This is a genomic window from Asticcacaulis sp. AC460, from assembly GCF_000495795.1.
Lineage (GTDB): Bacteria > Pseudomonadota > Alphaproteobacteria > Caulobacterales > Caulobacteraceae > Asticcacaulis.
In genome coordinates this window covers 1-54,162 of record NZ_AWGD01000013.1, presented here as the reverse complement: position 1 = coordinate 54,162, position 54,162 = coordinate 1, and the positions used below count along the sequence as shown (strand labels likewise).

At 61.7% G+C, this 54,162-nt stretch carries 43 protein-coding genes and 1 tRNA gene; 31 read left to right on the top strand and 13 right to left on the bottom strand.

What is annotated here, in order from left to right; translation table 11 throughout:
• Window positions 1–245: 245 nt before the first annotated feature.
• The gene (locus tag ABAC460_RS32625) at window positions 246–1,595 is read right to left on the bottom strand and encodes a GH1 family beta-glucosidase (RefSeq protein WP_023452856.1); all 1,350 of its coding nucleotides are present in this window, start codon (window positions 1,593–1,595) and stop codon (window positions 246–248) included.
• A 285-nt stretch (window positions 1,596–1,880) separates the two neighbouring features.
• Here ABAC460_RS32625 and ABAC460_RS32620 point away from each other — a divergent pair, with 285 nt between their 5' ends.
• The 4 genes from ABAC460_RS32620 (at window position 1,881) to ABAC460_RS32605 (ending at window position 7,516) form a co-directional block, all read left to right on the top strand.
• Complete coding sequence (locus ABAC460_RS32620; RefSeq protein ID WP_023452855.1) at window positions 1,881–2,924, top strand: LacI family DNA-binding transcriptional regulator; 1,044 nt, start codon at window positions 1,881–1,883, stop codon at window positions 2,922–2,924.
• Between the two features lie 75 nt (window positions 2,925–2,999).
• Window positions 3,000–5,876 (top strand): TonB-dependent receptor, encoded by a 2,877-nt coding sequence (locus ABAC460_RS32615; RefSeq protein WP_023452854.1) that lies wholly within the window; start codon window positions 3,000–3,002, stop codon window positions 5,874–5,876.
• 193 nt (window positions 5,877–6,069) lie between these two features.
• Window positions 6,070–6,387: a hypothetical protein gene (locus ABAC460_RS32610; protein ID WP_023452853.1), complete on the top strand. Its 318-nt coding sequence runs from the start codon at window positions 6,070–6,072 to the stop codon at window positions 6,385–6,387.
• A gap of 19 nt (window positions 6,388–6,406) precedes the next feature.
• Complete coding sequence (locus ABAC460_RS32605; RefSeq protein ID WP_023452852.1) at window positions 6,407–7,516, top strand: alpha/beta hydrolase; 1,110 nt, start codon at window positions 6,407–6,409, stop codon at window positions 7,514–7,516.
• 95 nt (window positions 7,517–7,611) lie between these two features.
• On the opposite strand, the gene ABAC460_RS49590 is transcribed toward ABAC460_RS32605, so the two are convergent.
• From ABAC460_RS49590 to ABAC460_RS51180, 3 genes are all read right to left on the bottom strand, one after another.
• Window positions 7,612–8,826, bottom strand: coding sequence for an HNH endonuclease (locus ABAC460_RS49590; protein ID WP_155914609.1), 1,215 nt, complete (start codon window positions 8,824–8,826; stop codon window positions 7,612–7,614).
• A 470-nt stretch (window positions 8,827–9,296) separates the two neighbouring features.
• Entirely contained in the window at window positions 9,297–9,587 is a 291-nt protein-coding gene (locus tag ABAC460_RS32600; protein WP_023452850.1) for a helix-turn-helix domain-containing protein, read from the bottom strand.
• 547 nt (window positions 9,588–10,134) lie between these two features.
• Window positions 10,135–10,290 carry an antitoxin PaaA2 family protein gene (locus ABAC460_RS51180; RefSeq protein ID WP_369794086.1) on the bottom strand — a complete coding sequence of 52 codons (156 nt, stop codon included), beginning with the start codon at window positions 10,288–10,290 and terminating at the stop codon, window positions 10,135–10,137.
• A 706-nt stretch (window positions 10,291–10,996) separates the two neighbouring features.
• Between ABAC460_RS51180 and ABAC460_RS32590 the strand changes: the two genes are divergently transcribed.
• The 8 genes from ABAC460_RS32590 (at window position 10,997) to ABAC460_RS32560 (ending at window position 19,588) form a co-directional block, all read left to right on the top strand.
• On the top strand, window positions 10,997–12,508 hold the full coding sequence (locus ABAC460_RS32590; RefSeq protein ID WP_031236606.1) for a glucoamylase family protein: 1,512 nt from the start codon (window positions 10,997–10,999) through the stop codon (window positions 12,506–12,508).
• Window positions 12,505–13,752, top strand: coding sequence for a sugar ABC transporter substrate-binding protein (locus ABAC460_RS32585; RefSeq protein ID WP_031236605.1), 1,248 nt, complete (start codon window positions 12,505–12,507; stop codon window positions 13,750–13,752). Before ABAC460_RS32590 ends, ABAC460_RS32585 begins: the two co-directional genes overlap by 4 nt.
• Window positions 13,749–14,645 (top strand): carbohydrate ABC transporter permease, encoded by an 897-nt coding sequence (locus ABAC460_RS32580; RefSeq protein WP_023452846.1) that lies wholly within the window; start codon window positions 13,749–13,751, stop codon window positions 14,643–14,645. Before ABAC460_RS32585 ends, ABAC460_RS32580 begins: the two co-directional genes overlap by 4 nt.
• A complete protein-coding gene (locus tag ABAC460_RS32575) occupies window positions 14,642–15,463 on the top strand; it encodes a carbohydrate ABC transporter permease (protein ID WP_023452845.1) in 822 nt (273 codons plus the stop codon). Before ABAC460_RS32580 ends, ABAC460_RS32575 begins: the two co-directional genes overlap by 4 nt.
• 45 nt (window positions 15,464–15,508) lie before the next feature.
• Window positions 15,509–17,785: a glycoside hydrolase family 3 N-terminal domain-containing protein gene (locus tag ABAC460_RS32570; protein ID WP_023452844.1), complete on the top strand. Its 2,277-nt coding sequence runs from the start codon at window positions 15,509–15,511 to the stop codon at window positions 17,783–17,785.
• Window positions 17,786–17,805: 20 nt separating this feature from the next.
• Window positions 17,806–18,645 carry a hypothetical protein gene (locus ABAC460_RS0124365; RefSeq protein WP_155914608.1) on the top strand — a complete coding sequence of 280 codons (840 nt, stop codon included), beginning with the start codon at window positions 17,806–17,808 and terminating at the stop codon, window positions 18,643–18,645.
• Window positions 18,646–18,730: 85 nt separating this feature from the next.
• A tRNA-Arg gene (locus ABAC460_RS32565) sits at window positions 18,731–18,807 on the top strand.
• Between the two features lie 139 nt (window positions 18,808–18,946).
• Complete coding sequence (locus ABAC460_RS32560; RefSeq protein ID WP_023452842.1) at window positions 18,947–19,588, top strand: hypothetical protein; 642 nt, start codon at window positions 18,947–18,949, stop codon at window positions 19,586–19,588.
• Window positions 19,589–19,610: 22 nt separating this feature from the next.
• Here the strand turns inward: ABAC460_RS32560 and ABAC460_RS48935 are convergent, their stop codons facing one another.
• Both ABAC460_RS48935 and kdgD read right to left on the bottom strand, forming a co-directional pair.
• On the bottom strand, window positions 19,611–20,474 hold the full coding sequence (locus ABAC460_RS48935) for a superinfection immunity protein (RefSeq protein ID WP_023452841.1): 864 nt from the start codon (window positions 20,472–20,474) through the stop codon (window positions 19,611–19,613).
• A gap of 312 nt (window positions 20,475–20,786) precedes the next feature.
• Window positions 20,787–21,725 (bottom strand): 5-dehydro-4-deoxyglucarate dehydratase, encoded by a 939-nt coding sequence (kdgD, locus tag ABAC460_RS32555; RefSeq protein WP_023452839.1) that lies wholly within the window; start codon window positions 21,723–21,725, stop codon window positions 20,787–20,789.
• A gap of 231 nt (window positions 21,726–21,956) precedes the next feature.
• On the opposite strand from kdgD, the gene ABAC460_RS32550 reads away from it, so the two are divergent.
• Both ABAC460_RS32550 and ABAC460_RS32545 read left to right on the top strand, forming a co-directional pair.
• Window positions 21,957–23,279 carry an MFS transporter gene (locus tag ABAC460_RS32550; RefSeq protein ID WP_023452838.1) on the top strand — a complete coding sequence of 441 codons (1,323 nt, stop codon included), beginning with the start codon at window positions 21,957–21,959 and terminating at the stop codon, window positions 23,277–23,279.
• A gap of 9 nt (window positions 23,280–23,288) precedes the next feature.
• Complete coding sequence (locus ABAC460_RS32545; RefSeq protein WP_023452837.1) at window positions 23,289–25,118, top strand: hypothetical protein; 1,830 nt, start codon at window positions 23,289–23,291, stop codon at window positions 25,116–25,118.
• A 12-nt stretch (window positions 25,119–25,130) separates the two neighbouring features.
• On the opposite strand, the gene ABAC460_RS32540 is transcribed toward ABAC460_RS32545, so the two are convergent.
• Complete coding sequence (locus tag ABAC460_RS32540) at window positions 25,131–25,775, bottom strand: alpha/beta hydrolase family protein (protein ID WP_081716494.1); 645 nt, start codon at window positions 25,773–25,775, stop codon at window positions 25,131–25,133.
• 3 nt (window positions 25,776–25,778) lie between these two features.
• The gene (locus tag ABAC460_RS48200) at window positions 25,779–27,068 is read right to left on the bottom strand and encodes an alpha/beta hydrolase family protein (protein ID WP_023452835.1); all 1,290 of its coding nucleotides are present in this window, start codon (window positions 27,066–27,068) and stop codon (window positions 25,779–25,781) included.
• Window positions 27,069–27,321: 253 nt separating this feature from the next.
• Here ABAC460_RS48200 and ABAC460_RS32535 point away from each other — a divergent pair, with 253 nt between their 5' ends.
• The 10 genes from ABAC460_RS32535 to hemN all read left to right on the top strand — a co-directional run bounded on the left by ABAC460_RS32535 (window position 27,322) and on the right by hemN (window position 36,992).
• On the top strand, window positions 27,322–27,978 hold the full coding sequence (locus tag ABAC460_RS32535; RefSeq protein ID WP_162150303.1) for a sulfite exporter TauE/SafE family protein: 657 nt from the start codon (window positions 27,322–27,324) through the stop codon (window positions 27,976–27,978).
• Between the two features lie 19 nt (window positions 27,979–27,997).
• A complete protein-coding gene (ccoN, locus tag ABAC460_RS32530) occupies window positions 27,998–29,470 on the top strand; it encodes a cytochrome-c oxidase, cbb3-type subunit I (protein WP_023452833.1) in 1,473 nt (490 codons plus the stop codon).
• A gap of 9 nt (window positions 29,471–29,479) precedes the next feature.
• The gene (gene ccoO, locus ABAC460_RS32525) at window positions 29,480–30,226 is read left to right on the top strand and encodes a cytochrome-c oxidase, cbb3-type subunit II (RefSeq protein ID WP_023452832.1); all 747 of its coding nucleotides are present in this window, start codon (window positions 29,480–29,482) and stop codon (window positions 30,224–30,226) included.
• Complete coding sequence (locus ABAC460_RS48930) at window positions 30,223–30,372, top strand: cbb3-type cytochrome c oxidase subunit 3 (protein ID WP_023452831.1); 150 nt, start codon at window positions 30,223–30,225, stop codon at window positions 30,370–30,372. The genes ccoO and ABAC460_RS48930 overlap by 4 nt, the downstream gene beginning before the upstream one ends.
• Window positions 30,365–31,231, top strand: a complete 867-nt coding sequence (ccoP, locus tag ABAC460_RS32520; protein WP_023452830.1) for a cytochrome-c oxidase, cbb3-type subunit III — start codon at window positions 30,365–30,367, stop codon at window positions 31,229–31,231. The genes ABAC460_RS48930 and ccoP overlap by 8 nt, the downstream gene beginning before the upstream one ends.
• A gap of 100 nt (window positions 31,232–31,331) precedes the next feature.
• Window positions 31,332–32,744, top strand: a complete 1,413-nt coding sequence (ccoG, locus tag ABAC460_RS32515) for a cytochrome c oxidase accessory protein CcoG (protein ID WP_031236598.1) — start codon at window positions 31,332–31,334, stop codon at window positions 32,742–32,744.
• Window positions 32,719–33,234 carry a FixH family protein gene (locus ABAC460_RS32510; protein ID WP_023452828.1) on the top strand — a complete coding sequence of 172 codons (516 nt, stop codon included), beginning with the start codon at window positions 32,719–32,721 and terminating at the stop codon, window positions 33,232–33,234. Before ccoG ends, ABAC460_RS32510 begins: the two co-directional genes overlap by 26 nt.
• A 2-nt stretch (window positions 33,235–33,236) precedes the next feature.
• Window positions 33,237–33,386 (top strand): cbb3-type cytochrome oxidase assembly protein CcoS, encoded by a 150-nt coding sequence (gene ccoS / locus ABAC460_RS32505; RefSeq protein ID WP_023452827.1) that lies wholly within the window; start codon window positions 33,237–33,239, stop codon window positions 33,384–33,386.
• Window positions 33,383–35,551 (top strand): heavy metal translocating P-type ATPase, encoded by a 2,169-nt coding sequence (locus ABAC460_RS32500; protein WP_023452826.1) that lies wholly within the window; start codon window positions 33,383–33,385, stop codon window positions 35,549–35,551. Before ccoS ends, ABAC460_RS32500 begins: the two co-directional genes overlap by 4 nt.
• A gap of 64 nt (window positions 35,552–35,615) precedes the next feature.
• On the top strand, window positions 35,616–36,992 hold the full coding sequence (hemN, locus tag ABAC460_RS32495) for an oxygen-independent coproporphyrinogen III oxidase (protein ID WP_023452825.1): 1,377 nt from the start codon (window positions 35,616–35,618) through the stop codon (window positions 36,990–36,992).
• A gap of 115 nt (window positions 36,993–37,107) precedes the next feature.
• Here hemN and ABAC460_RS32490 read toward each other — a convergent pair whose 3' ends face one another.
• From ABAC460_RS32490 to ABAC460_RS32475, 4 genes are all read right to left on the bottom strand, one after another.
• Window positions 37,108–37,749 (bottom strand): helix-turn-helix domain-containing protein, encoded by a 642-nt coding sequence (locus ABAC460_RS32490; protein ID WP_023452824.1) that lies wholly within the window; start codon window positions 37,747–37,749, stop codon window positions 37,108–37,110.
• A 78-nt stretch (window positions 37,750–37,827) separates the two neighbouring features.
• Window positions 37,828–38,163: a hypothetical protein gene (locus ABAC460_RS32485; RefSeq protein WP_023452823.1), complete on the bottom strand. Its 336-nt coding sequence runs from the start codon at window positions 38,161–38,163 to the stop codon at window positions 37,828–37,830.
• A gap of 58 nt (window positions 38,164–38,221) precedes the next feature.
• The gene (fixJ, locus tag ABAC460_RS32480; RefSeq protein ID WP_023452822.1) at window positions 38,222–38,830 is read right to left on the bottom strand and encodes a response regulator FixJ; all 609 of its coding nucleotides are present in this window, start codon (window positions 38,828–38,830) and stop codon (window positions 38,222–38,224) included.
• Complete coding sequence (locus ABAC460_RS32475; protein WP_023452821.1) at window positions 38,827–40,353, bottom strand: two-component system sensor histidine kinase NtrB; 1,527 nt, start codon at window positions 40,351–40,353, stop codon at window positions 38,827–38,829. Before ABAC460_RS32475 ends, fixJ begins: the two co-directional genes overlap by 4 nt.
• 151 nt (window positions 40,354–40,504) lie before the next feature.
• Here ABAC460_RS32475 and ABAC460_RS32470 point away from each other — a divergent pair, with 151 nt between their 5' ends.
• Window positions 40,505–41,590 (top strand): amidohydrolase family protein, encoded by a 1,086-nt coding sequence (locus ABAC460_RS32470; RefSeq protein ID WP_023452820.1) that lies wholly within the window; start codon window positions 40,505–40,507, stop codon window positions 41,588–41,590.
• Window positions 41,591–41,782: 192 nt separating this feature from the next.
• On the opposite strand, the gene ABAC460_RS32465 is transcribed toward ABAC460_RS32470, so the two are convergent.
• The gene (locus tag ABAC460_RS32465) at window positions 41,783–43,681 is read right to left on the bottom strand and encodes an NPCBM/NEW2 domain-containing protein (protein ID WP_023452819.1); all 1,899 of its coding nucleotides are present in this window, start codon (window positions 43,679–43,681) and stop codon (window positions 41,783–41,785) included.
• A 448-nt stretch (window positions 43,682–44,129) separates the two neighbouring features.
• Here ABAC460_RS32465 and ABAC460_RS32460 point away from each other — a divergent pair, with 448 nt between their 5' ends.
• The 6 genes from ABAC460_RS32460 (at window position 44,130) to ABAC460_RS32435 (ending at window position 54,058) form a co-directional block, all read left to right on the top strand.
• Entirely contained in the window at window positions 44,130–47,492 is a 3,363-nt protein-coding gene (locus tag ABAC460_RS32460) for a TonB-dependent receptor (protein ID WP_031236595.1), read from the top strand.
• A gap of 199 nt (window positions 47,493–47,691) precedes the next feature.
• Window positions 47,692–49,194 (top strand): tryptophan halogenase family protein, encoded by a 1,503-nt coding sequence (locus tag ABAC460_RS32455; RefSeq protein WP_023452817.1) that lies wholly within the window; start codon window positions 47,692–47,694, stop codon window positions 49,192–49,194.
• Window positions 49,191–50,009 (top strand): spherulation-specific family 4 protein, encoded by an 819-nt coding sequence (locus ABAC460_RS32450; protein ID WP_023452816.1) that lies wholly within the window; start codon window positions 49,191–49,193, stop codon window positions 50,007–50,009. The genes ABAC460_RS32455 and ABAC460_RS32450 overlap by 4 nt, the downstream gene beginning before the upstream one ends.
• A gap of 110 nt (window positions 50,010–50,119) precedes the next feature.
• Window positions 50,120–50,914, top strand: coding sequence for a transcriptional repressor AgaR (gene agaR, locus ABAC460_RS32445; RefSeq protein ID WP_023452815.1), 795 nt, complete (start codon window positions 50,120–50,122; stop codon window positions 50,912–50,914).
• Between the two features lie 166 nt (window positions 50,915–51,080).
• Window positions 51,081–53,156: a glycoside hydrolase family 36 protein gene (locus ABAC460_RS32440; RefSeq protein WP_023452814.1), complete on the top strand. Its 2,076-nt coding sequence runs from the start codon at window positions 51,081–51,083 to the stop codon at window positions 53,154–53,156.
• Between the two features lie 2 nt (window positions 53,157–53,158).
• Entirely contained in the window at window positions 53,159–54,058 is a 900-nt protein-coding gene (locus tag ABAC460_RS32435; protein WP_023452813.1) for a DMT family transporter, read from the top strand.
• Window positions 54,059–54,162 lie beyond the last annotated feature (104 nt).

Sequence of the window (54,162 nt, the reverse complement as noted above, 5' to 3'; positions counted from 1 at the left end):
AAGCGCCGCCTTTGGCGGCGGCACGGAATTCCGGGTGAAGATACGCTCGTGCGTCACTCGAACCATCAACAGATTGAGGCGCTTCGCGCGGGAGATCGGCCATCCCGAATTCCGTTTCTTTCTGGCGTTTGATTCTACTGGCTTTTCCGGACAAGCATCCAAAAAAAGGCCCCGCCAGGTCCGGGGAAACCTGGCGGGGCTCCGGGCAGAACAGGCCGTTAGGGAGAAACCGGCCGTCCTGAAGCTCATAAGCGCTCGCTCAGACTCTCCCCGTGGCTGGCGATCACGCGCGAATACCAATGGGCGCTGTCCTTGGGTGTGCGTTCCAAAGAGTCGAAATTGACGTGGACGATGCCGAAGCGCTTGGCGTAGCCCAGGGTCCATTCCAGATTGTCCATGAACGACCACACCAGGTAGCCGCGGATATCGACGCCGGCCGCAATGGCCTCACGCACCGCCAACAAATGCTTCTTCAGATAATCCGTCCGCAGCGGATCGCGCACCCGGCCGTCCTCCGCCACCGGAGGATCGAAAAACGCCGCCCCATTCTCTGTGATGTACAATGGCACATCGCCGTAACGCTCACGCACCCACAACAGCGTGTCGGTCAAACCCTGCGGATAGACCTCCCACTTCGTCTCGGTATAGGTGGCCAGCGGTTGCCGCACGGCGGCGGCCTTCAGAAACCAGGCATCGTCGTCATGCCGTGTGACCGACCGCGTATAGTAGTTGACCCCGATGAAATCGACCGGCTGGCGGATCAGCTCGAAATCGCCGCGATCCCACTCCGGCCAGGCGCCGTTGAACACTTCGCGCAGCTCCGGCGGATAGGACCCTAACAACGCTGGGTCGAGATACTGCTCGTTCATATAGGCCGCCGCCCGTCGGGTCGCCGCCACATCGGCATTGGCGTTCGACGCGGCATATTTCGGCTCGATATTGACCACCAGCCCGATCTCGTGCTGGCCGACCTCGCGATAAGCCTTCACCGCCGCGCCGTGCGCCCGCATCAGGTTGTGCGAAGCGATCGGCGCCTCGAACCGGTTCTTATGCCCCGGCGCGATCGTCCCATGCAGATAGCCGCCGTCGCTGACCACCCAGGGTTCGTTGATCGTGACCCACTTCTTCACCCGGCCGTCGAAGGCTTCGAACGCCACCCGGGCATACTCGGCAAACCAGTCCGCCGACTCACGGTTCAGCCACCCCCCGCGATCGTCCAGCGCCGCCGGCAGGTCCCAGTGAAACAGCGTCACCATCGGTTCAATACCGTTGGCCAGAAGCGCGTCGATCAGGTTGGAGTAAAACGCCACCCCCGCCGCATTCACCGCACCTGTGCCCTGCGGCAAGATCCGCGCCCACGACAGGCTGAAACGATAGGCCTGCATGCCCAGCCGCTTCATCAGCGCGATATCCTCGCGGAAGCGGTGATAATGATCGCAGGCGACATCGCCGGTCTCGCCTTCGGGCAGATGGCCGGGGGTATGGACAAACCGATCCCAGATGCTGGGGCCCTTGCCGTCGGCCTTGGGTGCCCCTTCGATCTGGTAGGCCGCGGTGGCGCACCCCCATAAAAAATCTGCCGGAAAGCCTGACATCCGCCCCGCACTCAAACCCTGAATGACACCCTGATCCAGCGACCCGCCGGGAGTGATGCATTAAGGTTTCATCTGTTCCGCATTTTTGTGTAAACGCTTACAGTGTCGTTGACAAGCATTTTGTAAGCGTTTACAGCCGCTTTTGTAAGCGTTTGCAGATTAACCGTAACGCCGTCCTGTGCCACAAGTGAGTCGTTGAGCGAGTCTTTCAGATTCGGGCCACTTCAAGGGGACCACATGGGACGAGATAATAATGAACGACTTGGGGATCGGAAGAAGGCGGACATGAAGGGAGCTACCCTGAAGGACGTCGCCCGTGAGGCGGACGTGTCCATCGCTTCGGCGTCGCGGGCCATCAACGGCCTGGATAACGTCGCCGAAGAGGTGCGCCGCCGTGTCCTCGAGGCCGCCAGCAAGCTGCGTTACGTGCCCCATGGCGGCGCGCGTTCCCTGGTCATGGCGCGGACCAACACCATCGGCGTCCTGCTGCCCGATATCTACGGCGAGTTCTTTTCCGAAATCATCCGCGGCGTCGACGTCGCGGCCCGCGCCCGCGGGCTCCATCTTCTGGTTTCGGGCTCCCACGGCGATATCAACGAAGCCGTCACGGCGGTGCGCGCCATGGGCGGCCGGGTCGACGGCCTGCTGGTCATGTCGCCCTTCGTCGATTCCCAGGATCTGGCGGCCGTCCTGCCGCTCAACCTGCCCCTGGTCACCATCGCCTCGCGCATCGGCAAGGTCGAGCAGGGCTCGATCAGCATCGATAATTTCGGCGGCGGCGTGAAGGCGGTCGAACACCTGATCGATCAGGGCTGCAAGACCCTGGCCCACATTTCCGGCCCGCCTAGCAATTTCGAAGCCCAGGAACGCCGCCGCGGCTTCCTGGAGGCGGCCGAAAAAGCCCTGCCGGGCGTCGAGCACAGCGTCTTCGAAGGCGATTTCACCGAGGAATCCGGCTATCGCGGCGCCAAGGCGTTTCTTGCGGCCTGCGCCCAATCGGGCGAGCCCATGCCGGAAGGCATCTTCGTCGCCAACGACATGATGGCCGTCGGCTGCCTGCTGGCCCTGCGCGAAGCCGGTAAGGCCGTGCCGGACGAGGTCGCCCTGGTCGGGTTCGACGACATTCCCATTGCCCGTTTCGCCTCGCCCCCTCTGAGCACGCTGCGGGTCGGTGTCTTCGACCTGGGCCGCCGCGGCCTGGAGCTGCTGGTCGACGCCATGGAGCGCGACCACGCCGAAGGCGAGCTGCCCGAGTCGGGTGAGGGCGTCATTGTTTCACCGGAGCTGGTTTTCCGTGACAGCTCCCGGCGGCGGGCACCACCCGCCTGAGGCTACGGAAAAAACATAGCCAGAGTTACCAGATAAGTTCCGTCCATCAAGGGCAAGGAATTGGGAGGAGAGAAAATGAAGTTTCAACCTGCACGCCGAGGCCTGAGAACCGGCGTTTCGGCGGTCGCCGTCGCGGCCGTCCTGTCGCTCAGCATCATGGCCACCGGCGCCCTGGCGGCCGACACCTCGACCCTTCAGGGACGCGCCGCTCCGGGGGCGACTGTGACCGCCACCGACACGGTGACCGGCCAGAGCGTCACCACCACGGCCTCCGCCGACGGCAGCTACATCATCGTCGGCCTGCGCCCCAGCAACTATCACGTCGTCGCCGGCGCCAACCAGGACGACATCGCCCTGGCCGTCGGTGAAACCGGCACGCTGGACCTGGCCGAAGCCGCCCCGGCCGATGCCCAGGGCGCCGTCGTCGTCCGCGGCCGGCGCACCAAGGAAGTCCGGACCTCGGAAATCGCCACCTCGGTGTCCCAGCGCCAGATCGAAAACCTGCCGCAGAACGACCGCAACTTCATGAACTTCGCGGCCCTGGCGCCGGGCGTCAGCGTCTCGACCAGCACCACGCAGAAGCAGTTCCAGGGCGGCGGCGTCGGCCCCGACCAGGTCAACGTCTTCATCGACGGCCAGTCGTTTAAGAACTTCTCCGGCCACGGCGGCGTGTCGGGCCAGGCCTTCTCGCGCGGCAATCCCTTCCCGCAGCTGGCCGTCCAGGAGTTCAAGGTTTCGTCCCAGAACTTCAAGGCGGAGATCGAGCAGGCCGGTTCGTCGGTCATCTCGGCCGTCACCAAGTCGGGCGGTTCGGAATATCACGGCACCTTCTTCTATCAGGTCCAGTCCAAGGACATGATCGGCCAGCCCTTCTTCGAGCGCGCCAACCCCAAGCCCGACTACAACCGTGAACAGTACGGCTTCGATGTCGGCGGCCCGATCATCAAGGACACCCTGCACTTCTACCTGGCCTATGAAGGCACCAAGCAGCAGAACCCCAGCACCGCCGTCTCGGTGCCGTCCAATGCCGGACCGTTCACCGGTTCGTTCGCCGATCCGTTCAGCCAGGATCTCATCTTCGGCAAGCTGACCTGGTACCTGAGCGACGCCGATACCCTGGATTTCTCGGTCTTCAAGCGCGACGAAGAAGATATCCGCGACTATGGCGGCAACCGCGCCCGCGAAAGCGCGCGCAACATCCGCTCCAAGACGGACCAGTTCAGCGTCGAATGGACCCACCGTGGCGACGGCTGGCTCAACGAGATGAGCCTGTCTTATCGCGACGACGCCACCGGTACGCCGCAAATCACCGAATCCGGCCCCCAGATCACCCTGACCAACGGCGTCTTCGGTCCTGACGCCGCCATCCTCGGCCGCCACTTCTTCGCCCAGGATTCGACCCAGAAGCTGACCACCTTCAAGGACGACTTCACCTTCAGCGACATGGAGTGGCACGGCCGCCACACGGTGAAGATGGGCGTCAAGGTTGCCCAGACCACCCTGACCCGCGACGAAGACGTCCACACCCAGGGCAGCTACTGGGTCGATATCTCGGGCAACTATGCCTACACCAACCTGTCCGCCGCCGCGACGGCAGGCAAGGTATGGAAGGGCCAGGTTGCCCTGGCGCCGACCGGTCTGGTATCGGCCGACAACACCATGTACGGCCTCTACATCCAGGACGACTGGGAAGTGAACGACCACCTGACTCTGAACCTCGGCCTGCGCTGGGACTACGAGTCGAACATGATGAACAACGAGTACGTCACGCCGACCAAGATCGTCGACGCGCTGAAGGCCTACACCAACTGGACGGCCGCCGGCATCGACTACCGCGACTACGTCTCGACCGGCAGCAACCGTGAATCCTTCACCGGCGCCTTCCAGCCGCGGGTCGGCTTCTCCTACGACGTCATGGGTGACCGCAACCTGGTCCTGTTCGGCGGCTGGGGCCGTTACTACGACCGTAACGCCTTCATCGCGGCGTCGCTGGAAACCATCGTCAACACCCGCCAGACGCCGGAACTGGTCGCCACCCTGACCCCCGCCCAGACCGACGCCAATACCCTGCGTACGCAACTGGCGGCGGCCGGTACCGGCGGTTCGGTCTGGTTGCTCAACAACGAAACCAAGGTGCCCTATACCGACCAGGCGAACCTCGGCTTCCGCGCCCGCTTCGGCGACATCCAGACGACCTTCGGCGTGGCGCATAACCGCTCGCACGACGCCTTCCAGTATGTCCGCGGCAACCGCATGCTCAACGGCACCTTCTCGCCGATGGGTGACGGCTACGTCATCGACAACTTCCCGGCGGAAGGCCAGCTGGCCGGCTTCAACGGCAAGCTGAACATCGGCGCCAATGGCGGCGAAGCCAAGTACGACTCGGTCTACATGACGGTGGACAAGCCGTTCAGCGTCCAGGACGGCTACGGCTTCTCGGCCACCCTGACCCTGGCCAACGCCAAGAATACGGGTTCCGAGCACGGTTCCGATGAATTCTTCGCCGGCGCCCGTCAGGACGTCTTCGGCTACAGCTACACCCTGGGCGTCGACAAGCTTCGCTTCGTCGGCACCGGTATCGTCGCCGGTCCGTGGGACACCACCATGTCGGCGACCCTGACCCTGGCTTCGGGCACGCCGTTCGGCATGATCGACGGCACGGGCCCGAACCCGCCCAATGCCTGCTGTATCGCCAACCTGTCGGGGGTCTATTTCCCCGAGGACGACCTGGCCTATCAGAACCTGGACCTGCGTATCGCCAAGGACTTCGAGCTGCCCAACGGTCATGTCGTGACGGTGGACGGTCAGGTGTATAACGTGTTCGACCACGTCAACCGTGCCTACTCGGCATGGGGCGCCGGCTCCAACTGGGGCGGCGGTCCGGCCATGAAGGAAAACGCGACCGTCGGTCAGGCACGCAGCTTCCAGGTGGGCCTGAAGTACAAGTGGTAAGCGTGAGCGCAATCTGATTGCGCGACCACAAAAACAGGAGTTGATCCTGGTAAAGGGGGAGGTCCCGTACCTCCCCCTTTTTTTGCGATCGCCGCGCTCACTGGCCAAATCGCCAACTCGGCGCTACTCTCCGGATGGAGCCGCCAAAACCTGCCAAATTAGAGGGGTATCGTGCACGTCTGCGAGGCTGGAGATGGATAAGGTCGCTCTCATACGCCGACTTATGGAAGCGCGAAGGTTCGTGGACATGCGGGACATAATGGAGGGGGAATCTCCGTACATCTCGGATCTGTCGACCGGCGCTCCGGACGGTGTGGCGGAACGCAGGGCCTGGGCGATGGCTCAGCATCATCTCCGATTTGTTGCCGAGTTTGGTGATCTGCCGACGGCGAGAAAAGACGGTCGGATTCTGAGTGCGTATCCCGAGGATTTTGAAACGTGGCTCCAGTTCGGAGCGCCTGGAATTGCGGTTGAGGACATCGAAAGATATCTTGCCGCCAATCCGCTGTAGCCCCGTGAGGAGCCGAACCATGAAACCTCAGCCCAGCCTCATTCTGCTCGTCTCGGCCATGTGCCTGTCTGCGGGATTGATCCACGCAGCCGAACCTGACAGGCCCATCCGCGATCCTCACACGCCAGGCTATGTCACGGCGACCGAACTGCCCGATGGCGCCGTCGCACCGATCGACAGGGACGGTAACTTCATCCTGGGCCCGACCCATGCCCCGGCGCCGGAATCAACGGTCCAGCCCGGCGTGCCCCAGGGCAAAATCTACACCTTCGTCATGAGATCGCAGGACAGCCGGATCTATCCCGGCATAGCGCGTGAGCCGGGCACGTTCGGCACGCCCGACCCGGACAACCCAGCCAGCCTGATCGTCACGACCAGCCATCCGGCGCCCTACGAACGCAAAGTCACCGTCTACGTGCCGCAGCAATATGTCCCGGGAACGCCGGCGCCGTTTATTATCGGGACCGACGGTCCGGATGAGCTGATGTTTACGGTGGTAAACAACCTGATTGCGCAAAAGCGCATCCCGGTGATGATCGCCATTTCGGTCGCCAATGGCTCAGGTGATGCCCAGGGCTCGCAGCGCGGGCTGGAATACGACACCATGTCGGGGCTTTATGCCCAGTTCATTGAAACCGAGGTCCTGCCGCTGGTCGAGCAAACCGCGCACGTCACCCTGACGAAGGACCCGGACGGCCGCGCCACCATGGGAACCAGCTCCGGCGGTTCCTGCGCCCTGATCATGGCCTGGTATCGCCCCGACCTCTATCGCCGTGTCCTGACCTATTCGGGAACCTTCATAAACCAGCAGTGGCCGTACAATCCGGAAACGCCCTATGGCGCCTGGGGGTTCCATGAAACCCTGATTCCGGGTGAACCCGCCAAACCGATCCGTCTGTGGCTGGAGGTGGGGGATAACGACTTTTACAATCCGAACATCATGCGCGACGGCATGCACGACTGGGTTTTGGCCAACGAAAACATGGCGCGGGTGCTGGCGGACAAACAATATCATTATCAGTTCGTATTCGCGCGCAATGCCGGCCATGGCGACCACAAGGTCAGGCAACAAACCCTTCCTGCGGCTCTGGAATGGCTGTGGAAGGGATATAGGCCGCGGGGTGGGTAGGGAGCAGCAGTTTAATGACTTTGCCCCCGTTTCTTTGCTGTTTGCCTAGGCCAGCGACGGATCGTCGATTTTTCCCAGGCGCTCGATCAAAAATCCTAGCACATCTCAGGCGGCTCGCCAGACCAAAGCTCGAAGTTCAGGTCAAAACGCTTGTTAAGCAGTGCGCGGGTAGCGATTATGGCATGGCCTACGCTTCTGGAGCCTATATCAAAATTGACATACGGATCCCGAAGAGAGACTACTGCTCCAATACTTTCATTTGCATTGCAAAGCCTTTCGTTGCAAATGTCGAGGTATTGAAGTGTAACCTTGTGTAGACTCGCAACTAAAAGATTAATTCCCTCTTCGCTTTCGCTTTCAATTATATTTCTGGACAATTCCAAAATTTCGCAACCCAATTCTGCGCATCCATATTCAATTAAGGATGTGGATATGCCGTGTGTCAATGTGCCAAAAGCATATAAAACAGGGTCTAGGTCGTAGAGAAGGCTTATTTGCTCGACGCCATAATCTATAGAGTGCGGCACAAAACCTGGATTCTCTCTCCCACCTAAGCTGATTGACCCGGGGAGTAATGTTATTGCCGCATGCTGATCACGAGACATTCCTTCATTGAATGTCAGGTCAGCTCTACCCGCCCAGACCTTTTGTGGCCCCTCTTCTCTTAAGTCGGCACCGGCCGATCTGTAGCGCATTTTAAGCTTCTCGACGATAAGCCGACGGGGAGGCTCATTTCGAAGTTGCAAGCAGATGTTGCGGATATCCGATTTGATGGTTATTCGTTGCCCAATTACAGTCACATCCCAATTTTCTATGGGTGTTCGCCACTCATTATTGACGATTTTCAATATGGGCTGCCCTCTCTCATCCAAAAAATTTGCATTTATGCGAAAGGGGCCGCCAGGCGCTTCGGGAGGATGGATAGAAAGTGCATCGACGCCATAAATATATAGTATCGATTGTACATTTATGCACACGTAGTTTCCGATAATGATTTCGGGGTGTTCGTCACCGACATCGAAAGCCTCGAACGAGAAGCCAATCTGCTTTGCTTTTTGGTTATTTCTAAATTTTTCAATAGTTTCCCTTGATAACAGGCCTTTGGTCTTTTTTCCGTGACAAGCGATACACAGCAGAATTATTCCTTCTGCCGTATGTTCTGTTGCATCTACAAATTCCGGTTCAAAGTGGTCGTAAGTAATCAGAGCGCCACCGCAGACAATACATCCAAAACCGTCACGCTGACGCACTTTTCTTGCGATTGCTTCGGGGATATCGCGGCCAAGACCGTTTTTGTTGATTGCAGACATGGGGCACTCTATCGCCGCTACGCTCAACTATCAGGATATGTTGATTCCAGGTTGTATCGTAGTGAATTTTTCTTTTCTTGGAGCGAGTTCAAGTTTGAGGTCTTGTCGAGGCAACCATGGGCTCGCGGAAGATTTGTATGTTTGCTGCGGTACGGTTGAACTGCTCGCGGTCGACAGAAAAAGAGTCAGAACTCGTTTATCGACAATCTGAGTATAAAGTGGCTATTCCGTCTAGCCTGTGATTTTAGGTTCACCTAAGGCCGCCGCGTGGTGCACATCAAAATGGGCTTCGACCTCTTCATTCGAAAGGGCCGGCCGCAGATCGTTAAGGATTTCCAGGACCTTCGTGAAATCAGACATCATAGGGGTCGGAATTTCGGTGACAGGTTATCATTTGTACAATTACGCTCAGCGAGTTTGCCCCATTTCACGCCGGTCTTCTTCATTGCCATAGCCGCCAAGGTCGGCGGTCAGGCAACACGGAGCGCGTCGCGGGCCTGGGCGGGCAGGCGGGCGATAACCGCCAGGTAAGCGCTGGCCGTGGCGTCGGGTTGGCGGCGGCCTTGTTCCCAGCCTTTCAGGATGGCCAGGGGGATGCGGTAAGCGCTGGCGAAGGCCTGTTGTGAGAGGCCGAGTTGCTCGCGGATCGCCTTCACGTCGGGTACTTCAATGGTATGGGTGCGTGCCACGTCGCCCTTGCCTTGGGCATGGGCTGCGGCCTCTTGCATTGCCGCGATCAGGTCTTCGCCAAAGCTGCTCATCGCTTGTCTCCTTATATTCAATCTTCCTGCGCCGCGCCCTTGATGGTCGCCGCCAGAGACGCCTGCGGCGAGTCAAAGTCATTTCTAACAAAGGAAGCGTAACGCAACCATTCCACCTTACCTTCGGTCGTTAAATTTGTGCAGACCGGTCACTCGCCACGCAGCAAAATGGGCTTATATCAAGGGCGATTGGGCTTGCCCGGATGCAACGCTTACTGCAGAAGCGAGTGTTACAACCCAGGTTTGACGCAGTAAATCGAAGATAAAAAGCCTGCATTGGAAGCGTTAAGAAATATTGGAAGTTATCATATATGAATTTGTTTCCCAAAAATCGTTACCTAAAAACAGCTATATACATATTATTGTGGTGGCTATCTGGTATTGCGTCTTTTTTTATAATTCCTGCAACTGGAGTTGCTATTTATATGGTGGTCTCATGGGTGTGGGTGGTGATAAAAATATATTATATTTGGAAAAAAAGTGAGTAGAGAGAAAAGGGAGTCAGAGTCCTTTATCGGCGATCTGAACGTAATGCTGCCACTTCGCCTCATCCCTGCCCCTTTGCCTTCCGCAACGTGGCCACTCGGCGCACAGCAAAATGGGCTTCGACCTCCTCATTCGAAAGGGCCGGCCGCACATCGTCAAGGGCTTCCTGAACCTTTGCGCGAAACCAGACATCATAGCCTTGCCGCTCGACGGCCACCTTTTTGTAGGGCAACGTAGCAATCTCCTTTTGAGCCGATTGTACCTCAATCGAAGTGTCGGTGTCAGGGCATGGATAGACCTTGCGTGCCGCTGAACACGTAAGAATTTTTCACCACGGACCACACGGACTTTCGGGCCATCCTGACGCCGCAAAGCGGCCTTCCTGTCATAAATCTAGAGCGCATCCCAAAAAGTGTGGCGCACTTTTTGGGTTAAGATGCGCGTAAAAACAAAAACTTAGAGCGCCGATCCGATTCTGCCGGATCGAAACGCGCTCTAAGCGCGCTACGCGCATAGAAAAGTGTCGCCGTCTGGACCGGTGCCATTCCTTCTTATTCGTGTTGATTCGTGGCCATTGCCTGCGCCGAACGTTGTTTCGTGTTCCAACCTCTTTACGTAGAAGCCGCTGCGCGGCGGGTTCGTGGAAACCCTGAAGTCCGTGTGGTCCGTGTGGTCCGTGGTGAAAAATCCTTTCGAAATACCGTAAGACGGAACGCAATCACCTCCGCTTGACAAGGTAAATGTAAACGCTTACAGCCTTAAGCAACAAAGAAAAACACAGTGAGGAAAATCGGATGTGGGTGGTCTTTTTCAACGGTCTGAAGAGCCTCTGACCCCATCGCGGCGTGCATTCCCCCACGCCACGTTTTCCCGGTACAGTTAGAGCCTACGGGCAAAAAAGGTTGATGGCCAAAGGACATAACATGACGTTCACCCCGCCGGTTTCGTCCCTTTCGCGGCGCGCCCTGATGATGGCGACCGCCGCAGCCACAGGACTGACGCTCACCGGATGCCAGCTCCCCAAAACCAAAACAACCGCTTCCACCAAGGGCTGGGACGACACCCTGGCCGACCTGCATAAGCGTACCTTCCAGTGGTTCTGGGACGTCACCCCGCCCAAGACCGGCCTGACCCCCGACAACTGGCCCAATCCCGACTTCTGCTCGGTCGCCGCCGTCGGCTTCGCGCTCAATGCCTGCTGTATCGGCGCCCATTCGGGCTACGTCACCCGCGCCCAGGCCGCCGAGCGGACGCTCACCACCCTGCGCACCTTCTGGAACGGGCCCCAGGGCCCCGAGCGCGCCGGCGTCATGGGCTATAAGGGCTTCTTCTATCACTTCCTCAACATGGGCACCGGCCTGCGCCACGACACGGTCGAACTGTCCAGCATCGACACCGCCCTGTTCATCACCGGCGCCCTGACCGCGGCGGCCTTCTTCGATGGCGACAACGACGCCGAAAAGGAGATCCGCAAGCTCGGCGTGGCGCTCTACGAACGCGTCGACTGGACCTTCCTGGAGCGCGACAACGGCCTGATCAGCATGGGCTATCACCCGGAGCCCGGCCTGAACGGTCACGACGCCACCGGCCGCATCATCCGCAGCTGGGACCGCTACAACGAAGGCATGATGGTCTACCACCTGGCCATGGCATCAAAGACTCACCCGATCAAGGCGACCGCCTGGGATACCTGGGCCGCGACCATAGGCGTCACCTGGGCAGACAATTTCGGCGAGCCGCACCTGGGTTTCGCGCCGCTGTTCGGCCATCAATATTCCCACGTCTGGTACGACTACCGCGGCATTGCCGACGCCTATATGCGCGGCAAAAACATCGACTACTTCATCAATTCCCAGCGCGCCACGGTGGCCCAGCGCAACTACGCCATCAAAAACCCCGGCGGCTTCAAGGACTACAGCGGCGATGTCTGGGGCCTGACGGCCTGCCGCGGCCCGGCCTACACCAAGGGTAAAGTCGATGGCCGCGAGGTCCAGTTCTTCGAATACTCGGCGCGCGGTCCCCAGACCGGCGACAAGGAAGCCAATGACGACGGCACCATCGCCCCGACCGCCGGCATATCCTCGGTCGCCTTCTCGCCCGAGATCTGCCTGCCCCTGATCCATACCCTGCGCGAAAAATACGGCAGCGACCTCTACGGCGAATACGGCTTCTACGACGCCTTCAATCCGTCCTTCCCCAAGGACCTGCCGTCGCGCGTCGGCCACCAAACCCCAAAGGCCGGCTGGGTCGCCTATGAATACCTGGCCATCGACCAGGGCCCCATCCTGTCCATGCTGGAAAACCACCGTTCGGGCCTGATCTGGGACCTGTTCAACCGCAGCCCGGTCACCGGCCCCATGGTCCGCCGCGGTTTCCAGTTGGCCGGTTTTCAAAGCACCGGCCCGGCCGGCGATTGGTTGAAAGCCAAACCATGACCCTGACCCGTCGCGCAGCCACCGGTCTCCTCGCGTCCGTAGCCGTTACTGGTTGCACGACGAAAGAGCCGCTGCGCGTCTGGGCCATGGGGGTCGAGGGTGAGGCGCTGGAGCCCTTCGCCCGCGCCTTTGAACACAGCCACCCGGGCGCGGCCGTCCGCGTCCAGGTCCTGCCGTGGAGCGCGGCGCACGAAAAACTGCTGACGGCCTTTGCCGCCGACAATCTTCCCGACATTATCGCGCTCGGTAATACCTGGGTGTCGGAGTTCGCTGCCCTCAACGCGCTGGAGCCGCTGAACGACCGGCTGAAGGGCAGCGCCATCCGCTTCGACCATTTCTTCGACGGCGCCCGCAACTCGGTGACCATCGGCGAACGCATCCTGGGCGTGCCGTGGTATGTCGATACGCGGCTGCTGTTCTATCGGACCGACCTGCTGCACCAGGCCGGGTTCGACGTCCCGGCGGTCACCTGGGACCGCTGGGACGACCAATTGAAGGCCCTGAGCCGCGACGGCCGCCACGGCCTGCTGATGCCGATCAACGAGTATGAGCCGCTCGTCGCCCTGTGCCTGCAGTCCGATGCGCCGCTGCTGATGGACAATGGCACGCGCGGCGGCTTCCGCCAGACCGGCATCCGTGAATCCTTCGCCTATGCCGCCTCGCTGTATGAAAGGGGCTATGCCGCCCGGCTGATGCATTCCGAAGTCACCGACTACTATTCGGCCTTCGCCCGCGGCGACTATGCCTTCATCATCACCGGGCCGTGGAACCTGGGTGAGTTCGCCCGCCGCCTGCCGGCCGCGCTTCAGGACAAGTGGGCGACCGCGCCCCTGCCGGGCCCCAAGGGTCCCGGTGCGTCCTCGGCAGGCGGGGTGTCGATGTGCATTACCCGCGCCTCGCGCAGCAAGGACCAGGCCTTCGCCTTCATCGAATACATGTGCAACACCAGCCGGCAGGCAGAATTCTACCAGGCCACCGGCGACCTGCCGCCCGACCGCGACGCCTGGCCGATGGCCAAGCTGATGGAGAATGAGCGCACCCACGCCTTCTTCGACCAGCTGACCATGGCGCGGCCGGTCCCCAAGGTGCCGGAATGGGAGCGCATCGCCAATGAGATGACCGGCGCGTTGGAACGCGTCATCCGCGGCCAGATCGGGCTCGACGATGCCCTCGACCGGCTGGACGAATTCGCCTGGAACGTCCTGGCCAAGCGCCGCACGCTGTTGGAACGAGGCGCCGCATGAGCTACGACCTGCGCGCCTTTGTGAAACACCTGTCGCCCGGCCACGTCTTCGTCGCCCCGGCCCTGCTGATCCTGTTTGTCTTCTTCCTGGCGCCGGTGGCCGGCGCCTTCGTGATGAGCTTCACCGATTTCGACATCTATGCCCTGGCCGACCTGAAGAACCTCAGCTTCATCGGCCTCGACAACTATATCAGCCTGCTGGGTTCGCCCCTGTTCTGGAAGGCCTTCGGCAACACCGCCTATTTCGCCCTGGTCGGCACGCCCCTGTCGATCGCCCTGTCGCTCGGCCTGGCCATGGCGCTGAACACGCCGGGCGTCGGCCTTAAGCCGGTGTTCCGTACCGTGCTGTTCGGGCCCTATGTCGCCACCCTGGTCGCCGCCGCCATCATCTGGCGCTACATGCTCGATTTCCACTTCGGCTGGGTCAATCGCGGCCTGGGCGTGGTCGGTGTGCCGCCGATCGACTGGCTGGGCGATCCGCACTGGTCGATGCCGGCCATCATCCTGTTCGCCGTGTGGAAGAACTTCGGCTACAACATGCTGATCCTGCTGGCGGCGCTGCAAAAGATCCCCGACGAGCTGTACGAAAGCGCCCGGGTCGACGGCGCCGGTCCGTGGTCGCGCTTTTTGCACGTGACCCTGCCGGGCGTGGCGCCGGTGTTGTGGATGGTCGCCCTGCTGACCGTCGCCGGCTACTTCCAGCTTTTCGCCGAACCCTATGTCATGACCCAGGGCGGACCGGCGCAGTCGACCTTCTCGCTGCTGTTCTACATGTACCAGGACGGCTTCAAGTACTGGAACCTGGGCCATGCCTCGGCCACCGCCTTCATCCTGTTCGCCATTCTGATCGGCATCTCCTTCATCCGCAACCGATCGCAGGAGGCGTTTGCATGATCAAGCGCGTCCCCACCCTGATCGCCGGCACCGTCCTGGTCTTCGCCACCATCTGGGCAGCCTTTCCGCTGTTCTGGATGACCTCGATGTCCTTCATGCCGGAGGCCGAAGCCAATGCCTTCCCGGCGCGCCTCCTGCCGGTCGACCCGACCTTGGACAACTATGCCGAACTGTTCGCCTACCAGCATATGGGCCGCTACGTCCTGAACTCGCTGTTCGTCGCCTGCCTGGCCACAGCCCTGTCGCTGGCCTTCAACGTCACCGCCGGCTACGCCTTCGCCAAGCTGCGCTTCAAAGGCCGCGAAAAGCTGTTCCAGGCCCTTCTGGCCGCCCTGGTCATCCCGGGCCAGCTCACCATGCTGCCGCTGTTCTTCCTGCTGAAGAACCTGCACCTGCTCAACACATATGTCGGTGTGGTGGTGCCTTTCATGTCGTCCCTGTTCGGCATCTTCCTGGTCCGGCAATATGCCCTCAGCCTGCCGGACGAGATGCTGCAGGCCGCCCGCGTCGACGGCGCCTCGGAATGGCAGGTTTTTCGGCGCATCGTCCTGCCCAACCTGCGTCCCATCATGGTGACGCTCGGCGTCTTCACCTTCCTGGCCGCGTGGAACGACTTCCTGTGGCCGCTGATCGTCCTGTCGGACGACGCCTATTACACCTTGCCGCTGGCCATCGCCGCCCTGTCCCAGGAACATCTCCAGGACCAGGGGCTGATGATGGCCGGCGCCACCGTGACTATCGCCCCGGTGCTAATCCTCTTCATCCTGCTGCAACGCCACTACGTCCGTGGCCTGCTCAGCGGCAGCGTGAAGGGATGATCATGCACACTTCCAGTAAATGCGAACTGTAGAAGGATACCTCTCATGAACGCCTCCCGTCGCGCCTTTTTAAAAACCGCGGTCGCTTCCGCCGCCATGGCGGCAGTCGCCGCCCCGGCCTTCGCGAAATCGAAAATCAAACTGGCGCCCGATGCCCAGATCGAGGCCCTGATCAAGATGATGACGCTTGAGGAAAAGGCCGGCCAGCTGTCGATCTTCGGCGATCAGGTCCGCTTCGACGGCGCTCCGGTCAACCCGACCCCGGCCCAAAGCTCGACCCGCGAACAGGTCTATGACGACATCGCCGCGGGCAAATTAACCGGTGTTTTCAACGGCATAGGCGTCGAGGTCGGCCGCGAAATGCAAAAAGTCGCCGTCGAAAAGTCGCGCACGAAAATCCCGATGATCTTCGCCGCCGACATCATTCACGGCCTGAAAACCAGCTTCCCGATCCCCCTTGGCGAAGCCTCCAGCTTCGACACCGACCTGTGCTATCGTACCGCCCGCGCCGCCGCTGTCGAAGGCACGGCCAAGGGCATCCACTGGACCTTCGCGCCGATGGTCGATATCGCCCGCGACCAGCGCTGGGGCCGCGTCGCCGAAGGGGCGGGCGAAGACACCTGGCTGGGCGTCCAGATCGCGATTGCCCGCACCAAAGGCTTCCAGGGCCCCGATATCAAGGCGGAAGATTCCATGCTGGCCTGCCCGAAACACTTTGCCGCCTATGGCGCGGGCGAGGGCGGGCTGGACTACAACACCGCGGATATTCCCGAAACCACCCTGCGCGAAATCCACCTGCCGCCCTTCAAGGCCGCCTTCGACGCCGGAGCGATTACAACCATGTCCAGCTTCAACGACATTGCCGGCGTGCCGTCGACCGGAAATCGCCGCCTGCTGACGGAAATCCTGCGCGAAGAGTGGGGCTTCAAGGGCCTGGTCGTTTCCGACTACACCTCGGATGAGGAGATGATACTGCACGGCTATGCCGCCGACGGTGCCGATGTGGTGGTCAAGTCGCTGAATGCCGGCACCGATATCTCGATGATGTCGGGCCTGTACAACAAACACCTGCCGGAGCTGGTCAAGTCGGGCAAGCTTAGCCTGGCCGTGGTCGACGAGGCGGTCCGCCGCGTCCTGCGTGTGAAAAAGGCCATCGGCCTGTTCGATAATCCTTACCGCTCGCTCGACACAGCACGCGAAAACGCCGACATCCGTCGTCCCGACATTGTCGCCCTGTCACGCGAAGCCGGCCGTAAGGCCATGGTTTTGCTGAAGAATGACGGCAATCTGCTGCCCCTGCCCAAGACCGGTAAGTCGATCGCTCTGATCGGTCCGTTCGGCGCCGACCGCGATCATCTGCCCGGCCCGTGGACGGTCTTCCCGGACTATGCCAACTGCGTCACGGTCGAAGACGGCTTCCGCGCCGCCATGGGTCCGAACGCCAAACTGACCGTGGTCAAGGGCTCGGACATCGAAGCCCCGATAGCCGGCGGCATCGATGCGGCTGTTGCGGCGGCAAAAGCCGCCGACATCGTTGTCCTGCACATCGGCGAAGGTGCCAACATGTCGGGTGAAGCGCAATCGCGTGTCGACATCTCCATTCCCGATCCGCAACTGGCCCTGGCCGAAGCCGTCGCCAAGGTTGGCAAGCCGATGGTGGTCCTGCTGAAGCACGGCCGCGCCCTGGAACTGGAAGGCGCGGTCAAAGCCGCTCCGGCCATTGTCTGCACCTGGTTCCTGGGCTCGGAAACCGGCAACGCCATCGCCGATATCGTCTTCGGCGACCATGCGCCCCAGGGCCGCCTGCCGGTCTCCTTCCCGCAGGCCTCGGGCCAGGAACCCTTGTACTACAACCGCCGCCGCACCGGCCGGCCGCAGCTCACCGACGACAAGAACTACAAGGCGCGCTATCGCGAAGTCACCAACGACGCCCTCTATCCCTTCGGCCACGGCCTGACCTATTCGTCCGTGTCGTATGGCGCGACGGCGGTCAACTCGGCGACCCTGGGGTGGACCGGTTCGATCAAGGTGACGGCGACGGTGACCAATACGGGCAACCGCAAGACCCACGAAGTCGCTCAGCTATACATTCACGACAAGGTGGCCACGATCACCCAGCCGATCCGCGAACTGCGCGGCATCAAGCATCTGGACCTGGAACCGGGTGCCAGTGTGACGGTGGAATTCACCCTGACTCCGGCGGATCTGGCCTTTGTGCATTTCGACCTGACCACCGCACCGGAACCCGGCCGGTTCGATGTCTGGATCGCGCCCTCGGCGACGACAGGCACCGCGGCCAGCTTCGACCTGGCCAAGGCCTGAGGTTAAAAAGCGCTCGATCTGTGTCCGGATTGAGCGCTTTTTCATTGCCTGTGGTGCCGGATGCCGCTTATTTCAAAGCCATGGCCTACACCATCTCCCCTCTGAATCCGGCGGAACAGCGCCCGTACATCGAATTGCTGTGCGACGGATATTTTGTCGAAGGCTTGCGTTCGGTTCGTACCCTCGTCGACCTGCTCAGAGAGAAGGCGCCGCTGCATCCGGGTAAGCGGTTGTTCGCGACGCTCGATAACTATGGTCAGGCGGCCTACACATCCGGCCATTCGACGGACGAGCATGAGCTCAACGACACGGACGGTTATGACCTGTCCGGCCTCGATCCCGCGGCATTTGAGGACGGTGAACACCGGGGCTATCTGACGACAAAATCGGAATTTTTTATCCGGCATGGCAACATGGCAAAGTCCGCTGCCGATCGATCCTTTGAACAGGTTCATCTCTCTTATGGCGAAGGTGAAGATGGCCTGGATTTTTTCGGATTGAACGGTGAGACGGATATACTCGACGAGGAAAGGCTGTTCATTCAGGCCGTGCCGGTCGAACATGCCTGGGAGGCTATCAGCGCCTTTCCGAATGGCTATTTTTCGGCGGACCTTCAACCCCAGGACATCTGGGCGATGGCGAAGCGTTTTGAGACGCGATACGGCTATTGCCTGTTTGGCATTGGCGCCGCCTATGTCGGTTTTCTGCGTACGCAAGTGTTATCGGAGGCGCTTGTCGCCAGTTTCACGGCGGATGTCCTGTCCATGTTCGATCTGGTCGACCCTTTTTTTGAAGCGCCTCGTGTTGCCGACCTGATCCGCCGCTCGGACTATTTGCTCTTCAACTACACCAATGGCTGACACCACTGCGAAAAGTTTGCAGCGTTGAATGATTCGGGTTGAGCGCTTTGCCGGTTTAGCTTATGCGTTCGGCATTGCTGGCCCTGCACCCGTAGCTCAGCTGGATAGAGCGTTGCCCTCCGAAGGCAAAGGTCACAGGTTCGAATCCTGTCGGGTGCGCCAGTCTTTATAAGGGTTTGCGAAGATTAGTCGTCTCGTTTTGCTGGAGGGGTAAGCAAGGGGTAAGCAAAACCCTCGCTTGGTAAACATGTCGCCCTCCGCCGCTCTAATTTGCGGCTCCTAGATCGCGCAGGATGCGGCAATGAAATTTGACGTCTCACCCGGCGTTTCTCGCTTCACAATTGAGAATGTCGATCCGCACTTGCGAGGCGAATTAGACAAGCGAATTTTTGGTCTAGCTCGTGAAGCGGGAGAGTTTGCAAAGGCCAATTCTAACCTTTTTGAAGCCGCTATCCTTCGTCAAATGGCGGGATGGATCACAGAAAAGGGTAATATCTCATATGAGCTTTCTCCAGAATGCCACGCGATGTGGAAAGAGGCGCTTGCCCTCCTAACAAGAGGTGAGCGTCGGGAGTGGAAAGAGTTTCAGATACATTTGTCAAAAAAATTCAATCATTTGCTCAACGAAGTAATAGCGGTTGGCGGCGGGGCGATTGCGGCGATATGGATCATAGAGCCTAGCTGCGAATTTTGGGATGAACACCATAAGTTTGATGGTGTAGCCATGATTGTGAAAGGATCGTGGGCAGACAAAAGGGGCTACTTAAAACCGGCTCCGATTGGATATTTTGGCGACACCTGTCCGCCTGGGAACAAGTTTGATTGTACGTGCCGGGAGCGGTGGGTGTTCAATTTGCGTGCGCTTCCAGAATCCGCCCTTACTAATGAGGGGCGAATTGATTTGGAAAAAGCTCAGTCTCAAATTGCCAAGATAAGAGGGTAGGCGAATGAGATGTGGGTGGACATCAGTTGCCGTGACTTTCCAGTTCCGCAATTCTAACCTTGTATGCCGTCGCTAAGCACACTTGGTCTGCGCAACGATTGCGGACATTCCTCAGCCAATCGCGCTGGGATTCCCGCAATGGGGGGGCGCTATGGCTGTCACTTGTGCTTAACAAACGAGTATAGGCGTTTGCCATCTGCCTATCCATGCTCCGCAATTCTTCGCTAACGCATATCAAATTTTCAACACGGGTAGCGGCTGCCCGGCAATCAAAGCTTGCCGCCGGGATATTTTCGCTGGGTCGGCTTGGGGTAGACAGTGAGGCGTCTGGAGCTTCGGAGTAATAAGTCACACCTGATAAAGCTTCATCATCCGCTCTTGTTTTTGAATGTGAAGTTAAATAAAGCGATGTAACAAATAAGTAAATAGTGGCGATAAAAACTACTCCACCGGCAGCAACAAAATGAACCGGGTGCAGATTTATCTTATTTCGTTCTAAAAGGCGCTCAATATCGAAGGGTGGGCTTTTTGATATTTCTGGCGTTGCGGCAATTTGACGAATTACTTCAGCTCTTTGGGTGTTTAGCTCTTCGTTAGTAATAATTCCTTCGGAATGCAAGCGATTGAGGTTTGCCAGATTTGCGGTCAGAGCATCCTTATTAGGGGCCGCGATCATGTTTGCCGGTGGCTTTGGCGTCGCGACACACGCCCAAACTAACGCGCCTACCCAGCCAACAAACGTCCATCCGAGAAAAAGGTTCAAAATCGTGATGGCAAGCCGTTGCGGATTTCGCCGCCATTCGGCAATCCAAGTTGGCAAAAAGTACAGCCAAAACAGAGCAAAGCCGCCGAAAATAAGCCATGCCGCAAGGTTTGTTTCGTTCATGATTGCCCCAAATCAGCGAACTGGTTGCACGCAACGCCTACGTTAGTTCCACTAAAAATCGGGCTTGCCGAACCAGTTGCCATCATATGCGCGGCTTTCGGCGTAGTACCATGCGGACACGGTAACATAGCAGTCGCCATCGTCCAACGCTTGTCGCCTCCGCCTATCTAGATATTGGTTAAAGGTCTCGCCAATCATTGGCGGCCAGGGGGTATCTGGTGACGGCAGGCAACCCGCTTAAGCGACTGCCTTGATATGCCGCGACGACTGTCGCGGCGCGCGTGCCGAACGACCAGCGGGGCGCGTGCGTGATCAGGCCGCGCTTTTTAAGGCCGAGGGCTGGACCCGGGCGATCAGGGCGGTCAGTTCCGCCACCTCGGCCTCGCTGAGGTCGCTGAGCGGCGTGCGCACCGGACCGGCCGGCCGGCCGATGGCCTGCATCCCCGCCTTGACGATCGAGACGGCGTAACCCTTGCCCTTGTTGCGCAGCGCGATGTACGGCATGACGAAGTCGCGTAAGCCCGCCAGGACGGCCTGCTGATCCTCGGCGCGCACGGCCGTGTAGAAGTCCAGCGCCCAGTCCGGCAGGAAGTTGAAAATCGCCGAGGAATAGGTGGTCACCCCCATCTTGAGATATGGCGCGGCAAAAGTTTCCGCCGTCGGCAGGCCGCCGATATAGGTCAGGCGGTCGCCCATCCGGGTATAGATGCGCGTCATCAGCTCGATATCGCCGACGCCGTCCTTGTAACCGACCAGGTTGGGGTTGCTGTCGCACAGCCGGGCCAGGGCCTCATCCTCGATAATGCCGTTGTCGCGGTTGTAGACGATGACGCCCAGCTTGGTCGATTTACACACGGCATCGATATGGGCTTCGAAACCGTCCTGCTTGCCGCTGATCAGATAGGGCGGTAGCAACAGAATGCCGTCGGCGCCGCTTTGCTCGGCCGACTGCGCCAGTTCGATGGCGATCTGGGTACCGTAGCCGCAGCCGGCCACCACAGGCACCTTGCCGCGAGCCTCCTTGACGGCCGCAGCGACGACATCGCGGACCTCGGTCAGGCTGAGGGAGAAGAACTCGCCCGTTCCGCCGGCGGCGAACAGGCCGGCCAGGGGCTTTTCCAGCATCCAGGCGCAGTGGTCGCGATAGGGGCCTTCATCGAACCGGTTATCGGCGTCGAAGTGGGTCACCGGGAAGGACAAAAGCCCCGTACCGATCGTGTGCGCCATGTCCTTGGGGCTGAACCCTGCCATTACGGCCTCCGTCTGTAAGCTTGTCGTTGTGGTTGATCCTGACGCTATCGGCAAGCCTTGTCACGGTCCATGACAAAGGCGGCATCGATCGATGCGTGGAACGCAATGAACGGGGCGATCTTGTGCTCCCAAAGCCGGAAAATCTGTGCCTAATTACAGATAACGAAATCATCCGGATGGCCAGGCGGATCGCCAGCGATACACGGGTGGTATGAATGCAGCGAGTGAAACATGACCCCGTCCGATGCTTCCCCCGCGCCAACACCGTCCTATACGCGTTACTGGCTGATCGCGCTTCTGTTCGTCATCACCACCATCAACTATGCCGACCGCTCGACCTTTTCCATCGCCGGTTCGGCGGCCTCCGAAGCGCTGAACCTGTCGCCGGTGCAGATGGGTTTCATCCTGTCGGCCTTCGGCTGGGCCTATGTCGCCGCCCAGGTCCCTGGCGGGGCGCTACTCGACCGTTTCGGCGTCAAACGGGTCTATATCGGCGCCATCGTCCTGTGGTCGATCTTCACCGCCCTGCAGGGCTTCGTCGGCTTTATCGGCGGCCTGTCGATCGTCGGCTCGCTGTTCGCCCTGCGCTTCCTGGTCGGTCTGGCCGAAGCGCCGTCCTTCCCCGGCAATGCCCGCATCGTCGCCGCCTGGTTCCCGGCCGCCGAACGCGGCACGGCTTCGGCCATCTTCAATTCGGCGCAGTATTTCGCCCTGGTCGCCTTTGCGCCGCTGATGTCGTGGCTGGTTCATGATTTCGGCTGGCGCAGTGTGTTTTTCTTCATGGGCGGGCTGGGCGTCGTCGCTGCCCTTATCTTCGCCAAGTTCATCACCGGCCCGGATAAACACGCCATGGTCAATGCCTGCGAACTGGCCGTCATCCAGGCCGGCGGCGCCGTCAGCATGGAGGCCCGCGTGGCCGGCACCAAAGGCGGGTTCAGCCTGAGCCGGCTGAAATTCCTGCTGACCAACCGCATGCTGTTGGGCATCTATCTGGCGCAGTACTGCATCAACGTCCTGACCTATTTCTTCGTCACCTGGTTCCCGATCTACCTGGTCAAGGAGCGCGGACTGAACATCATCCAGGCCGGTTTCGCCGCCGCCGCGCCTGCCCTGTGCGGCTTTATCGGCGGGCTGGCCGGTGGCATCCTCTCCGACTACCTGCTGAAAAAGACCAACAATATCAGCCTGGCGCGCAAGATCCCGATCTTTATCGGCATGGCCCTGGCCCTGGCCATCATCCCCTGCGCCTGGGCCGGACAGGAATGGATGGTCATCGCGCTGATGGCGGTCGCCTTCTTCGGCAAGGGTATCGCTTCGCTGGGCTGGGCCGTGGTGTCGGACGTATCGCCGCGCGAATTTATCGGTCTGACCGGCGGGGTGTTCAACATGTTCGGCAATGCCGCCGGGATCGTCACCCCGATCGTTATCGGCTATATCGTGGCGGCCACGGGTTCGTTCGACGGGGCGCTGATCTATGTCGGCGTCCACTGCGTGGTGACCATGCTGGCCTTCGGGCTGATCACCGGCAAGATCGCCCGCCTGAAAATAGACTGAGGCGTCACGATGAACCGCCGCCACCTCCTGATGGGCGCCGCCGCCCTCGTTTTTGCCCCGCCCGCCACGGCGCGCGCCCAGGCAATCACGACTCCCATGCCGGCGCCGGACTGGGCCCTGTTGCAACGCGAGGCGCTGCGGGTGCAGAGCGAAGCGGTCGAGGCCTTCTACGGCAAGTATTTCGATGAGCGCGGCTACTTCCAGTGCTTCGAACGCTGGGGCGCCAATGACGGGCCGGACGACGCCATCGAGAACTGTAACGACTGGCCGCACCTGCATGCCCTGGGCGGGTCGGATAAGGTTCTGGAGCTGTACAAACGCGCCTGGGAAGGCCACCTGAAACAATATACCGAAGCCCATACCGTCGAAACCCCGATCGCCCGCGACGGCATGTACCATCGCGAATTCCCGGTGATGAACGACTGGCAGCACCTGTCCGAAGGGCTGTCGGTGTTCAATGTCATGGGTTTGTCCGATCCGCACGACCCCAAGTTCCAGGAGCGCGCCCGGCGTTTTGCCGGTTTCTATACCGGCGAGGACAAGGCAGCGCCGAACTACGATCCGAAACGAAAGATCATCCGTTCGATGATCAGCGGCTCGAAGGGGCCGATGCTGCGCCAGGCGACCGCGCTCGACTGGGCCGGAGATCAGTTCAACCCGGCCGGTTTTTTCATGGAGCACGGCGAGTCGACCTATCAGGAGACCCTGGACCATTACGTCGATTATACGGACGTCGTCGGCGATAGCCCGCTGAACCTGCAGGCGACCGGGCTGGTGATGAACGCCTATATGATCGCCGGCGAGCGCAAATATCGCGACTGGATCACGAGCTACCTGGACGCCTGGATTCAGCGGGCAAAAGCCAATGGCAATGTCTTGCCGAGCTTCGTCGACCTGAAGGGACGGATCGGTGGCAAGCGCAAGCAATGGTACGGCAATGTCTATGGCTGGGGGTTCTCACCGATCGACCCGACGACCGGGAAGCGTGAGGATCGCAACCGGGTGCCGCGCGCCATCGTCGCCTTTCTGAACGCTTATCTGCTGACAGGTGATGACAAATATCTTCAGGTGTGGCGCGACCAGACCGCCGCCATCAATGCCCAGGCGCGGACGGTCGATGGGGTTGTGCAGACCCCGACCATGTATGGACCCAAGGGCTGGTATGGCTACAAACCCGGCCTGTACCGCACGAACGGGCTGGAGATCTGGTACATGTCGATGCGGGCCGATGACCTGGCCCGCGCCGACGCCGACCACCCGTGGGTCCATTATCTCGGCGGCCGCAATCCCAGTTATCCGGCGGCGGCTTTGCGCGACTCGCTGGAGGCCGTGCGCAGCAAGATGTCGGTCTTGGCCAAAGACACGACCACGCGGGAAACCCGGCTGGCCGACGCCTTGCTGAAATATAATCCGGCGACGGTGACGTCGTTGCTGCATTTGATGTGCGGCGCCATCCATATCGCCCGGCCGCCGTGGTCAAAGACCTCACCGGCGCAGGGCGGAGCCTTGCTGTATGCCCGGCTGCGCTATTTCGATCCGGTGCGCAAACGCGCTGGAATCCCCGAGGACGTGGCGGCGCTTGTGAGCGAATTGTCCGACGTGGCGACGACGGTGACCCTTGTCAACACGCACCCGTTCCGTACACGGACGGTCGTGATTCAGGCCGGCGGTTACGGCGAGCATCAGTTCACCGGCATGATGGTTGGCGGGGTGGAGACGGTGCTGAATGCCAGCCATGTGACCCTGGACCTGGCGCCTGGCTGTGGTGCCGAGGTGCGTTTCTCCCACCGCCGCCATGTCAATGCGCCCAGCCTGCGGATGCCGTGGGATCGAACCTGATCCGGACGCCTGTCAATTCGCTTCCTTTTCCGCGTCCACCTTGGCAAACGCCTTGGCGACGAAATCGTCGACAGCGTTGAAGACCTGAAGCCTCTCGGTCTTGTCATTTGGGCCGTGGTGCATGAACTTGATCGGGATGTACGCGACGTCTTTCCCGGCCTTCTTCATCTTTTCGTACATCCGTTCGCTGTGGCGGACGCTGACGGTGCGGTCGTATTCGCCATGGATCAGCAGAAGGGGGTCTTCGAAGTTTTCGACGTGTTCAATCGGTGATGTGGCGCGAATCGTGTCGGAGTCAGATCCCGTCCGGCCGATGACGCCGCGCCAGTATTCGATGCCGTAACCGCCCCACCAGAAGTCGTTATCGTCCTTCAGCGATTGAAACAGGTCCGAAACCCCGGCGCCCGAGACGCCGCAGACATAGGTGTCGGGTGTGAAGGCCAGGGCCGCCTGGGCCAGGTAGCCGCCCCACGACCAGCCGACGACACAGACCTTCTTCGGATCGATCGTGCCTTGAGCCGCGAGGGAGCGCACCCCGTCCTCCAGGTCGGTGTTCATGAGATCGAGATGCTTGTCGCCGGCGCGCTGGAAGGCGTCGCCGAAACCGGCCGAGCCTCGGTACTGCGGCTGCAGCACGACATAGCCGCGCGAGGCCAGGAACTAGGCCAGCGGATCAAACCCGTAGAGGTCGCGCGCGGCCGGTCCGCCGTGTGGCATGACGATCAGCGGCGCCCCCGCGGGCGTATCGGCGCGTTTGGTGACATAGGCCGGAATCTCCAGGCCATCGCGCGCCTTGTAGGTGATGTAGGTCATGTTGCCCAGCGGCTTGCCCAGCAATTCCGGGTAGTTGACGCCGACCTGGCTCAGGTCCTTGTATTCCTGGCTGTAGTAGTAATAGGCGTCGGGTTCCTCCGGCGCCGAGACCAGCAGGACGACATGCTTGCCGTCTGAGGTGATGTCGGTGATGGTGACCGTGGCCTTGGGGAAGATTTTTTCCACCGCGGCGGTCAGTTTCAGGCGATAGGGATCGGTCCACTGCGTCCGTACCCGGTCGGTCAGGGTAGCGATGCCGACCACCCGTCCTTCGCGGTCGAAGGCGAGGCTTAGTTCCTTTTCGGGTCCGGTGCGCACCACGGTTTTCTCACCCGTGGTCATGTCGAAGCGGTAGATGGCCGACTCGCTTTTTCCATAGTCGAACTGCGACCAGTAGATGGCGTTTTCGAACTCCGCATAGTCGTAGTCGGTGTAGTAGATGTTGTCCTGTTCGGGCAGGCGCAGGCTCTGCGTCTTGCCGCCGGGCGTGGCCTTGTAGCGGAACAGGATGCTGCTGATACCGTAGCTGATCTTGCCGTCGATGACCTCGGCCGATACGCGCTCGCGGCCTTCGCGGTCGAAACTGTAGACCTGGCCCTCCATCAGGCGCGGGCCGACCTTGGTCTTTCCGGTGGCGACATCGGTCGTATAGGTGTTGTTGCCGCCCATCGTGATGACATAGGGTTTGGGGCCATCGATGAAGCGGATAATAGGCTTCAGGTCCGTCGCCGTCAGCTTCTTGCCGTCGCGTTCGAACAGGACGCGCAGGAATTGGCCGTCACGCGAGACGACAAGTGGCGAATACTGAAGTTCACTGACGAAGGTGTTGTTCTGCCGCTCTTCGCTCTTGAGGTAGACGATCAGGTAATCGTTGTTGATCCACTGCACGCTCTCCAGCGAATCGGTGCCGGCCACCTGTTTCTCGGTTTCCTCCTCCAGGTCGAAGATGACCAGATGATCGCCGCGGATCCAGGCCAGGCGCGTCCCGTCCGGCGATACCTGTGGCGGGCTCATGAAGGCATCGCGGACGAAAAACTCGGCTTTCAGGCGCGGCGCCGGGGCCGGAGTCTCCGCGGCGGAACCGAAGGCGACCATGCCCAGGGCCAATGCAATCGCCGACAAGCCATAACGTAACATACCAAGTTCCCCCCGGATCGTGAGCCTGATACCAGCATAACGCGATGCGAAGCCGGCTTCAATGTATCCTGAGACTCTGACCTTGTGTCCGGGTCAGCGGGATTTGACGGGGATCAATTACCGCCGACGCCTTTCATGCGACGACCGGCCGAATACACGGCCGCATGTCCTGGCGGCCTGTCTGTCGGTGGCCATCGAAGTGAACCTCGTACCCTGGTTATATGATTGCGGATCTGTCCTTGCCGCGGCGAATGTGCCGCTGGCACTGGGCCTGTTCCTGGCGGGCCTGGCCGGCAGCCTGAGCCATTGCGCCGCCATGTGCTCGACCTTTGTGCTCGGCCAGTCCGAGGCTGTGGCCGGCAAGGGGCTCTTCGCTCAGCTTCTGCTGCCCTACCATGCCGGCAGGCTGATGACCTATGCAACCTTGGGTGCCGTCGTCGGTTTCGGGTTCCATCTCCTCAGTGTTTCGCCGGCCTTCGTTGTCATCCGCCACTTTTTGCTGACCGTGACGGGCCTGGTCTTTCTTGCCATCTTCGCCGAGCGCGCCCTGATCCGTTTCGGTGTTCGCCTGCCGCTGGCGCCTGTCTGGAAGCCCGCCTGCGCCGTCTCCGCCATGCGCCGGATTGGCAAGGTGCGGGATCCGCTGGCCCGCTTCGGTCTGGGCGCGGCGCTGGGCCTGCTGCCCTGTCCCATGATCTTCGCCGCCCTGATGGTGGTCGCCGCCCGGGCCGATGCCCTGGGCGGCGCTGTCGCCATGGCGGCCTTTGCCGCCGGTACCATGCCCGTCCTGATGGGATTGGGCGTCGCCGGCATCCGCTTTCTCAATACCCGCCCCCATGCCCGCCAGGCCCTTACCCTGGCGGCGCTGGGCGTTAACGGCGTGGTTCTGCTGTCGCTTGCCTTCGGCTGAACCCTCAGGAGCCCTTACGATGACAACCCTCCAGCCCACAGCCGAAACGGTACCGGTCCCGGCCGCGCCGCCGCGCTATGACGAGACCATCCTCAAATATTTCACCATCGCGGCCATGTTCTGGGCGATCGCCGGCTTCGCCGTCGGCGTGCTGCTGGCACTGCAGATGGCCTTTCCCGCCTTCAACCTGGAGCCTTACCTGACCTTTGGGCGGGTGCGGCCGCTGCATACCTCGGCGGTGATCTTCGCCTTCGGCGGCAACATCCTGTTCGCCACCTCGTACCATGTGGTGCAGCGGACCTGCCAGACGCGGCTCTACAGCACGAAGATGGCGTGGTTCCATTTCTGGGGCTACCAGGCCTTTATCCTCATGGCGGGGCTGGGCTACCTGTTCGGCGTCACCCAGGGCAAGGAATATGCCGAACCGGAATGGTATGCCGACCTGTGGCTGACGGTGGTGTGGGTGGTCTATCTGGTCAACTACCTGATGACCCTGACGCGCCGTAAGGAAAAGCATATTTACGTCGCAAACTGGTTTTTCCTCGCCTTCATCGTCACGGTCGCCATCCTGCACCTGTGCAATAACGTCAGCCTGCCGGTTTCCGTGGTCAGCGTGAAAAGCTATTCGCTGTGGGCAGGCGTCCAGTCGGCCCTGATCCAGTGGTGGTACGGCCATAACGCCGTGGGCTTCTTCCTGACCGCCGGATTTTTGGGGATGATGTACTATTACATCCCCAAACAGGCCGACCGTCCGGTCTATTCCTACCGCCTGTCGATCATCCACTTCTGGTCGTTGATCTTCATCTACATCTGGGCCGGGCCGCACCACCTGCTGTACACCTCGCTGCCCGACTGGGCCCAGACCCTGGGCATGACCTTCTCGATCATGCTGTGGATGCCGTCCTGGGGCGGGATGATCAACGGCATGATGACCCTGTCGGGCGCCTGGCACAAACTGCGCGACGATCCGATCCTGCAGTTCATGATCATCGCCCTGGCCTTTTACGGCATGTCGACCTTCGAAGGTCCGTTGATGTCGATCAAGACGGTCAACGCCCTGTCGCACTACACCAACTGGACCGTCGGCCATGTCCATGCCGGAGCCCTGGGCTGGGTCGCCTATATCTCGTTCGGCGCCATCTACTACCTGGTCCCGCACCTGTGGAAGAAGCCTGCCATGTTCTCCAAGACCCTGATCTCGGTCCACCTGTGGATCTCGACGGTCGGCATCGTGCTCTACATCACCTCGATGTGGGTCGCCGGCATCATGCAGGGTCTGATGTGGCGCGCCTATGACGAGATGGGTTTCCTGACCTATTCCTTCGTCGAAGTCGTCCAGGCCATGCACCCCTATTACATCATCCGCGCCCTGGGTGGTCTGCTGTTCCTGGCCGGCGGCCTGATCATGGCCTGGAACATCTGGCGGACGATTCACGTGCCGAAACCCCGCATCGCCCGTAAACCCAAGCCCGCCCTGGCGGCGGCGCAATAGGAGGCCGCCATGTTGGAATCGCACAAGAAACTCGAACGCAACTCGATCTGGCTGCTGATCTTCACGGTCGTCGCCGTCTCCATCGGCGGCCTGGTCGAAATCGTCCCCCTGTTCCGGATGGAAACCACCATCGAGCCGGTGAAGGGAGTCCGGCCCCTGACCCCGCTCGAACTGGCCGGCCAGGACATCTATATCCGCGAAGGCTGCAACACCTGCCATTCGCAGCAGATCCGTCCCCTGCGCGACGAGATCCAGCGCTATGGCCATTACAGCCTGGCGGCGGAAAGCATGTACGACCACCCCTTCGTCTGGGGTTCGGAGCGCACTGGGCCCGACCTGGCCCGCGTTGGCGGCAAATACTCCAACATGTGGCACCTGGAGCACCTGAAGAATCCGCGTTCGGTCGTACCGGAATCGATCATGCCGAACTACAGCCTGCTGGCGACGCGGCCGGTGCGCACCTGGGACATTGCCGACAAGATGAAGGCCCTGGCAGCCGTCGGCGTGCCCTACACCAAGGCGCACATCGCCAACGCCGCCATCGACATGCAGATCCAGACCTTGCCGGACGAAGACCCGACCGGCCTGCAGGAACGCTACGGCCCCAAGGTCGTGCCGCAGGATTACGGCAGCGGCGACCTGGGCTCGCCGACCGAGGCCGACGCCCTGATCGCCTACCTGCAGCAACTGGGAACCCAGGTCGACTTCACCACCTACGATCCCGATTACGAACTGAAAAAGGCGCCCGCGAAATGAGCCAGTCCGATATCGCCCTGATGGTCCTGGTGGCCTTTACGCTCAGCTTTTGCGGCATCTGCGCCTGGGCGCTGTGGCCGGCCAACCGCCAGCGCATGAAGGCCTATGGCCGCATCCCCCTGAACGAGGACAAGAGCCATGACTGAGCATCATGAAGAGGTCGATGACGCCACGGGTACGAAGACCACGGGCCATGAGTGGGACGGCCTGAAGGAGCTCGACACGCCGGCGCCGCGCTGGTGGCTGATCGTATGGATGGTGACCATTGTCTTCGCCATCGGATATTGGGTGGTTTATCCCGCCTGGCCGACCATTTCGGGCCATACCGGGGGACTGTTCGGCTGGACACAATATGAAAAGCTGAAGGTCGACCAGGCGCAGATTGCCACACGCCAGGGCGAATACCGCCGGAAATTCCACGCGTCATCGTTCGAGCAGGTGGCCGGGGATCCGCAGCTGTTTGAATTCGCCCGCGCCGGCGGCAGTGTGGTGTTCAAGGAAAACTGCGCTGCCTGTCACGGCGCGGGGGGAGAGGGGCGCAAGGGCTATCCCAACCTGAACGACGACGACTGGCTGTTCGGCGGGGACATCCATCAGATTTACCACACGATCGAGGTCGGTTCGCGCTCGACCCACGCCGACACCCACATGGCTATGATGCCGGCCTTCGGCGCCATTTTGAAGCGCCAGGAAATCGATGACCTGGCCACCTATGTCGGCAGTATGAATGCCACCCAGCCGCCGTCCGTGGCGTGGGTCAACGGCCAGGTGTTGTTCCAGGCCAACTGCGTGTCGTGTCACGGCGCGACGGGAGAGGGCAATCGTGAGCTCGGCGCACCGCGGCTGAACGACGCCATCTGGCTGTACGGCGGCGATCACGAGACTTTGGTGGAGACCATCACCCGGGCGAGGGCGGGTGTGATGCCGACCTGGCAACATCGCCTGGCGCCCGACGACCAGCGCATGGTGGCGGTGTATGTGCACTCGCTGGGTGGCGGAGAGTAACGTCGGAATTCCCTCTCCCCCGTTTTGGTGGGGAGAGGGAAAAATCGCAATTTTGATCCCCGTCAAGGCCAGGGTGTGGCGTGCGCACTAAACTGCACGCATGGTACAGTTGTTTGAAAAGGCGGCGAAGATCTACCCCCGTCGCGTAGCGGGGCTCTTTCGCAACCTGAAATGGGCGGCAATGATCGTGCTGCTGGGCATCTATTACGGTGCCCCATGGCTGCGCTACGACCGTGGTCCGCACGTCCCGGACCAGGCCATCCTGATTGATCTCACCGGCCAGCGCGGCTATTTCTTCGGCGTCGAAATCTGGCCGCAGGAAGTCTACCTCCTGGTCGGCGTTCTCATCCTGGCGGCGGTCGGCCTGTTCTTCGCCACCGCCTTGCTGGGCCGGGTGTGGTGCGGCTATGCCTGCCCCCAGACCGTGTGGACCGACCTGTTCGTCTGGGTCGAACGCTTCGTCCAGGGTGACCGCAATGCCCGCAAACGCCTGGATGACGGCCCGTGGACAATAGAAAAGGTCTGGAAGAAGGCCCTGACTCACCTGATCTGGCTGGTGATCGGCATGGTGACCGGCGGCGCCTGGGTCTTCTACTTCAACGACGCCCCCTCCCTCATCGACGGCCTGCTGCACCTTCAGCTTCCGGGCGCGGTCCTGGTCTGGGTTGGCGCCTTGACCCTGTCGACCTACTTCATGGCCGGCTTCGCGCGCGAGAACATCTGCAAATTCGCCTGCCCCTATGCCCGCTTCCAGTCGGCCATGTTCGACCGTGACACCCTGATTATCTCCTACGCCCATGAGCGCGGTGAACCGCGCGGCAAGCACAAGCGCGGCGACTCCTGGGAGGGGCGCGGCCATTGCATCGACTGCGATTCCTGCGTCGTGGTCTGCCCCATGGGCATCGACATCCGCGACGGCCTGCAGTTCGACTGCATCTCGTGCGGCCTGTGCATCGACGCCTGCAACACCGTTATGGAAAAGATCATGCTGCCGCGCGGCCTGATCCATTACGACACCGAACGTAACCAGGAACGCCGCGCCGAAGATCTGCGCACGGCCCGGCTTCCGACGAAGGGACGCATGCGCTGGATCCGCCCGCGCACCGTCTTCTACGCCGCCATCATCGCCCTGGTCGGGTCGCTGATGCTGGGCGCCATCCTGCTGCGCAGCGAGACCGACCTCACCGTGATCCATAACCGCTCGCCGCAATATGTCCGCCTGTCCAGCGGCGATATTCGCAACAACTACCAGCTCAAGGTGCTCAACAAGACGCACTTTGACCGCAGTTACGAGATCGCCGTCGAGGGCATTGCGCCAAAGGCAGTCGAGGTGATGGCGGCCGGCGACGTCCCCGTGACCGCGGTCACGGTCCCGGCCAACAGCGTCGGCGAGTTCCGCGTCCAGCTCATTACCGACAGGGGAGCCGCCGCCCGCAACCGGGTGACCTTCCGCCTGATCGATACTTCCACAGGAAAGGTGGCCCAACATGCCAGCTACTTCGTCCAGCCCTGAGCTTGCTCCGCGTCCCACCCAGGCCGAAATTGACCGCCGCCGCGGCCGGGTCGTGCCCTGGATAATCGGCGCCTTCTACGTCACCTTCATGGCCGGTTTCATTTCGTTCGTGGTCATCGCCTTCCACAACCCGCCCAATGAAATCACCGCGCAGGCCTATGCCAAGGGCCTGGCCTATAATGACATCCTGGCCAAGGCGGAAACCCAGGCAAAACTCGGCTGGACGTCGCAGACCGTGCTTCAGGGCGGTCGCGTGGTCTTCACCCTGCGTGACGCCGATGGCCGCCCCGTGGACGGCGCCTCGGCGCGCGCCTGGTTCGTGCACCCCAATCTGAAAGACCTGGACCGGGCGTTCGATCTCAGGCCGGAGGGTGAGGGGCGCTATGTGGCCTCCGTCGACCTGCCGACCGCAAGCCTGTGGACGGTGCATGTGTCCGCGGATCGGGACGGCCACCCCTACCAGTCGGCCACCACCCTCGGCGGACGCTGACCATGGCCATCTTCCTGGTTCTGATTCCCATGGCCTTCCTGCTCGGCCTGGCCGGCCTGGCCGGGCTGCTGTGGGCGCTGAACAGCGGTCAGTACGAGGACCTGGAAGGCCACGGTGCCCGCATCCTCAAGCCGGATGACGACGAACAATGAACGCTGCCATCGACTATAGCTGCTTCACCCGCGACGAGGACGGCCGCCGGTCGCTTTACATGCAGGTCGACGGCATGCGCTGCGCCAGTTGCGCCTGGAAGATCGAGCAGGCCCTGGCCGCCCATCCCGGCGTTGAAGCACGCATCAATTTTTCGACCCAGCGCCTGCGGGTGACCTGGCCGGACTCGGTGCCGCCGCGCGCCGCCAATGACTTTGCCGAAGAGATCGAGGCCTTGGGCTTCCAGGTCGCGCCCTTCGATCCGGACAACCGCGCCGCGGCGGCAAAGGCCGGCGAGCGCGACCTGTTGACCTGCCTGGCCGTGGCGGGCTTTGCGACCGCCGCCATGATGCTGTTCGCCGATGCCCTGTGGTTTTCGCGCGACCTGGAAGGCGCCTCGCGCGATCTTCTGCACTGGCTGATGGCTCTGATTGCGATGCCGGCGACGATCTGGTGCGGCCGGCCCTTCTTCCGTTCGGCGATCGGTGCCTTGCGCCACGGCCGCACCAATATGGACGTGCCGATCTCGCTGGCGGTCATCCTGGCCAACGCCTTGTCGCTGTTCGAGACGGTGCGCCACGGCCACTACGTCTATTTCGACGCCTCGGTCATGCTGCTGTTCTTCCTGCTGATCGGGCGCTATCTCGACCTGAAGGCCCGCGGCAAGGCGCGCGAGGCGGCGCAAGGCCTTCTGGCCATGCTGGAGGGGACGGCGCGGGTCCTGCGTGAGGGGCGGCCGGCAGCGGTGCGTATCCGCGATATCCGGCCGGGAGATATCCTGGTGGTCGCCGCCGGCGAGAAGATCGCCGCCGACGGCGTGGTCCTGTCGGGCGCGTCCGAGATCGATACCCGCCTGGTCACCGGCGAGACCCTGCCGCGTGCGGCCGTTGTCGGCGACCGCCTCTATGCCGGCATGATCAACCAGGCGGCGCCGCTGCAGATCGAAGTCGCCGCCGCTGCCGACGACAGCCTGCTGTCGGAAATCGTTGCCCTGATGGAAAAGGCCGAACAGTCGCAAAGCGTCTATGTCCGCTTCGCCGATCGTGTCGCCGCCCTGTACGCGCCGGTGGTCCATGTCCTGGCCCTGGCGACCTTCATCGGCTGGATTGCGTTCGGCTATTTTACGGGGCCGGTGGCGTGGGAAGAGGCCCTGTTGAAGGCCATGGCGGTGCTGATCATCACCTGTCCCTGCGCCCTGGGCCTGGCCGTGCCGGTGGTGCATGTCCTGGCCTCGTCGCAGCTTTACAGGCAAGGCATCCTGGTCAAGTCGGGCGCCGGGCTGGAGACCCTGGCGGTGGTCGATACGGTGGTCTTCGACAAGACCGGCACCCTGACCCTGGGGGCGCCGCAGTGGCTGAACCCGCATGTCCTGACGGGTGAAGACCGTCGCCTGGCCGTAGCCATGGCGGCGCAGAGCCGACATCCCCTGTCCCAGGCCGTGGCGGCCGGGGGCGATGAGCCTTTGCCTGTGATCGTGACCGATCACCCCGGCCTGGGTCTCGAAGCCTTGTACGCCGGTGAAACCGTCCGTTTGGGCAAGGGGACCTGGCTGGGCGTCCCCGACAGCGTCGACCGCAGCATGGAACTGTGGTTCCGCCGCGGTGCGGGCCCGGCGGTGCGGCTGGTCTTTGCCGATGTCGAACGTCGCGATGCCGCCGACACGGTGGCCGCCCTGAAACGGCGTGGACTGCGGGTGCTGATGCTGTCGGGCGATCGACCGGCCGTGGCGCAGGGCCTCGGCATAAAACTCGGCATCGATGAGGTCCGTGCCAGCCTGTCGCCGGTTGACAAGGTGGCCGCGATCGAAGCCTTGCAAGCCGGGGGACGCAAGGTGGTGATGGTCGGGGACGGCCTGAATGACGCGGCGGCCTTGGCGGCGGCTACGGTATCGATGTCGCCTTCGACCGGTATGGATATCACCCAGAACGCCGCCGGTTTCGTCTATCGTGGCGAGGGTCTCAAGCCAGTCGTAACGGCGATCGACATTGCCCGCCGCACGCGGATCCTGGTGGCGCAGAACTTCGCGCTGTCGCTGGTTTACAACGTCGTGGCCGTCCCGGCGGCCGTGTTTGGCCTGGTAACGCCGCTGATCGCCGCCATCGCCATGTCGAGCTCGTCCCTGATCGTGGTCGCCAATTCGCTGAGGCTGAAACTGCAAAGGGTTTGATCTCCGTCAAGGCCGACAGCCGCTCCGGCGGCCACAATCCACCTCCAACACAAGGAGCCTGGATATGGCCGCAGATCACCGTTCGTGGCAGGATCACGACCTCCTGCATTGGCTGGGCAAGGAAGCGCCGCGCTACACTAGCTACCCGTCCGCGCACCATTTCAGGCCGGTCACGCCGCAGACCTATGCCGGCTGGCTCGGCGCCCTGATGCCCGACCGCAGCGTTGGCCTCTATGTCCACGTCCCGTTCTGCGAACAGATGTGCTGGTTCTGCGGCTGCAACACCCAGATCACCCGGCGCTACGAACCCGTCGAAGCCTATGTCGATAACCTGATCGCTGAAATTGCCCTGGTGGCCGGCCATCTCCGCTTCCGCCCCCGGGTCCATGCCCTGCATTTCGGCGGCGGTTCGCCCGGCATGATGATGCCGCACACCCTGCGCCGGCTGTTCGATGCCATCCATGCCGCATTCGACCTGTTGCCAGACGCAGAGCTGTCGATCGAGCTCGACCCGCGCCGCCTGACCCACGACAAGGTCCGCGCCTATGCCGAACATGGCTTCAACCGGGTCAGCCTGGGTGTGCAGGATACCCAGGAAAAGGTGCAGAAGGTCATCAACCGCCTCCAGCCGATGGACGAGGTCGCGCGCGCCGTCGACCGTCTGCGCAGCGTTGGCATCGACCAGTTGGGCATTGACCTGATCTATGGGTTGCCGCACCAGACCATAGACAGCCTGGACCGGACGCTGAACGATGTGGCGCAGTTGAACCCGCAACGCATCAGCGCCTTTTCTTACGCCCACGTGCCGTGGGTGAAGAAACATCAGCGTCTGATCGACGAGACTGCCCTGCCCGATACAGCCGCCAAGGCGCGCCAGTTCCTGCAGATCGATGTCGGCCTGCGCGACCTGGGCTACACCGCCATCGGCATCGATCACTTCGCCAGGCCCGATGACGGCCTGGCCCGCGCTGTGGCCGAAGGCCGGCTGCGTCGCAACTTCATGGGCTATACCGACCTGCCCAACGATCGGCTGATTGCGCTGGGGGCCTCCTCAATCAGCGAGCTGGACGAGGGCATCGCCCAGAACATCCCTCAGGCGACCAGCTATGCCGCCCGCATTGCTGCGGGGCAGCTGCCGACGGTGCGCGGCTGGACTTATCATGGTGACGACCGGATGCGGCGTGAGATCATCTCCAGCCTGATGTGCACCTTTACGGCGGATGTCGGCGACATCCTCATCCGCCATGGTTATGCCTATAACAGCCTCGATGATGAGCTGGAGGCGCTGGCGCCCTTTATCGCGGCCGGACTGGTCCAGGTGGCGCAGCGGAAGGTCATCTTCCATTCGCCGCTGAAGATGCTGGTGCGTTCGGTGGCCTGTACCTTCGATCGCTACGCCCGTGAAGGCGAGGGCGGCCATCGTTACTCCAGGGTGGCGTAAAGAAACCGGCCGCCCCGGGGGAAGGGCGGCCGGCTCAGGTTCCGCGAGGTTTGCACCTGCGGTTTCCGGTCACGGCGCCTAGAGGGTACTGGCCGGCGCCGGCCGAAACAGTCTCTCAGGCGGTCATGTCTTCCAGCGCCTCCCAGCGCAGCACCTGGACGTCGCGTGACGAAGCCAGGCGGAGGACGCGGGCCTCCTTCATGCGGGTAAGAACCCGCGAAACCGTCTCAATGGTCAGGCCGAGATAGTCGGCAATGTCGGTCCGCGACATGGGCAGGGCGACGCGGTTATCATCGCGTGTACCCTGGCGATCGGCCATTTCGATCAGGAAGGCGGCGACGCGGCCGGCGGCATCGTTGCGGCCCAGGGTCAGCAAATGGTCGTGGGCGTGGGTCAGGGACTGCATGGCCAGGCGATACAGTTCGCGCGACAGGTCGGCCTGTGAGCCGGCCTTCAGGGTGCGCAGTCCGGCCAGGGTGACGGCATCGGCGAAGACGTGGCGCTCATTGCCGGCTTCGAAGCCGAAGACATCGCCGGCCATATGGAACGCGCAGATCTGACGACGGCCATCGGCCAGCAGGCGGTAAACGCGGACGACCCCAAACGCAACCTGATAGAGGGCTCCGGCCTGGTCGCCTTCGGCATAGATTTCGCTGCCGGCGTTGAAGGTGGCGACCGGGCCGCACAGGGCCGTCAGGCGTTCGCCGTCGCAGGTCGCAACCGGCTGTGCGGGGATGAAGGGGCTTGCGTCGAACATGCTATGGTCTCCAGAACCTGGGTCTCAAGGTGACGGAAACGGCGCGGTCGCGATATTCGGTTTGTCCCCTAAGGGATTCTACGTAGCCAGAGCCTGGCTGAGCGCATCGAGCAGGCTGCGGTCCAGTAGCGGTTTGCGCACCAGGGTGGCGGTGGCGAACTGCGCGGTGTCCGGATGGCTGGCCAGGACGACGGCGCGGCGGCGCAGTCCGGCCAGGCGCGGATCGGAGGTTTTACGATCCAGGGCGGAATGGTCGATCACCACGGCATCGAAGGCCAGTTGGGCATCCTGCGGCGGCCAGGCATCGCAGGTCGCGACGCCATAGCCTTCCGCCGTCAGCATGAAGGCGAGCGACTGTCGCAGGTCGGCATCGGGCGCGACGACAAGCACGGTGGAGGAAACCGGAAGGGCCATGGTGCGGAGTTTAGGCGGGCCGGGCGAGCGCGCCTTGACCTCGGTCAAATTGTCGCGGTTACCGCTTCGGAATCGCCAGGCTCATCCTTACCAGTTCCGGCAAGCTCTTTGCCTGCATCTTGCTCATGATGCTGGCGCGGTGGACCTCGACCGTGCGCGGGCTGATCTGAAGATCATAGGCGATCGTCTTGTTCGGCAGACCCGCCACGATCCCCGTCAGAATCTCGCGCTCACGCCCGGTCAACTGATCCAGGCGCTGCTGGATCGCCGCGACGCCCGGTCCCTGATCGCCGCGGGCGTCGGCCATGGCGTTGGCGCGTTCGATCGCCGCGATCAGCACCGTATCTTCGAACGGCTTTTCGATGAAGTCGATGGCGCCGGCCTTCATGGCGGCCACCGCCATGGGGACATCGCCATGGCCGGTGATAACGATGGCCGGGATGTCCATCCCGCGTTCGGCCAGGGCTTCCAGAAGCTCGACCCCGTTCATCTCGGGCATGCGCAGGTCGGTGACCAGGCAGACACCGGCGGGATCGCCGACGGCATTCAGAAACGCCGGCCCGCTGTCATGAGCGCGCACCGCGAACCCGGCGCTCATCAGCAGAAAGGCCAGCGAGGCACGCACCGGCGCCTCGTCATCGACAATATGCACGATCCGGTCGCTCATCCGGCCTCCTCGGTCATCAGCGGCAGGGTAAAGCGGAACGTCGCTCCGCCAGCGTCGTTGCGGCGGACCACAATGGCGCCGTCATGGGCTTCGATGATCCGCTTGGAAATGGCCAGCCCGATACCCATACCGCCGGGCTTGCTGGTCACAAACGGCTGGAACAGTTGCGCCGCCATGTCATCCGCGATGCCGGGACCGGTATCGCCGACCTCGACCGCCACCTGGTCGTCGCCGTCATCCAGCGTGGTAATGGTCAGTTCACGCCGGTCCGATGCCCGCATCGCCTCGCCGGCATTGCGGATCAGGTTGATCAGCACCTGCTGGATCTGGACCCTGTCGATCAGCACCCGGTCGGCGGCGGCGCGATAGTCAAACACCGTCTTGATGCCCTTTTCCTTCGATCCGGCCAGGGCCAGGGCGGCGGCCTCCTCGATGATCGAACGCAGGCTGTCGGGCCGCATCTCCGTGGTGCCGTGGGTGGCCGACTGGCGCAGGTGATGGATGATCTTACCCGCCCGCAGTGACTGTTTGGCAGTCTCTTCCAGGGCAAATCGGACGCTGGCCGTGCGTTCGTCGGTCGCATCCTTGAGCAGGCGGATACTGCCCTGGACGTAGTTGGCAATGGCCGACAGGGGCTGGTTCAGCTCGTGCGCCAGGGTCGAGGCCATTTCGCCCAGTTCGTTCAGTCGCGACAGCCGCGCCAGTTCGCCATGCAGCTGTTCCAGTTGCGCCGTGGCGTCCTGGCGCTCGGTCAGGTCGCGGATGAAGCCGGTGAAATAGGATTTTCCGCCGGCGCGGAACTCACCCACCGCCAGCATGATCGGAAAGGTCGAGCCATCGGCGCGCTGGGCGGCCACCACCCGGCCGGTGCCGATGATGCGCTTTTCGCCCGTGGTCCGGTAACGCTCGAGGTAGCCATCATGCTCGCCCTGATAGGGTTGGGGCATCAGCATCTTGATGTTCTTGCCCAACACCTGGGCCTCGCGATAGCCGAACTGGTTTTCGGCGGCGCGGTTGAACGAGATGATGCGCCCCATCTGATCGATGACGATGGTGGCATCGGGGCTGGTGGCCAGGATGGCGCGGATCTGGCCTTCGCGCGCCGACAACTCCTCTTCGGCGGCGAAGGTTCGGCGCCGGCTGCGGCGCAGTTGCTCGCCGCCCCAGACGATCAGCACGCCGATCAGGGCCTGGAGCAGGATCAGCGAGACCTGCGTCCCGAGACCGGCTTTCGGCGGCATGAACAGGAAGGCCGCCGCCGCCGTCTGGCCGGTGGCGAACAGGCCGGGGCCCCAGCCGCCGGCCGCGGCGCTGATCAGGATGGCAGGGATCGACAGGGCGAAGATCAGCCGTGCGCCCGTCACCGGATCCAGGCTGTCGCGGGTGACGAAGGCCAGGATCAGGACCAGGGCGCTGACGATGTAGGCGAAGACATAGGTCCGCCACCCGGCCAGTCGACCGGCCAGGATATCGTCATAAAGGCGCGCTGCGCGCTGTTGGATCTGGGCTATAATCTGTGTCACCGATGCGGATTTATCCCTGTTCGCCGTCAAATCCAAGTGCGGTAACGGGTGACATAGTGTCCCGCCACGCAGATTTGACTTGTCAAGTGACGCGAAGAATGCAAACAAATAACAGCAAAACGAAATATAAAGCTATTTTGCGAGGTCTTTCATGCTTGATCGCCGTCATCTTCTCACGGGTCTGTCCGTCACGGGCCTTGCAACGGCCGTCGGCGCCAAGGCCGATACGGCGACCTATACGGCTGAGGACTTCAAGCGGGTGCGCAAGTTCGACACCCACGTCCATATCAATGCCGACCCGATGGTCTTCGGCGAGCAGGCAATCGCGGACAATTTCGAGCTTTTGACCATCAATGTCGACTATCCCGACTTTCCGTCGCTGGATGTCCAGGCGCAGGTGTCGGGCGTCCTGCACAAGGCCGATCCGAAGCGGTTCCAGTTCGCCACGGCGTTTTCGATGCAGGGCTTCGGCGAGACCGGTTGGGCGGACAGGACCATTGCTCATGTCGAGGCGGCGGCCAAGGCGGGCGCCCGTGGCGTCAAGGTATGGAAGAATGTCGGTCTGATCGAGCGCGATGCCTCGGGCAACCTGGTCATGCTGGACGACGTCCGTTTCGATCCGGTGGTGGCGCGTATCGAGGCCCTGGGCCTGACCTTCATCAACCACCAGGGTGAGCCGCGCAACTGCTGGCTGCCGCTGGAGGAGATGACGACCAAGAACGACCGCGCCTATTTCAGCGCCCATCCCGATTACTATATGTACGCCCATCCGGAAGGCCCGTCCTATGAGCACCTGATGGCGGTGCGTGACGACTTCCTGGATCGTCATCCGAAGCTGAACTTCATGGGCGCCCACATGGCCAGCCTGGAATGGAGCGTCGATGCCCTGTCGAGCTTCCTGGACCGTTTTCCCAATGCGACGGTCGAGACGGCGGCGCGCATGGCGCAGCTTCAGCACCAGTCGTTGCGCGATCATGACAAGGTGCGGAACTTCTTCCTGAAGTATCAGGACCGGATTCTGTACGGCTCGGATCTGACATTAAATCCGGATGCCGATGCGGCCGGGATGCGCAAGGAAATCCACGATGTCTGGTTTAGCCACTGGCGCTATCTGGCGACGGCGGATGTCCAGGCGGTGTGGGACCTGGATGCCGAGGTCAAGGGCCTGGCCTTGCCGAAATCGGCGATCGACAAGATCTTCTACGGTAATGCCCGCCGTGTGTTGGGATTGGCGTAAGATACTGAAGAATCATATAAAATCTCCCTCTCCCCACTTGAGGGGAGAGGACGAGAGCGGAACGAAGTGAACGCGATCGGGTGAGGGGTTGAGGACTTTCGGTATCTACAGTCGTTGCCGAAATAACCCTCACCCCAGCCCTCTCCCCTCAAGTGTGGAGAGGGAGGCTTACTGCGTCTTCGTCAACAGTTTCTACTTCAATAACTTAGCATCGCCCCAGGTCACCACCTGTTCTTCGGTGGCCGACTTGGCGACCAGTTCCACCACCTCGACGCCGGTGATGTCGACCGACAGCGCAACCGCCGCTGTGCCGTAAACCAGCTCACCCGTCTCGCCCAGCTTCCGGCCATCACCATAGACGATGAATTTCACGCCCTGGCCATCCGTGCGGCCGGAATCATCCACCCCCACTGAAGCCTCGAAACGCGTAAATGCCTTGCCGGCCTTCACCTCCATGCGGGAGTTGCTCAACACCCCGATCCCGGAACCGAACTTCTGGCCGGAGATCTGCAAAACCTGGCCGTAAGGCGTGCTGTCGGCCTGGGCGCCGCCCCAGCCGGCATAGCTCGGACGTTCACCCGGGCCACGCGTGCTGCCGCCCCACGGACTGATCATCTGGTGCACTGTCGGATCAGGTTTACGAACTACAATGCCATCCTCGGCAACATGGATGCGGCCGGGAATCTCCGACAGATACATGCCGTTCGCCAGGGCCCGCGGCCCGGCGGCTTCGAACACCAGGGTCTCGCGCGCCTTGAGCTTGAACGGCGCCTCTGTCGACAGGATCGTCATTTCGCCCGTCCACAGATTGGTCAGCTTGATGTCCTGGCCGTCGGCCAGTTTCAGGTGCTCCGCCGTCAGCGTGACCTCGGCATCGGCGACACCGCGGTTGAAGATGGCGACCGCCTTGGTGTTGCTGTCGCTTAAGGTCTTGACGAAGATCTGCACATCGTCGGTGTCGTGGACCAGAACCGCCTGATTGCCACCGGAATCCTGGTTCACCCGCACCAAACCGGCATTGCCCCAGATGTCGATCAGCGACTGCGGCGCATCGCGCAGGTCATAGCCGATCAGCAGCGGTGCATTGATCATCGCCCACAGCGAGAAGTGCGATTTCGCTTCGGTCAGGTGGTTGGCGTCGAAATCGCCATGACCGACGAACAGCATGTCCGGGTCGTTCCAGGCGCCGGGGCGAGCATAAAGCGCCCGCGTCGAGGCCGAATCGAAGGTGTGCAGCATGCGTGACCAGGTCGGGGTGATATCGCCGCTGGTCCGCCACAGATTGCCGACTTCATTGCCCCAGGACCGGACGTCCGAGGTTCCCCAGTTGCAGATCGAAAAGACATAGTCGCCGTCAGGATTGTGCTTGGCGATGGCCGCGCCGATGTCGCTATAGATGGCCTTGACCTTGGCCACGTCGGTGCGGCCGATCGACTGCGAGTCGATCAGCGGCGGGAAGGGCTGATACTGGTACTTGGCGACAATCTCACGATCGGGGCCGTAGACATTCAGCCCGCAGGCATCGACCTTGATATAGTCGAAGCCCCATTCCTTGAAATAGAGTGCGATGTCCTGGTCGACATGGCCGTAGAGGCCGACGCTGCGTTCGGCGGTATCGCCTTCGGGCAGGTTGGGCGAATGCAGGTCATAGGCCTGGGAGCAGGCATTGTAACCGGCGTCGCTATAGATGCCGGCCTTCAACCCCATGCTGTGCAGCTTGTCAGTGAACGGCCGGAAAGTGGTGTCCGCCTTCTTGTTCTTCGGCTGGGCCGACGGGAAGATCTGGGTGCGGATCACCATGCGGCCGTCGCTCTTGCGCCGCTTCAGCCACCAGCCGTCGTCGATATTGACATAGCGGTAGCCCAGCTTGGCCAGGCCGGTGTCGACCAGCTTTTGGGCGGCACCCATCACCTTGGCCTCGTCGACCTCGGTGCGGAAGGCGTTCCACGAGTTCCAGCCCATCGGCGGCGTGGCGGCATTTCCGGCCTGGTGCGCGGTCCATTTCCCCGCCGGCTTTAAGGAATCTTGGGCCCAGGCGCCGGGCGCCATCAGCAGGGCGGCAGCGGCCGCGGCAATTATGAACCTCTTCATGGGCGTCCTCCTGGATATTATCATATAATTTCACCACATTTTCCTGTGGTAATCAACAGAGTTTAAACGAGAAATTTCGTTTTCGTTGCTTTATGTTGCGTGTGGCCGACGGAAAGCTGCGAAAACCTTTGCGGTTGTGTCAAGAAATGGTGTGCCATTTTCACATATGATGGAATTTCAAACGCGTGACTCTCCTTTGGACGTGGAAAAAATTAATTAAAACAATCAATTTGATTATTTGTTCAGGATTGGGCTCTGCCGCGCCCTCGCTTGATGTGACTGTGTTATTTTTGTTGCGCTATGTTTCGATTTGAGATAAAACGCAACTTAATCGTAGACAATCAATTTGTATGATATAAAGCGAAATACAATGTTCGCTTCGTTTGTTTTCGAAATGGACGAAAAAGTGGGCTGGAATTATAATCTTTAACGAAAAGGGGTACCGGAGATGAGGATAACAAGAACAGCCAGCGTTTCGGTCGCGGCGCTGCTCATGGCAGTGTCGGGGCTGGCCGCGCCGATGGCGTTCGCACAGGACGCGCCGGCCGCGGCGGAGCCCGACGCTGAGGCGGTTGTGGTCGTTGGCACCCGCAAGGCGTTGAAAACCGCCCAGGACATCAAGAAAAGCGCCGACACCTTCGTCGACTCGATCACGGCGACCGATATCGGCGCCTTCCCCGACAAATCCGTCGCCGAAGCACTGCAGCGCGTGCCGGGCGTGACCGTTATCCGGTCGGCCGCCAAGGAAGACGTGATGCACTATTCGGCCGAGCCGTCGGGTGTCATCATCCGCGGCCTGCCCCAGGTCCGTTCCGAGTTCAACGGCCGCGACACCTTCTCCGCCACCTCGGGCTACGGCCTGTCCTGGTCGGACGTCGCGCCGGAAATGATGGCCGGCGTCGACACCTACAAGAACCAGACCGCTGAAATGATCGAAGGCGGCATCGCCGGTTCGATCAACCTGCGCACCCGCCTGCCGTTCGACCAGAAGGGCCGCGTCTTCGGCGCCACGGTTGAGGCCAACAGCGGCAATTTCAGCCAGACTGTCACCCCCAGCATCTCGGCGCTCTACTCCGACCGCTGGAGCAGCGACATCGGCGAGTTCGGCCTGCTGCTCAACGCCGCCTATTCCGAAACCGACACGACCAGCCACGCCGTGACCATTCCGCGCATGGTAGTCTTCGCGCCGGGCACCTACACCAACCAGACCAACTACATCCCGTCGGGCGTCGCCTTCAACAACACCGACTATTCGCGGACCCGCGAAGGTGTCTCCCTGGCGGCGCAATGGCAGAACAATGACCGCACCATGCGGGCGTCGCTGCAATACAACAACTCGACCTACCACAATGTGTGGAACGAAGAGCAACTGATCAGCTACTGGTTCTGGGTCGATCCGGCCAGCACCACCCATTCGACCGTGTGGAACGACCCGTACCAGATCGCTCCGCCCGACGCCCCGGGCCTGGGCTTCAACGAAGCCGGCGGCGGCGTCCCCTATACCTTCGGTTCCGACGGCCTGTTCCAGAACGGCGTCATCACCCGCTCCAAGGGCGATTGGGGCTACGGCTCGATCGACTGGAGCACCGGCACGTCATATGTTCCGGGTTCGACCGACCAATACGGCACCTATGACCAGTTCGGCGTCGACCTGCCGGTCATCCAGCCCTGTATCAAGTCGGACATCTCTCACGGCAACCTGCCGTGCCGCGGCGCCCCGATCGTCAACACCGCCACGCGTTTCTCCGACGAAGAGCGCAAGATCGACGACCTGGCCTTCAACTTCATCTGGGATGCGACCGAGAAGCTGCGCTTCAACTTCGACGCCCAGTACGTCAAGGCGACGACCCAGCACTACGACGTCACCTTCGAATTCACCACCTATGCCGACCTGGGCCTGGACCTGACCGGCGAGTATCCGTCGCTGAGCCTGCTCAAGCCGTCGGGCTACAACGTCATCGGCACCGACCCGGTCTCCGATCCGCGCAACTATTCGCCGGAATCGATCATGGACCACATCACCGACAGCGAGGGCGAACTGAAGGCCATCCGCGCCGACGCCGCCTACAATTTCGACGGCACCTGGCTGGACGCCCTGCGTATGGGCGTGCGCTTCGCCGACCGCGAACAGAAGCACTTCTGGTCGGCCTATAACTGGCAAAGCATTGCGTCCGACTGGGGTGTCAATCCGGCCGATTCGTGGTTCCTCGACTCGCCGGCAACCCACAATTCCGACGGTTCGATCCGCTTCCAGGGCTATGAGCCGGGCTATTACGAGGTTCGCGAATTCGGCACCGACATGTTCGGCGGCGGCCTGATCAGCGACACCATGTTCCCGTTCGTGACGCAGGACGTCATCTCCAGCCCGGCCGAACTGGCCAAGCGCTTCGCGATCAGCGGCCAGACCGACCAGGGCGGCACGGCGTCGTCAGTGTGGAACCCGATCTGCGAACGTCCCAACGAAATCGCCAACAGCTGCTTCACCGTCGGTGAGCAACTGCGCGTCCGCGAAAAGACGGACTCGGCCTATGTTATGCTAAAGTTCGGCGGCAACGACGCCTTCATCGGCGATGTCGCGGTCACCGGCAATGTCGGCGTCCGCTTCGTCAACACCACGGTCGAAAGCGCCGGCGCCGTCAACTTCGCCAATCCGTTCACGGCCGGCGAACTGAACTGCCAGCCCATGACCCCGGAACAGATCGCGGCGCTGGGGCCCAACCAGTACGCCATCTCGCCGGCCTGCCTGGCCGTGGCCTCGACCCAGGACCGCGCCTTCTCCAGCGGCACCAGCCAGGCCTCGGACGTTGAAACCACGCATAAGAACGTCTTGCCCAGCTTCAATATCCGCCTGGGGTTGACCGACGAATGGTTCCTGCGCTTTGCGGCGTCGCGGGCGATTTCCAAGCCCGATATCGGCCTGCTGCGCAACTATATGAGCCTGCAGCGCAGCTTCATCGACCAGGCCGACATCACGGTCGGCAACCCGAACATTGTGCTCAACGGCGCCGGCCAGCCGGTCAGCTACAAGTACGGCTATACCGGCGCCACCGGCAATCCGCGCCTCAAGCCGATCAAGGCCGACCAGTTCGACTTCGCAGTCGAGAACTACTTCGACCAGGTGGGTTCGTTCAGCTTCACCCTGTTCTACAAGCAGTTCCACGACTACATCCAGAACGGCACCTTCGTCGTGCCCTACACCAATAACGGCGTGACCCGCGACGTTGTTGTCACCGGTCCGGTCAATGGTGAAGGCGCCTCGATCAAGGGCTTCGAAGTCGCCTATCAGCGCTACTTCAACTTCCTGCCGGCGCCGTTCGATGGCCTGGGCGTCCAGGCCAACTACACCAGGCTGAAGAACTCAGGCGTCAAGAACGCCAACCTGATCGTCGACAGCGATGGTGGCGGCACCACGGCGCGGTCGTCCCAATCGGGCATGATCAATGCCGGCCGTCTGGAGAACCTGTCGGACGACGCCTACAACCTGATCGTCATGTACGAAAAGGGCAAGATCGGCGCCCGTATCGCCTATAACTGGCGGTCGGAATATGTCTCTTCAGTCAATGACTGCTGCATCGGCTTCCCGGTGTGGAACGACTCCGAAGGCTTCCTGGATGCCTCGTTCCGTTACGCTTTGACGGATCATATCGAGCTCAACATCCAGGGCAGCAACCTGCTGGGGACGGAAGTCCGCATCCGTCAGCAGGTAGCGGGTCCGACGGACGCTGCGCCGAACACGCCTGCCAACTTCATGCCTGCCGGCTGGTTCGAATACGACAGCCGCCTGCAAGTGGGCGTTCGTATTAAGTATTAAGGTAATATTCGTCGCAGATCGGGCCTTCTTCTCCTCTCCACGAAGTGGGGAGGGGGACCGCGAAGCGGTGGAGGGGTACTCTTACTTACTTGCTTTCTATGTTCCTGTGAAGCTTCCTCCCTCGAAGCTTTGACTGGCGGATCGTCTTTCGACTCCCTACGATAGATGGTCCGCCCTTTTTCTTTTTGGAGGCCGCCTTATGTCGACAATTCGCAGAATCGTCATCCTGGGCGGCGGTACGGCCGGATGGATGGCCGCAGCCTGCATTGCGCGCAACCTCGGCACCCAACACCACACCATCGAAGTCATCGAGTCGCCGGAGATCGGCACGGTCGGGGTCGGCGAAGCCACCATCCCGATGATCAACCTGTTCAACAAGATCCTGGGCGTCAGCCCCACCGACATGGTCCGCGAGACCGAAGCCACCTTCAAGCTGGGCATCGAATTCGTCGACTGGGGCGGGCTGGGCCAGAGCTATATCCATCCCTTCGGCACCTATGGCGCCGATATGGGCGGGATCAGCTTCATCCACTATTTCCTGCGCCAGTCGCAGCTCACCGGTACCTGGACGCCGGAAATCTACAACCTCGAAACCACGGCGGCACGCGCCGGCAAGTTCGGCGTCCTGCCCAACAACGATCCGTCGCGGCCGTCGCTGAACCACGCCTACCATTTCGACGCCGCCCTCTATGCCGACTTCCTGCGCCGCTATAGCCTCAAACGCGGCGTCGTCCGCCATGAAGCCACGGTCACCCAGGTCCATCAGGATACTGAGTCCGGCTTCGTCACCGCCCTGGACCTGAAGGACGGTGGCCGGGTCGAAGGCGACTTCTTCATCGACTGCTCCGGCTTCCGCGGCGTGCTTATCGAACAGACGCTTAAGGCCGGCTATGAGGACTGGAGCCACTGGCTGCCGTGCAACCGCGCCTGGGCCGTGCCGTGCGAACGGGTCGAAGATCCCATCCCCTATACCCGCTCGACCGCCCGCGAAGCCGGCTGGCAATGGCGCATCCCGCTGCAACACCGCACCGGCAACGGCTATGTCTTCTGCAGCGAGTTCATCGACGAACAGGACGCCGCCGACAAACTGATGACGCGCCTTGACGGCAAGCCGCTCGCCGATCCGCGCAAACTGTCCTTCGTCACCGGTCACCGCCGCCGGATGTGGTCGAAGAACGTTGTCGCCCTCGGCCTGGCCTCGGGCTTCCTGGAGCCGCTGGAATCGACCTCGATCCACCTGGTTCAGTCGGCGCTGGCCAAGCTGATGGCCTTCTTCCCGAAGACCGGCTTCGACCCCCATGTCGAGGACCATTTCAACACGGTGATGTGCGGCGAATATATCGCTGTGCGCGACTTCCTGATCGCCCACTACAAGGTGACTGAGCGTGAGGACACGCCGTTCTGGGCCTACTGCAAACACATGGCCATCCCGGATAGCCTGACCCAGCGGCTGGAGATGTTCGGACGCAGCGGCGCCTATATTGAGCCGCCGTACGAACTGTTCCGCGAGGCAAGCTGGTTCGCCGTGCTGAGCGGGCAGGGGATCCGGCCACGCGGCTGGCACCCGGTCGCCGACATGATGACCGATGCCGAACTGGCCCACCATACGGGCCAGATTCGCGACCTGGTCGCCAGTACGGCGGCGCGCCTGCCGCCGCATGAAACCTTCATCCGCCATTGCCAGCAGAGACAGGCCTCATGATCCTGCGTCTTGCCCTGATCGCCCTGGCCCTGGCCTTGCCGGCGCACGCCGAAACGAAACTGGGCGTGGTCAGCTACTGGGGCCCCAAGGCCGCGCCCTACGAAGATATTCCGGCCGGCGCCATCGCCCTGATCAATCCCGACAGCGGTATCTTCACCGCCTGGCGCCAGACGCGCGAAGCCACGCCCAAAACAGCCTCCTATCGCCGCATCGCCGGCGATGGCGCCAAACGCGGCGTCGATATGCTGGGCTATGTCCCGACCGGCTATTTCAACCACGATTGCGATGTCCATGGCGAATGTCAGACCTGGGATCGTATCGAGCGCCAGGTCGAAACCTACTTCCGCGCCATGCCGGGGCTGAAAGGCATCTTCTTTGATGAAGCCGCCCCCAGTGCCTGGGACTGCGCCGCCTTTACGCCGGAATATGAGCGGTTGCGCGAGATTGTCGTCAAATACAGGCCGGACACGTTGATCGCTTTCAATCCGGGCCTGCCGTCGCCATGCGCCATCGATGCCGCGAAAGCCGGCGAAGTTGTGGTGACTTTCGAACAGGACATGACGGCCTATGCCGCCCAGTCGGACGAGATCCACGCCAACGCCCAGGCGGCCACAGCCAAGGGCGTGAAGACCTGGCACATGATTCATACGGTGCGCGATGCCGCCGACATGCCGGGCGTGGTCGCTGCGGCCCGGGCCCATGGCGCCGACTATGTCTATGTCACCAATATCGGCGGGGACTGGCAGAAGGGCGAAAACACCTGGGGCTCGCCCCCGGCCTTCTGGTCGGAACTGGTCTCGGAACTCGCCAAGTAGCCGGCCTATCTTTCGTTTTGCGATTCTTTTGCCCCTAAAGTTGAAAATAACCGCGAACTCATGGATAAGCGAAAGACGACCCACGGGGCGGGTGACAAGGAACAGCGGATATGGCCGAAGGCTCGGGAAAAGTGATGCGCGACACCAGCGAGCGGCGCCGCCAGATCACAGCCATGCTGAAATCGCGCGGCAGCGTCCAGGTCGTGGCCCTGTCCGAACAGTTCAACGTCTCCATGCAGACCATCCGCAAGGACCTGCATTACCTGGAAGAACACGGTATCGCCACGCGCGCCTATGGCGGTGCCATCTCGTCCGACGTGGTCAATGTCAGCGCCGAACCGCCGATCGAAGCCAAGCGCGTCAGCCATATCGAAGAGAAGGAACGCATCGGGCAACTGGCTGCGTCGATGATCAAGCCCGGCGATTCGGTCATCCTCGATTCGGGGACCACGGCGCTGCAGATCGCGCGTTTCCTGCCCGATGACGAAGACATCACCGTCGTCACCAATGACTTCGACGTCCTGTCGGCTCTGGCGCAAAAGCGCAAGATCAAGGTGGTCATGCTGGGCGGGGAACTGCGCCGCAAGAACATGGCCTTCTACGGTGCCCAGACCGTGGCGGCGCTTCAGGAGCTGGTCTTCGACAAGCTGTTCCTCGGCGTCGACGGCTTCGACGTCGAACGTGGCATCACCACCCACCATGAACCCGAAGCGCAACTGAACCGCAAGATGGTCGAAAGCGCCCGCCAGGTCATCGCCGTCACCGACTCGTCGAAGTTCGGCAAGGTCTGCCTGCATCGCATCATCGATGTCTCGGAAGTCGACATGCTGATCACCGACAATGACGCGCCCGACCATGTCCGCGAAGCCGCAACGCGCCTGGGATTCGCCCTGCACATCGCGTAATTAACAACAAAACGAAAGTTTATATTTCGTTTCGCATTGTTTTTTCGTTTGCCTTGCGGCGCGGACTGTGCATTCATAGACCAACAGAAGCAGATCCATCGCCGCTTCTCCTCCCCATAGAATGGGGAGGAGAAGATGCGATGGTCCTGCGCAGGAAGGGACCGTCATGATTTCGCGACCGCTCGTTCATCGCCGCCATCTGCTGGGCCTGCTGGCCGGGACCGTCATTGCTTCGGGTCTGACCCGCGCCGGCCAGGCGCTCAGCGCCGACCTCGCCCTGGCCTCGGCCGGGGATGGCGCCCTGACGATCGAATATGACAGCCGCCTGCACAGCCGCCTCATCCGCAAGTCCGACAACCTGGCCCTGACCGATTTCGCGCCGTCCGACACCCTGACCTTGAAGGACGGCACCATCGTCGACGCCTTCGCCCTGGCCGGTCAGACAAAGACCGCCGTCACCGATCGCCACGGCAAGGGTACCCGCTTCGTCATCACCGGCCGTTCCGCCGACGCGATCGAAAAGACGGTCACCGTCACCTTCTACGAAAAATATCCCGGTTTCGCCCTGGTCACCACGCGCTACCGCAACGGCGGCACGGCCGCGATCGACGTCGCCGGCTGGCGCGGCAATGGCCACACCCTGAAAGCCTCGGGCGCCGGCTTCTGGTCGTGGTCGGGCGCGACCTTTCCGGACCGCCGCGACTGGGTCCAGCCGGTCAAGGACGGCTTCGACCAGCCCAACTTCATGGGCATGAACGCCTCCGACTACGGCAGCGGCACCCCGGTCGTCGACGCCTGGCGTCCCGACGCCGGTATCGCCACCGGCCATATCGAAGTCACGCCGAAACTGATCTCCCTGCCGCTGCTGGCCACCCCGGTCGGCGCCGCCATCGCCATCGACGAGGTCCGCGCGGTGACGCTCAAGCCGGGCGACAGCCTCGACACGCTCGACACCTTCGTCACCATCCACACCCGCGACTACTACGCCACGCTCGACACCTATCGCAGGATCATGGCCGATCGCGGCCTGGCGGCGCCGAAGCCGCCCGAAGGCGCCTACGAAGCCATCTGGTGCGCCTGGGGGTATGACCGCATCTTCAACGTGGCGGAAATCGAAGGCACCTACAGCAAGGTCAAGGAACTGGGCTTCAAATGGGCCGTGCTGGACGATGGCTGGCAGACCAACGAAGGGGACTGGAACCTCGATCCGCGCAAGTTCCGCAGCGATGCCGAGATGATCGCCTTCGTGAAGACCATCCGCGCCGCCGGCCTCAAGCCGAAACTGTGGTTGGCGCCTCTGGCGGTCGACCCGGGCGCTGATCTGCTGCACGACCACACCGACATGCTGCTGCTGGATGAAAACGGCGCGGTGCACGATGTCACCTGGTGGAACGCCTTCTATCTCTGTCCCGCCTATGAGCCGACCCGCGACTATACCAAAAAGCTGATCCACAAGATCATCGCCGAATGGGGCTATGAGGGCCTGAAGCTCGACGGCCAGCATATGAACGGCGTGGCGCCTTGCTATAACCCGCTGCACAATCACGCCCGGCCGGAAGAATCGGTCGAAAAACTGCAGGACTTCTGGAAGCTGGTCTACGACACGGCGCGCGAGGCCAACCCCCAGGCCGTGGTCGAATTCTGCCCGTGCGGCACGTCGTATGCCTTCCACAACCTTCCCTTCGTCAACCAGGTCCCGGCCTCCGACCCGCTGTCGTCGTGGCAGGTCCGCCATAAGGGCAAGTCGCTGAAGGCCCTGATGGGTCGCGACGCCGCCTATGCCGGCGACCATGTCGAACTGAGCGACAACGGCAATGACTGGGCCTCCACCGTCGGTATCGGCGCGGTCATTTCCACCAAGTTCACCTGGCCCAATGAAGGCCGCGGCAAGGACGCCAAGTTCCGCCTGACCGCCGAACGCGAGGCCATCTGGCGCAAATGGGCCGACATCTACAATGCCCGCATGCTGCCCAAGGGCCAGTATCTCGGCGAGCTGTACGACATCGGCTTCGACAAGCCCGAAGCTCACGCCGTCGCCAAGGACGGCAAGCTCTATTACGGCTTCTATGCGCCGCAATGGAGCGGAGAGATCGAACTGCGCGGCCTCAAATCCGGCAAGTACAGGGTCACCGACTATTTTAACGGCAAGGATCTGGGCACGGTCACCGCGTCGTCGAGCCGCATCAACGCCAGCTTTGAAAAATTCCTGTTGATCGAGGCCGTTCCGGCCGGGAAGGCCTGATCATGACCGAGGTTACCGCTGCACCAAAAGCCGATAAAAAATGGTTGCTGTTTTCGCTGGGCACCGTCGTCCTGTGGGGTGTGTGGGGCGCCTTTACCGGCATCTCGGCACAAAAGGGCTTTCCCGAAACCCTAACCTACTGCGTCTGGGCCCTGACCATGATCCTGCCGGCGGTCTATGTCCTGGCGCGCGCCGGCTGGAAGCTGGACCGCGACGCCAAGTCGATCTTCTACGGCTTGGCTATTGGTCTGTTGGGCGCCGGCGGCCAGATGGTGCTGTTCTACACGGTGACGACCGGGCCGGCCTATCTGATCTTTCCGGTGATTTCGCTGTCGCCCCTGGTCACCATCCTGATGTCTTTCGTTTTCCTGCGCGAACGGACGACCTGGCTAGGTGTTCTGGGCGTAGTCCTGGCCATGATCGCCCTGCCAATGTTCGATTTCTCGCTCGAATCCGGCTTTTCCTTCCTGAGCTCGGGCGGAAGCTGGTTCCCGCTGGCCCTGATCGTCATGGCCTGCTGGGGCATCCAGGCCTATTTCATGAAGCTGGCCAACAACAGTATGAGCGCCGAGAGCATCTTCTTCTACATGATGATCGGCGGTTTGATGCTGGTGCCGGTGGCGTGGCTGATGACCGACTTTTCCAAGCCGATCAATCTGGGCTGGGACGGGCCGTGGCTGGCGGCGGGTATCCAGATCCTCAACGCGGTTGGCGCTTTGAGCCTGGTCTATGCCTTCCGTTATGGCAAGGCGATCGTAGTCGCGCCTCTGACCAATGCCGGGGGACCTTTGGTGACGTCGGTGATTTCGCTGGTCGTGTCGAATGTGGTGCCGGGTGAGTTGAAAATCGCCGGCCTGATCCTGGCGTTTATCGCCTCAGCGTTGCTGGCGCTGGCGGCGTAGACTGCGCTCTTCCGTGACCCGAGCCGTTCCGGAAGAGCGCATTTTTTTGTTTCTGTCTCGAGCTGCGAAAGAATCGCTTCCTTCTCCTCCCTACGAAGTGGGGA

Bases quoted from the DNA above. Each gene is read 5' to 3' on its own strand.
- ABAC460_RS32625 (WP_023452856.1), bottom strand. From the start codon at position 1,595: ATGTCAGGCTTTCCGGCAGATTTTTTATGGGGGTGCGCCACCGCGGCC.
- ABAC460_RS32620 (WP_023452855.1), top strand. From the start codon at position 1,881: ATGAAGGGAGCTACCCTGAAGGACGTCGCCCGTGAGGCGGACGTGTCC.
- ABAC460_RS32615 (WP_023452854.1), top strand. From the start codon at position 3,000: ATGAAGTTTCAACCTGCACGCCGAGGCCTGAGAACCGGCGTTTCGGCG.
- ABAC460_RS32610 (WP_023452853.1), top strand. From the start codon at position 6,070: ATGGATAAGGTCGCTCTCATACGCCGACTTATGGAAGCGCGAAGGTTC.
- ABAC460_RS32605 (WP_023452852.1), top strand. From the start codon at position 6,407: ATGAAACCTCAGCCCAGCCTCATTCTGCTCGTCTCGGCCATGTGCCTG.
- ABAC460_RS49590 (WP_155914609.1), bottom strand. From the start codon at position 8,826: ATGTCTGCAATCAACAAAAACGGTCTTGGCCGCGATATCCCCGAAGCA.
- ABAC460_RS32600 (WP_023452850.1), bottom strand. From the start codon at position 9,587: ATGAGCAGCTTTGGCGAAGACCTGATCGCGGCAATGCAAGAGGCCGCA.
- ABAC460_RS32590 (WP_031236606.1), top strand. From the start codon at position 10,997: ATGACGTTCACCCCGCCGGTTTCGTCCCTTTCGCGGCGCGCCCTGATG.
- ABAC460_RS32585 (WP_031236605.1), top strand. From the start codon at position 12,505: ATGACCCTGACCCGTCGCGCAGCCACCGGTCTCCTCGCGTCCGTAGCC.
- ABAC460_RS32580 (WP_023452846.1), top strand. From the start codon at position 13,749: ATGAGCTACGACCTGCGCGCCTTTGTGAAACACCTGTCGCCCGGCCAC.
- ABAC460_RS32575 (WP_023452845.1), top strand. From the start codon at position 14,642: ATGATCAAGCGCGTCCCCACCCTGATCGCCGGCACCGTCCTGGTCTTC.
- ABAC460_RS32570 (WP_023452844.1), top strand. From the start codon at position 15,509: ATGAACGCCTCCCGTCGCGCCTTTTTAAAAACCGCGGTCGCTTCCGCC.
- ABAC460_RS32560 (WP_023452842.1), top strand. From the start codon at position 18,947: ATGAAATTTGACGTCTCACCCGGCGTTTCTCGCTTCACAATTGAGAAT.
- ABAC460_RS48935 (WP_023452841.1), bottom strand. From the start codon at position 20,474: ATGAACGAAACAAACCTTGCGGCATGGCTTATTTTCGGCGGCTTTGCT.
- kdgD (WP_023452839.1), bottom strand. From the start codon at position 21,725: ATGGCAGGGTTCAGCCCCAAGGACATGGCGCACACGATCGGTACGGGG.
- ABAC460_RS32550 (WP_023452838.1), top strand. From the start codon at position 21,957: ATGACCCCGTCCGATGCTTCCCCCGCGCCAACACCGTCCTATACGCGT.
- ABAC460_RS32545 (WP_023452837.1), top strand. From the start codon at position 23,289: ATGAACCGCCGCCACCTCCTGATGGGCGCCGCCGCCCTCGTTTTTGCC.
- ABAC460_RS48200 (WP_023452835.1), bottom strand. From the start codon at position 27,068: ATGTTACGTTATGGCTTGTCGGCGATTGCATTGGCCCTGGGCATGGTC.
- ccoN (WP_023452833.1), top strand. From the start codon at position 27,998: ATGACAACCCTCCAGCCCACAGCCGAAACGGTACCGGTCCCGGCCGCG.
- ccoO (WP_023452832.1), top strand. From the start codon at position 29,480: ATGTTGGAATCGCACAAGAAACTCGAACGCAACTCGATCTGGCTGCTG.
- ABAC460_RS48930 (WP_023452831.1), top strand. From the start codon at position 30,223: ATGAGCCAGTCCGATATCGCCCTGATGGTCCTGGTGGCCTTTACGCTC.
- ccoP (WP_023452830.1), top strand. From the start codon at position 30,365: ATGACTGAGCATCATGAAGAGGTCGATGACGCCACGGGTACGAAGACC.
- ccoG (WP_031236598.1), top strand. From the start codon at position 31,332: ATGGTACAGTTGTTTGAAAAGGCGGCGAAGATCTACCCCCGTCGCGTA.
- ABAC460_RS32510 (WP_023452828.1), top strand. From the start codon at position 32,719: ATGCCAGCTACTTCGTCCAGCCCTGAGCTTGCTCCGCGTCCCACCCAG.
- ccoS (WP_023452827.1), top strand. From the start codon at position 33,237: ATGGCCATCTTCCTGGTTCTGATTCCCATGGCCTTCCTGCTCGGCCTG.
- ABAC460_RS32500 (WP_023452826.1), top strand. From the start codon at position 33,383: ATGAACGCTGCCATCGACTATAGCTGCTTCACCCGCGACGAGGACGGC.
- hemN (WP_023452825.1), top strand. From the start codon at position 35,616: ATGGCCGCAGATCACCGTTCGTGGCAGGATCACGACCTCCTGCATTGG.
- ABAC460_RS32490 (WP_023452824.1), bottom strand. From the start codon at position 37,749: ATGTTCGACGCAAGCCCCTTCATCCCCGCACAGCCGGTTGCGACCTGC.
- ABAC460_RS32485 (WP_023452823.1), bottom strand. From the start codon at position 38,163: ATGGCCCTTCCGGTTTCCTCCACCGTGCTTGTCGTCGCGCCCGATGCC.
- fixJ (WP_023452822.1), bottom strand. From the start codon at position 38,830: ATGAGCGACCGGATCGTGCATATTGTCGATGACGAGGCGCCGGTGCGT.
- ABAC460_RS32470 (WP_023452820.1), top strand. From the start codon at position 40,505: ATGCTTGATCGCCGTCATCTTCTCACGGGTCTGTCCGTCACGGGCCTT.
- ABAC460_RS32465 (WP_023452819.1), bottom strand. From the start codon at position 43,681: ATGAAGAGGTTCATAATTGCCGCGGCCGCTGCCGCCCTGCTGATGGCG.
- ABAC460_RS32460 (WP_031236595.1), top strand. From the start codon at position 44,130: ATGAGGATAACAAGAACAGCCAGCGTTTCGGTCGCGGCGCTGCTCATG.
- ABAC460_RS32455 (WP_023452817.1), top strand. From the start codon at position 47,692: ATGTCGACAATTCGCAGAATCGTCATCCTGGGCGGCGGTACGGCCGGA.
- ABAC460_RS32450 (WP_023452816.1), top strand. From the start codon at position 49,191: ATGATCCTGCGTCTTGCCCTGATCGCCCTGGCCCTGGCCTTGCCGGCG.
- agaR (WP_023452815.1), top strand. From the start codon at position 50,120: ATGGCCGAAGGCTCGGGAAAAGTGATGCGCGACACCAGCGAGCGGCGC.
- ABAC460_RS32440 (WP_023452814.1), top strand. From the start codon at position 51,081: ATGATTTCGCGACCGCTCGTTCATCGCCGCCATCTGCTGGGCCTGCTG.
- ABAC460_RS32435 (WP_023452813.1), top strand. From the start codon at position 53,159: ATGACCGAGGTTACCGCTGCACCAAAAGCCGATAAAAAATGGTTGCTG.